This window comes from Micromonospora sp. NPDC005215, from assembly GCF_040607915.1.
Classification (GTDB): domain Bacteria; phylum Actinomycetota; class Actinomycetes; order Mycobacteriales; family Micromonosporaceae; genus Micromonospora.
Map to the genome: position 1 here is coordinate 1 of NZ_JBEXHQ010000016.1, position 56,213 is coordinate 56,213.

Consider the following 56,213-nt stretch of genomic DNA (forward strand, 5'->3'; position numbering starts at 1 on the left):
CACTCGTGAGGGTGTGGGAGAGTAGGACGCCGCCGGACAATCTTTCCAGAAAGGGTCACCCGATGAGGGTGGCCCTTTCTGCGTTTCCGCACCGCGTCCCCGGCGGTGCGAACCACACCACCAAGCCACCGGGCGGCCCGAGCGGCGCTCGACCCACCGGAGGGCTGTGGCGCAGCCTGTTCGGCGTATGCCGCCCGCGGCTAGGCTCGGCGTGTGGAAGACGTCCTGATACTCCTGGTGTTCGCGGGGTGCGTGGCGGCGGTCCTCGGGATCCTCTGGTGGCTCGCGTCCCGGGTGCGCCGTCGTGGCATCGGTGGCGAGGTCATGGGCCCGTTCGAGGAGATGTGGCACCCTGCGGCACACCGGTTCCGAGCCGAGATCCGGGTGCAGGACTCTCGGAAGGTGCCGATGCCACCGCAGGGTGGCAGGCGCAACGGGCGCGGCGACATCCTCGCCGAGCCAACCCCAAAGCAAGGCTGACCCCAAGCAAGCCCAACCTCAGAGCCGGGTGAGACCCAGAGCCGGTGAGACCCAGAGCCGGGTGCGACCCAGAGCCGGGCGAGACCCAGAGCCGGGGAAACCTCATGAGGGCTTCGGCCCGCAGACGTAGCGGGGTTCCGCGTCGTAGCGCCAGGTGAACTTCTCCCGCTTGACCACGGCGCCGCCCTTCTTGATGACCCGGAAGGCGTCCTGGGTGAAGCCGTTGATGCCATTGGTCGCGATGCACGAGGGGCCGGGCTCCAGGTGGATCAGCTTTGGCGTCGTGACGTTGCGACGCGGCCCGTACTCCGTCTTCACACTGTCGTAGATCTTCGTGCTCCAGATCGACACAGTGATCGTGCTCGACGTGTAGGAGGTGTCGATGAGGACGCCGTACTCGGTGTTGTTACGGAACTTGAAGTCCAGGTCCGGCCAGAAGATCGTCGACTCGATGACCGCCGGGTAGCGGTCGAACCAGTACGAGTGGGGCTTGTGTTCGACGTCCTCCAGTCCGGCGTAGTACGTCGCGTTGAACAGTGTGGTGGTGAACTGTGAGGTGCCGCCGCCGACGCCCGGCACGAGCTTGCCGCCGAGGATGACCGGAGCGTCCCGGTAGCCCTGGGCGTAGCCCCGCTCGCCGGTGTGACCGTTCAACGAGAACGTCTTCCCGGGCAGGACGACAGTGCCGTCCACCTGCTTCGCGATGGTCGCGATGTTCTGGCTGCGCGACGAGGCCATGCCGCCGGTGAAACGGGTGGTGAAGGTGGATACCCGCTCCTTGATGCCCAGGCCGGCCAGCTTCTCGACGGTCAGCTCCGGTGGCGTCGGCTTCAGCTCGCCGGTCACCTCGCGGCCGTCCGCCTTCGGGAGTACCGCCAGCAGGTCCCGACCCAGGGTCGTCGTGTCCAGTTGCTGACCGGGTCGCCCTTCGGTGGTGGTGGGCCGGCCACCGGAGATGGTCATCGTGGCGTCCTTCGGCGGCACCTCGACGGCGGCCAGGTCGTCGCCGAGCGCCGCCCGCAGCCGCTTGACGTCCACCGACGGGGTCAGCTTGCCGGTCTTGTCGGCGGTGAATCGCAGGCTCTTCGCGATGGCGGCGGGCGGGACCCGCACCGAGCCCTTGTCGGTACGCACTGTGACCGGTGCGGCGACCGCTGGCTTGGCCAGCTCGGTGACCAGCCGGTCCAACTCCTCCGGACTGGTCGCGGGGTGGCTCTCCACCAGTGGCACGGTGACCGGGGTGCCGGCCAGCCAGCCGGCGCGAACCACCTCGGCCGAACGTTGCGGTTCCAAGGCCAACCCCGGCTTGGGCTGCACGACCTTCGGCGTGGTGCCCTGGTAGGTGATCGCCGGCATCGTCATCCCCTGGGCCTGGTCGCCGAGCACCTTACGGAGCGCGTCGTCCAACCGGCCCACGTCGACGGTGACCACCGGGTCGACAGTGCGGGAGCCGACCAGCCGGCTGACCGGGTGCGCGTCGGCCGCTGCCGCTGCCGCTGCCGCGACGGTCGCCGGCACGTCGACGGCCAACCCCACATCGGCCGGGTTGATCTCGGCGGTCCGCCCGTCGACGGTGATCTTCAACGGACCGGCGAGAGCCGCCGCCCGCCGGTCCAGCTCCGCCCGCAACTTCCGATCGGCGTCCGCGCTGCTCCGGCCGCCCAGCTCGGTGCCGAGCACGCTGGTGCCGCGGGGAACGTCACCGGCATAGGCCCAGGCCCCGGCACCCGCCACAGCGGCGAGGACGCCACCGGTGACGCCGGCGGCGAGCAGCATGCGTACCCGGCGGGGCCGGCTCGGGCCTCCCGCCGGCTCGCCGGGGGCGGAGGTCGTCACGGGTCCGTCGTCCGGCCAGGTGACAGCGGTGACCTGCACGGTGGGCCGGTCGTCGGCGGGGGGACTGTTTTCGCCGTACAGCGTCACTGCAACCTCGATCGCCAGGGTGCCGCGGGAGGTACGCCCTCCCGGAGGCACCTACGGTAACGAATGCCCGGCCCTCCTTGCGGCTGCGCCCATCCCGTGCTGCTACCGCGTGTCGTCCGGCATGTCGTCGGACCACGGGGGCGGTGCCGGCGGCGGACCCCAGACGTGGCACGGTGGCCGGGTGGACACTGCGGAGCGGGTGTTGGCGTACGGCGGCGGTTGGTTGGACCGGGCGGGCCCCCTGCGCACCGATCCGACCCGGTTGAGCGCGCTGCTCGCCGAGTCGACCACAGTGGTGTTGGCGTTGTGGCGGGACCGCTGTCTCGTCGACGCGGACGGGCCGGTCCGGCTCAGCGCGGAGCGGGCGTCGCTCGTCCGGTCCGCCGCGGGTGAGACGGTCTTCCTGGGGCTCGACGGTGACGTTGCCGTGTTTGCGGTGGACCTGTCCGCGCTTCCCGAACGGGCTGCTGTCGAGATGGCCGGTGCGGCGCGTTCCGTCGACGTGCGGGCGCTGGTCGGGCGGCTCGAACCGGGCGACGCGGCAGTCCAGGCGTACGCCCGGGGTCTGCTGCACTGGCATCGGCAGCAGCGGTACTGCGGTGCGTGCGGGGCGCCGGCCGTCGCGGACGGCGGCGGGCACATGCGCACCTGCACCGGCGGCGAGTGTGGGCGTCTCCTTTTCCCCCGGATCGAACCGGCGGTCATCGTGTTGGTCGAGGCACCCGGCCCGCCGGGGCGCTGCCTGCTGGCTCGGCACGCCGGTGCGGCCGAGGACGCGTTCTCGACGCTGGCCGGCTTCGTGGAGATCGGCGAGAGCCTGGAGGACGCGGTCCGTCGGGAGATGACCGAGGAGGCGGGCGTGACAGTCACCGACGTGCTTTACCAGGGGTCGCAGGCGTGGCCGTTCCCCGCCGGCCTGATGGTGGGCTTCCGGGCCACCGCCACGTCCGAGGAGATACGCGTCGACGGCGAGGAGTTGCTGGAGGCGCGCTGGTTCACCCGGGCGGAGCTGCGGGACCGGGTGGCTTCCGGCCGTACGCTCGGTCGGGTGGACGCGATCGACCACCGCCTTCTGGAGGACTGGTTGGCTGCGGGGTCCTGACCGGTCGGGCTGGTGCTACTCGGTAGTACGGACAGCTGTTCAGGTGTGCCGCCGACCCGTACCCTTTGCGCTCATGCCGTCTTCGACCGGTCTGGTGACCGCAGTGAGTTCGCGCGTGGCGTCGCTCCTACCCGACCGGGTCGTCGCGGGAGCCATCCGAGCCGTCTATCCGCGTGTGGAGCCCGAACTCGCGTGCCTCGCGGAGTTCATGCCGGCCGGTGGCACGGCGCTCGACGTCGGCGCCTGGTACGGGCCGTGGACTCAGCGCATGCGCAAGTTGGCCGACCAGGTTGTCGCCATCGAGCCGAACGAGGAACTCGCCCGGAGCATCTCGAACGCGTTCCCCGAGGTGCGGGTGGTCCGCGCGGTGGCGTCCGACCACGAAGGCAGCGCCGAGCTCTTCCTGCCGAAGGACGGTCCGGCTGTCGGCACCTCGTCGCTGGAGCACGGTGACGGCAGCTCGACGACGGTGACCGTACCCCGGGTCACCATCGACGGCCTCGGCCTCGACGACGTGCGGTTCCTGAAGATCGATGTCGAGGGTCACGAGTTGCCGGCGTTGCGGGGCGCGGCCGAGACGATCCGCCGGGACGGGCCGGTGCTGCTGATCGAGGTCGAGGAGCGGATCCAACCGATAGCCTCGATCATCGATCTCCTCGATGAATGGGGTTATCGCGGCTACGTGCTGCCGGAGCGGGACTGGTTGCCGCTCGCTGACTTCGACATCCGGGGTAACCAGCGGGGCGCGATAGCGCGGGTCACGCAGAGCCTCGCCCGACGGGTGGTGCTGCCGCGCCCGCGCTACGTCAACTCGGTGCTGTTCCGACGCGACGGCTGACGCGGCGGGGCCGGCCCGGTCAGCCGACGGCCTCGGCGGAAGGGCTGCGGGCCACGTCCGCGGACGCCGACCGGTGTGGCGTGACCCGTGCTGCCGGACCGAAGACCAGCACCAGCGCGGTCACCGCGGCGGTGGCGAAGGCGCACCACATGATGCCCTGGAGAGTGCGGGGCGCGACGAACATCGTCAGGACGGCCAGCACACCTGCGGCCGCCCAGAGCGGCGCGGAGGGCCACCGCGCTCCGGCCGCGATCTGCGCGTTCACCGCCGCGAAGACCAGCGCGTAGAGGGCACCGGTGGCGGCGAAGTACGGGGCGTACTCGCCCAGCTGTGCGTAGTCCTCGCCGCCCGCCAGGCGGAACGCGAAGCTGCCGGCCAGGACCGAGGCGGCGACGAGCACAGCACCGCAGCCGCCGACGATCGCGAGGACGGTGGTGCGTAGCCGGCTGTCCCCGACGGCCAGGCGGGGCAGGGCCAGCACCGTGACCACCTGAGGTGCCCAGAGCGCGCCCTTGGTGAGCACGGTGCCCACGGAGTACGCCCCGGAGTCCGCTGGTGACAGCAGTTGACGAGCGAAGATCAGATCGGCGTACGAGACCACGAGCATCGCCAGTGCGGCGGTGCCGGCGCTCATGACCTGCCTGATCCGCAGGGGGTTCCCGGCGTTGCGGGTGCTGCCCGTTCCGGCTCCCGGCCGGGCGAGCCAGGCCAGCACAGGCAGCACGAGGTACGCCGTCAGTACGCCGGCGAGGAGCGTGTCCACGACGCCGGCACCGACAACCAGTGCGACGATCATGCCGGCGTAACGCCCGAGGGCGAGCACTCCCATCGCCCACGCGAGTCGGAGGAAGCGCTGTTCGCCTTGTAGCGCACCGAGCCAGCGGCCCGGCAGGACGACCGCGACGGTCGTTACGGCGACGAGCGCCACGACCGTCAGTGGCAGCCGCAGCGCGGCCACCAGCAGCGGCGTGGCCGCGACGACGATGCCGGCGGCGACCGCGGCCGTGACCAGGGTGACCCGCAAGGTCGGTGTGCCGGGCTGTCGGGCCCGGTGCACGGCGACCGCCAACTGTAGGCCCACGCCCGCGACGCCGGCGATCGCGACGAGAGCCAGCGCGGTGGCCAGCACGCTCAACTCCTCGGCCACCAGGTGTCGGGCACCGAGCATGGGGAGCAGGTAGGCCAGCCCGTTCGTCACCATCGCGGCGACCGCCACCGCCGCGCCCGCCGCGCCCAGCCGCCCCCGGGTGGACCCAGCCGTCGTGTCTGTCATCGCGCCTCATGTCGTTCGCCGGGGCCTGAGTCGTGCGACCCCGACGCGGTCAGCCCATCGACGTCGTCAGGCAAGGTACCCTCCGACCTTTCGCTGTGCCTAGAGTGCTGTCCGAAGCCCTGGGTGCGACGTCGGGCCCGCTTCCCGTCGAGGTCTGTGGGGGTCCGCGTGCGCCGACCGTTACCGGAGTTCGGTCCGGCGCTGCGCCGCGCTGCTGTCGACAGCCGTCGCTGGTGGCCGGAGGTGCTGCTCGGCCTGGGCGTGGTCCTCGCGATCCTCGGCCCGGTGCTCCGCCGGGGTTACCTCCTCCGCTACGACCTGGTGTTCGTGCCGGATCCGCCGTTCGGCGCGATGGTCTGGGGCAGTGGTTCCGAGCTGCCCCGTGCGGTGCCCAGCGAACTGTTCGCAGTCGGCCTGTCTCAACTGATCCCCGCGGACCTGGCGGAGAAGGCGCTCCTGGCCGGTTGCCTGGCGCTCGCGGCGGTCGGTGCCGCCCGGCTGGCCCCGGTCAGCCATCCGCTGGCGCGGGTCGCCGCCGGGCTCGGGTACGTCTGGAACCCCTGGATGTACGGGCGGCTGCACCTCGGGCAGTGGGCGGTCATCGCTGGTTACGCCGCGCTGCCCTGGGCGTACTCGTGGGTGCTCGGAGTGTTGCGGCCCCCGCCGGACGGCACCGGCCCGAGCCGGCGCTCCGCCGTCGCCGGGGGGCTGGCGGTGGTGTTGGGCGGCCCCGCGATGGTGTTGGCGGCGGTGCTGACCTGCGCTCCGGCGTTGGCCCTGGCCCGACGGTGGCGGGCGGTCGTCGCGGGGGCCGCGACGCTGGCCGGCCTGACCGCTCCCTGGCTGCTGGCACTGACCGACCGTGGCGGCGCGATCGATCTCGACGAACGGGGTGTCGCCGCGTTCGCCGTCCGGGCGGACACGCCACTCGGCGTGCTCGGCAGTGTCGCCACGCTCGGTGGTGTCTGGAGCCGACTTGCTGTTCCGGTCGGGCGTGACCAGTGGCCGGTCGCCCTGCTCGCGCTGGTGCTCGCGGCGGCGGCGGTCTGGGGGTTCGCGCTGGCCCGTCGCCGTTGGCCGGCGGCGGCCTGGTGGGGCCTGCTCGCCGGTGCCGCACTGGGCACGATGATCGCCGTGGTCCCGGCCTGGCCGGACGGGGCACAGTGGATGATGACAGTGGTCGACCACGTTCCGCTGGCTGGCGCGGTCCGGGACGGCGCCCGCCTGCTCGCGCCGCTCGCGCTGCTCCAGGCGGTGGGTCTCGGGATGCTTGTGGAGTCGCTGGCGACGACGGGTGCGCGCGCGCTGGCCCCGGTGGTGCTGCTCGCTCCGGTGCTGCTCCTGCCCGGTCTGGCCGGGGGTCTCAGCGGTCAGCTCCACGCGGTGCGCTACCCCGGCGAGTGGTCGGCGGTGCGGGCGGTGGTGAACCGGGATCCGACCGGAGGCAGCCTGGTCTCGCTGCCCTGGGCGTCGTTCCGCGCCTACCGTTGGGCGGGCGGTGTGCCGGTGCTGGACCCGGCGCCACGGGCGTTCCGTCGACCCGTGATCGGGGATCAGGACGTGCTTGTCGGTCGGGACCGGATCAGGGGTGAGAGCCGTGCCGCCGATCAGGTGGCGGCGGCGCTGGCGGTGCCTGGGGATCCGGGGCCGGCCCTGCGTCGGCTTGGCGTGCGGTACGTACTCATTCAGACCGATCAGCCGGGCGGGGCCGAGGTCGAGAGCCGCTTCGCGGACGCCGAGCTGGTCCGGCGAGACGGGACATTGACGCTGATCTGTCTGCCTGGTGGTGGTTCTTCCAGCTCGGCGGGGACTGTCGGCATTGTTCCCGCGCTGGGGTATTCGGTACTGGGGGTCACCATGTTGATCGCCCTTTCGTACCCCGCGGCACGACGACGACGCATGCTACTGTCCGGTACCTTTTGTCGAAGGGACCGTCAATGAAGGCATCTTTCAATCCCCTCCTGACCGCGGTCGTCGCCGCGGCGGTGGGTGCCGTGCTGGGAATTCTGGCCGTCTCGATCGGGACGTCCACCATCACCAACAGCAATACCAAGCCTGCCAACGTGGAGCAGCCCATCATCGTGTACGGCGAGCGCTGACGGCCCTTCATGGAGGTCCAGCCTCCTGACGTGTCGTCAGATGCGGTCGTACTCGACGTCGTGGTGCCCGCCTTCAACGAGGCGGACCGACTGCCGGACACCCTGCTCCTGCTCCGGGCGGCGCTGGCCGGCCTCGGTGTGCCCTGTCGGGTGACAGTGGTCGACAACGCCAGCACCGACGGGACGGCCGAGGTGGTGGCAACCGCGCTGCCCGGTACGGTCCCCGTCCGGCTGCTGTGGTGTGGTGAGCGAGGGAAGGGATTCGCGGTGCGTACGGGTGTGCTGGCCAGCGGTGCGCGCTACGTCGGCTTCTGCGACGCGGACCTGGCCACCGCGCCGGACAATCTCGGGCAGGTGCTCCGGCTCCTGGTCGAGGGCACCGACGTGGTGGTCGGTTCGCGGGCGCACCCGGAGTCGGTGGTCGAGGAGCGGCACAGTCTGCTCCGGCGCTGGGGCGCGGTGGCGTTCCGGGGCGCGGTCCGGCAGGTGGTGCGCAGCGTCGGCGAGACACAGTGCGGGTTCAAGTTCTTCCGCGGCGACGTCGCACGGCGGGCGTTCGCGCCACTGCGGTGCGGCGGATTCGCCTTCGACGTGGAGGTGCTGGGGCGCGTCGAGCGGGCGGGTGCCCGGGTGGTGGAGATCCCGGTCCACTGGATCGACGTGCCCGGTTCGCGTTTCTCTCCGGTCCGGCACGGCTGGCAGAGCTTCGTGGACGTCGCGAAGATCCGCTGGCGGCTGGGTCAGGCCGGCGCCGCTGCCAGCATTCCGCTGCCGGTGGTCGCCATCCCGGTGGCCGCGGACGTGACCACAGGCGCCACTGTTGGATTGCGGCCGTGAGTGTCGAATCATCCCGGGTCGCCGCAGGTCCCACCGCTGACGCTCGGGTGGCGGGCCGCCGGGTCGCGGTGCTCAACTGGAAGGACCCGTGGCATCCCGACGCCGGGGGTGCCGAGGTCTACGCCTGGCAGGTCGCCCGCGACCTGGTGAGCGCCGGCACGGAGGTCACCTTCGTCACCGCACGCCCGGCCGGCCAGCGCGGCGACGAGGTCCGGGATGGCATCCGGATCGTCCGGGTCGGCGGCCGATGGAGCATCTACCCTCGGGTGCTGGGCTGGTTGTCACGGCACCGACGTCAGTTCGACGCCGTCGTGGACTGCCAGAACGGCATCCCGTTCTTCAGCCCGGCGGTCCTGCCCGCGAGCGTGCCGGTGATCTGCGTGATCCACCACGTGCACGACAGGCAGTTCCGACTGTATTTCGGCCCGCTCGTCGGTCGCTTCGGGGCCTGGCTGGAAGGACCCGTCGCCCGCCGGGTCTACCGCCGCTGTGTGACCCTCGCGGTTTCACCCTCGACGGCCACCGCCGTACGCGAGCGGCTCGGCTGGGCCGGGCCAGTGGTCGTCGTGCCGAACGGAGCTGACGCGGACCACCGCCGGGGCGGATCGCGGGACCCGAGCCCCCGACTGGTCTGTGTCGGCAGGGTGACCCGGCACAAGCGGGTGGATCTGGTGCTCGACGCCGTCGACCAACTCCGGCCGGGTCGGCCCGACCTGCGCCTGGACATCGTCGGTGGCGGGCCGGACCTGGAGCCGATCCGCCGGCAGGTCGACGAGCGTGGGCTGCGCGACGTGGTGACGGTGCACGGCCACCTGCCCGCCGCCGAACGGGACGCGCTGCTGGCCGCCGCGTGGCTGCACGTCTCCGCCTCCTGGGGCGAGGGCTGGGGCCTCGTGGTGGTGGAGGCGGCTGCCGCCGGACTGCCCACTGTCGCGTTCGACGTGGACGGGCTTCGCGACGCTGTGCGACCCGGTCGGACCGGGTGGCTGGTGAGTGCCGGCGAGAATCCGGCCGGTAGCCTCGCCGCCGGTCTCGACCGCGCGCTGACCGCGGTGGCGGCTCCGGCCGCGGCGGACCGGATGGCGGTCGAGTGTCGAGGCTGGAGCGACACGTTCCGCTGGGCCGACACCGGCCGCCGGTTCCGTGCCGTCCTCGGCGATCTGCTCGCCCCAAGAGCCGTGCCGTGGGCAGCCGGGAACGCCTGTCTGGTGATCCAGACGGACCGGCCGGACCGCCTCCTCACCCGGGTGGCCCCGCTCCTGCCGCACACCCGACACGTCGCAGTCGACAAGCAGAGTGTGTGGATCCTGGTGCCGGGCGCTGATCCGGCGGCGATCCGGCAGGTGCTTGTCGACGCCGGCGTGCCCGCGGAGACCGTGACCGAGCGGGAGGCCAACCCGGACGAACTCCTCACCGGAGTTCCGGTACGGCAGTGCTGAGCACCTGGTCGACCGCTCGTCGTACCCCCGGCGTACCGTCCGCGACGGTGTCCCGGGCGGTCTGGCGTCTGCGTGAGTTGCTTGTCTGTCTCGCGCTGACCGGCCTGTGCGTCACCCAGAGCCCGGGTCTCATCGTGCCCGAGACGAAGCTGGACATGGCAGTGGACCCGGGCGGGTTCCTGGCCCGGGCCACCCAATTGTGGGTCTCGGACTGGCAGTTCGGCGCCCTGCAGAACCAGGCAGTCGGCTACTTCTTTCCGATGGGCCCGTTCTTTCTCCTCGGTGAGGCGGTGGGCCTTCCGGCATGGCTCGTGCAGCGTCTGTGGATGGCGACCCTCCTCTGCGTTGCCCTCACCGGTGTGGTGCGCCTGGCACGCGCCCTCGACCTCGGTGGCCCGGCGTCCCGGCTGGTGGCCGGCGCGGTGTTCGCGCTCTCGCCCCGGGCCTTGACGCTGGTGGGCACTGTCTCGCTGGAGCTGCTGCCCTACTGCGTCGCCCCGTGGGTGCTGCTGCCGCTGGTGAAGGGGGCCGCGGGTGGCTCACTCCGACGGGCGGCCGCACTCAGCGGACTGGCGGTGGTCTGCATGGGCGGAGCGAACGGGGCTTCCGCCGCGTGCGCCGTGGTGCCGGCCTTTCTCTTCGTGCTGACGCGTGCTCCCGGAAGGCGGCGTCTCCGCCTGCTGGCCTGGTGGACGGTGGCCATGGTGGCGGCCACCTTCTGGTGGCTCGCGCCGCTGCTGCTCCTCCAGCGGTACGGCTTCCCGTTCCTGCCGTTCACTGAGAGCGCCGCGGTGACGACCGGCGTGACCACCCTCCCGGAGGCCGTCCGCGGCGCCACCCACTGGGTGGGTCACCTGGCCGTCGACGGGGTGCCCTGGTGGCCCGCGGGATGGGCCCTGGCCACAGTGCCCTGGCTGGCGCTGCTCACCGCTCTGATCGCCTGCATCGGCCTGGCCGGCCTGGCCCGTCGGGACCTGCCGGAGCGGCGATTCCTTCTCGTCGGGGCGTTGGTCGGGCTGCTGACCCTGACCGCGGGAAACCTGTCCGACGGAGGCGCGCTCTTTGCCGCGCCGGTGCGGGAGGCACTCGACGGCCCACTGGGCGCGCTCCGCAACCTGCACAAGTTCGATGTCGTCATCCGACTGCCCCTGGCCCTGGCCACCGCGCACATGCTGGACACCGTCGGTCTGATCGCCGTCATCCGCCGGTTCTCCCGGCCCACGGGTATGGCCCCCCGGCGGGTGGCGCTGGGGGTCACGGCCGTCACGCTCGTCGCGGTCAGCGTCGGCGCGGGTGGTGCGGGCCTCACCGCGGGCGGCGGCTTTACCGCCCTGCCCGAGCACTGGCGGCAGGCAACCGGTTGGCTCGACCGGCACGCGGGCCCCGGCACGACGCTGCTGGTGCCCGGGTCCAACTTCGCCGAGTACGACTGGGGGCGTTCGCTGGATGAGCCGGTCCAGCCCCTGCTGGACTCGCCGTGGGCGGTCCGTTCGCTGGTGCCGGCCGGATCCGCGGGCAACGCCCGGCTGCTCTCCGCGATCGATGATCGGCTCGCCGCCGGCGCGGTCTCCCCGGGCCTGGCCGACGTGTTCGCCCGGCTCGGTGTGCGCTATCTGCTGGTCCGCAACGACCTCCGGCAACCCGTCGGCGCGGTCGCCTGGCCGCTGCTGGTGCACCGGACCCTCGGCAGCACCCCCGGGTTGTCCAGAGTCGCCGAGTTCGGGCCGAGTGTCGGGCTGCCGCCGGACCTTGGCGGGGCCTGGGACTACGGGCTGCGCACGTCGTACCCGGCGGTGGAGATCTACCAGGTGGACCGGCCGACCCCGCAGGTCAGCCTGGCGGACGCGGCACAACCGCTCAACCTGGTCGGCGCACCGGAGACGCTGCTGGATCTCAGCGACGCCGGTGTCCTCGGCAACCGGCCGGTGATCCTCAACGGGGACGACCCGGCCACCAGCGGTGCGGACACGGTGCTCGCCGACAGCCTGCGCCGCCGGGAGGTCGACTTCGGACTCCTGCGGGGCAACACCTCGCGGACGTTCACCCCCGCGGACCAACCCCGACAGGTACGCGCCGTCCACGACATCCTCGATCCGGCGTGGTCCGCGTCCACCACCTCCGCCGGTTATTCCGGGATCCGCGAGGTGCGGGCCTCGTCCAGCGCTGCCGACGTCGCCGGCCCGGCCGGGCTGCGCGACCCGTCCGCCGGGCCGTTCGCCGCCCTGGACGGCGACACTGGTACGGCCTGGTTGTCCGACGGCGCCCGCAACCCGGTGGGCCAGTGGCTGGAGATTCGGTTCCTGGAGCCGATCCAGCCGGGTTCGATCGAACTGCAGGTGGTCGACGACGAGGTCATCGGCGCTCCGGTCACCCGGGTCGAGATCAGCACCGCGGGCGGGACCGTTGAGCACTCGGTGGCCGACGCCGGGCGGGCCCCGCTGCGGTTGGCGATGCCCTCCGGCCAGACAACCTGGCTCCGGGTGACCATCGACGGTGTCTCCGGCTTCGACGTGCCGGGGCGGCGCGTGGGGATCCGGGACCTGCGGGTGCCGGGGGTGAATCCGGTGCGCTACCTGCGGCTTCCGACGCTGCCCGACGCCACCGCCGCGCCGGAGGTCATCGCACTCGCCCGGAAGACCGTCGACCGGCCGGCCTGCGCCGTCGCCGGAGACCACTACCTCTGCGCGCCCAATCTGATCCGCCAGGGGGAGGAGACCGGTCTGGCGTCCCGTCGGTTCGACCTGCCGAGCGCGACCACCGCCAGCCTCACCGGCCTGACCCGCGCCGCGCCGGCCACCGCGCTCGCCGCGTACGACGAGATGGTGGGGGGTCAGACCTTCACCACGTCGAGCGCCTGGTTCACGGACCCGGTCGCCTCGGCGCGGGCGTTGGGCGACGGAGACGACGGAACGGCGTGGTTGGCGGATCCGAACGACCCGCAGCCGACAGTGGAACTTCGTTGGGCCAAGACCCGGAAGGTGAGCTGGGTGCGGCTGCGGTTCGCGGCGAGCCTGGTCGCGGCACCACCGAGGACGCTCCGGATCACCGGCGACGACGGTATCCGGGAAGTGGGCATCGACCCGGACGGTGTCGCACGTTTCCCGGCGCTGCGTACGCGCAGTCTCTTCATCGCCGTGACCTCGACGGTGCCGCGGATCAGCCGGTCGACGGCGTTCTTCGAACCACGGCCTCTCCCGGTCGGCCTCAGCGGTGTGGATGTGGAGGGGGTGCCCTCGGCCAACCAACCCCGCGGCCTGGACCGCGCTGTGACGTTGCCCTGCGGTGCGGGGCCGGAGATCATTGTCAATGGCGCAGGGGTGCCGACGACCCTGTCCGGCACCCTGCGGGATCTGCGGGATCTGCGCCCGATGCGGTACCGAGCGTGCCCGGTCGAGGTGGCGACCAAGTCCAAGCCGGAGACGAAGCCGGGGGCGGACGCCGACCAGGTTTCGCTGCCGGCTGGCCGCAACGAGATTTCCGCCCCCGCGGACCGGTTCGTCGTCGACAGTGTGATCCTCAGCGGCGAGACGGCGGCACGGACGGTCACCGAGCCGCCCCGTCAGACATCGGCGGTGCTCAGCTGGACCGACCAGCACCGGTCGGTCGAGGTCGGGCCGGGAGGCAGCAGCTACCTGGTCGTCCCGGAGAACGCCAACCCCGGTTGGCGCGCCACGCTCGACGGTGTCCGGCTCGCACCGACCCGCGTCGACGGGTGGAAGCAGGCCTGGCTCGTGCCGGCCGGGGCCGCCGGACGGGTCGAGCTGGTCTTCACGCCCGGCGTCCAGTACGACCGCATCCTGACTGTCGCCGCCGGGCTGGTCGTGTTGCTGATCGTCGCCGCCCTGCTCCCCGCGCGTCGCCGTCGACCGTCGTACCCGGTGGTCCCGGCCACCCTGGCGACCGCGCCACTTCTCGCGATCGGCGTACCGGTGCTGCTCGGGGGTTGGGTCGGCCTTGGCGGTGCGATCGTGGTCGTGGCGCTGCACCGGCGTCGGATGCCCACGCCCGGGTGGATCTGGGTGCCAGCCGCCGCGGGTCTCGCGATCCACGGGACCGAGCGGTGGTGGTTGTGGCGCGTCGGTCCCGAACCGGCCGCCGAGCTGCTCGCCGTGCTCCCGACGGCGCTGCTGCTCGTCGCTGTCGCCGCCCTGGTGTTGCGGTCCCGACGGGTTCGCGGGAAGTACGAGTCACACCGGGAGGGTCGGGTGCTCGGCCGGGCCCGACGCCTCGGCCTGCGGGACCGGCTCCTGCGTCGGCGTCTGCGCCTGGGCGGTGGGCGCGCCCCCGGGTCCGCGCCCGGTGCCCCGCCGCTCCAGGAATCTGCGCAGGCGCTGGACCGGCTGCTCGATGAGGTAGTAGCTGGCGGTCGCCGCGGGGATGGTGAGGGCCAGGGTGAGCGCCAGGAGAGCCCAGTACGAGCTGTGCATCCGCGTGAATCCCAGCAGTCGGAAGCAGACCTCGAGGGCGAGGATGTGCCAGAGGAAGATGCCGTAGGAGATCCGACCGAGGAACCTGACCAGCGGTTGGAGCAGGAGCGCGCGCGGCACCCCACCCGATCCCCGGCCGATGAGCGGGGCGATCACGCACCACGTGATCAGCAGGAACAGCAGGTGTTCGGTGATCGCCTCGGCCGGCGTGGCGGGCGCGAGGCTCCGGGGACCGGCGATCGGCGTGCTGGCGATCCAGAGCAGCGCTCCGGCGATGAGCCACGACGTCCCGGGGGCAAACGTCAGGACGCGGAGCCCACGCGGCGTAGCGGACCACAGATCCTGCTCGCCGCGGTCGGACCCGTCGGCCGCCAGGTACGGGAGGAACGGGGAGGAGGTGGTGCTGGGGGGCCAGGAAGCGAGAACGGCCAGCATGATCCCGACCCCGAACCAGTCCAGGAAGGCCGGCAGCCAGAGCCACGCCAATTCGGGTAGGGGCGCGTCGGGTCGGTGCGCGTACGCGTTCCAGACCAGGCCGACCACGACGAGTGCGATGCCGAGTGCCAGTTGACGCCGTGCCCGCGCCAGCGGGTTCCGACCGCCCAGGCGTCGACCGAGTACGGCGATCACCGGCAGCGCCAGGTAAAAAGTCGCCTCGGTGGCGAGGCTCCAGGTCTGCTCCATACCGACCGGCAGCCGCAATGGCTGATATATGTGCAACAGCAGGAGGGGGATTGCCCAGTCCCACAGTGACCTGAGGTAATCGATGTTGAGCCAGACGAGTGCGACACCCGCCATTGCCCAGTACCCGGGCAAAATACGGACTGCGCGGTGCCAGAGGTATCTCCGAACTGGCGGCTGCGGCTGCGAATTAATCGCGGCGTACGCAAATGGCCGGTAGAGGAGGAAGGCGGACAGCGCGAAGAAGATCGCTACGCCCACATCCAGTCTGGCCAGCACTCCTGGCAGCTGGCCGTACGTTTCGGTCAGCCCGCTGAGAAACGACGCATGGTGCGCGAGCACCCCGAGTACCGCCACGGCTCGAAGGCCTTCCAGCGCGGGTAACCATCCATCCGTACGGCCGGAAATCGCCTCGGAAGGATGATGCTCCCCGCTGTTCGGGGTGGCTTTGACAGGTCGGCTCACAGGTCCTCGACATCCCATTTGTGGTGGCAGCCGGATGGCCGCATCCGACCGTGGTCGGTACTGCTCGTAGGGCCGCGTCGGACCATATCCGAAATCTGTCTCGTCATGTACTGTCAGCCGACTAGTCGACCTTTACAAGGGGAGGAGTTACATGCGAACTACGTCGGGTGCCATCTTGGTGGCGGCGGGCACGTTCCTGATCGTCGGGGCCGTGGCAACGCCGCTGGCCGTCGCGCCCGCTCTCGTCAAGGTGCCCCTGGACCAGAGTTCGGTGACGATCTCGAAGGCCCAGAACGCGACAGTGCTGGATTTCGGCACGCTGTCGGAGCGAAACGCGGTCAACCTGACCGCCCACCGGGCCGTCCGAGGTGATGTCAAGGACGGCAACGCCGACCGGGCGGTCTTCAACGTCGGCGTCCGAGTGATCGACGACGCCGGCAAGGAGATCACGGTCAGTACGGACCGGGTGGCCGTCGACCGGCGGACGGCGATGGCCGTCGCCTGCTGTGCCGAGGACATCAACGGCGCGGCCTTCAAGCACGAGGGCTTGACGTACACCTTCCCGTTCGGCACCGAGAAGAAGACCTACCAGTACTTCGACAACACGGCGCGGAAGGCGTACCCCGCCAAGTACGTGAGCACGGAGAAGTTGCAGGGGCTGACCGTCTACAAGTTCGAGATGACGGTCGAGCCGGTCCAGATCGCCGAGATCAAGGTCCCGGGCAGCCTGCTGGGTTCGAGCGAGCAGGTGATCAACGCCGGCCGGTACTACGCCAACACCCGCACGCTCTGGGTGGAGCCCGACAGTGGCGTCATCGTCAAGGGCCAGGAGAAGCAGTTGCAGACCCTCCGCGACGGTACCGGCGCGGACAAGATCAAGATCATCGACGCCGACCTCGCCTTCACCGAGGACACCCAGAAGCAGCAGGCCAAGGCTGCCAAGGACGCGCGTGATCAGATCAACCTGCTCACCACTGTGGTACCGATCGTCCTCGGTCTCCTCGGCCTCGCCCTGGTGCTGATCGGTCTGTACTTCGTCATCCGCGCGGCTCGCCGCGGGCCTGACCCCGCGCCGGTGGAGGTCGACGACCCACCCACGACCGACCTGCCGGCGCAGGCGTCCTCGGAGCCGGTCGAGGATGCCACGGTGCCGGCCGGTGGACGCCACGCCGTGGAGCGCAGCGAGCCGTAACACCGCCACACCACCGCACGCCGACCTGACCGGGCCGGCCGGCCCCCGGGTCGGCCGGCCCGCTCAGGTTCGTGGTCGCGCGCGAGGGCGCGCCGGCCCTAGACGAGTAAGTCCCAACTGTGCTGCCCAGGGACACCTGGGCCTGGCTCGGGCTGTGGACGCAGCCGGCGGCGGGCGGTGACTGTCGGTCACCTCCACGGGGGCGGATGCGGTAGTGAGCGGTATACCTCTGAGTCATATTCATACCTCTGAGGTATACCGCTCAGCAGCACATCACTTGGTGGGCCAGCGTCAGGGGTCGTAGGCGATCAGGGACCTGGTCATGTTGGCCGGTGGTCCGGTTGTGCCAGATCGCGGCGGTCATCGCCAGGGAGTCGCTGGGCGACCCGGGGGCTACCCCTCCGTCGGCCTGGACCGGCCGCAATTCGTCTAGGTGCGGCGGATCGCGTACCGCGTGCAGACCCAGTCCTCGGTGTACGGCAGGTCGGGCCACTGCCCGACGATGTCTCCGCCGTGCGCGTCCATCAGCTGGACCATGTCGGCATGCGGCACGACGGTCATCCTCATCGGCGCCGGGTACTTCAGCAGGTGCCGCTGCGCCCAGCTGATCATCCGGAACGGCGCCACCTGCCAGATGATGCCTTTGGCCGTACGCGCCAGCTGGGTTGGCAACCCCACGACAGCGATGCCGCCGGGTCGCAGCACGCGTAGAAACTCGACCAGGTAGCGATTGATGGCGGGGCGTGGCAGATGCTGCAACACCAGGGCGCTGTAGACCAGGTCGAAGTGACCGTCGGGGAACTGGCTCAGGTCTGGCGCGTCGTTGAGGACAAACCTGATGTTCCCGGCGCTCTGGTCGAGTTGTCGGGCGGTCTCCAGCATGGGCGGAGCGATGTCCACGCCGACGACCTCGTCAGCGTGCGAGGCGAGCGCCTGCGACAGTCGCCCGGCGCCGCAGCCGAAATCCAGCGCCCGTTCCCAGCGAGTGGGCAGGCCCAGCCGGCGCAGCTGTCCGGTCGTCTCCTCGACGTCGGCGCGGCCGGTGGCCAGGAACTCCTCGACGTCCCACCGCCCGCCGCGCTTGCCGGGATCGACGAGTACGGCCCAGAGCGGGTCCTCGCTGCCGAGCTTGGTCCAGTCGCGCCGCACGTCGTTCAGGTTCACGCCGAAACAGTAGGGCATCCAGGGACCCGCGGGGATCGACCGGCTCAGCGGTCGTCCCGATGTTCGGATGGGTCGGCCAACCCGAATGGTCCCGTGCGACGCTCGCCGGTACGGAGGTACCAGACCGCCTGCTTTACATTCGTTACGTTATTGTAATTGGTCAATACACCACCACGTTCCGCAGTCATCCTCGTGGAAAGCGCCACCCTTCGCCGTTTTTGCCGGCTTTGTTCGGTGGCTACCTCAACCCATCGTGACGCAGTGCTGCTGTTGCGGTCTCCTCCTGTTACCGCCGAGTAATCGGGGGGTTGTGAGCTACGCCCCAACGGGTGCACCATCAAGCCCGATCGTTACCCGCCGGTAACAGATGTCGGGCCCGGCGCAGGGCCGCCAGTTCGTCACCGGTGAGCCGCGCCCATCCACCTCGAGGAGGAACCCGTGCAGGATCGGTTGAACAACCAGGGTCGTACCCGGTGGCGGCGGTTCGCCGCGATGATGGTGCCCGCCACAGCCGCCGCCGGCGCCATCCTGTTCGGTATGTCGACCGGCGCGATCGCGTCCGACATCACGGTCTCCGGGCAGACTTTCAAGATCGGCGCCGAGCGCCTCGAAGGCGATGGCTTCAAGCAGTACGGCGGCATCGTCCGGGAGAAGGGCAAGGACGGAAAAGCCGGTCAGGTCCACCCGATCGCGCTTTCCGAGATCAGCAGCGCCGAGCTGTACAGCCTCTGCCAGTCCGTCCGCGCCGACCTGCCGGGCCTGCCGGTGGTGCTCACCATCAACGCCGGTGAGGGCAAGGAACCCGCCCGCGCCAAGGACCTGCTGATCGCGATGGACTCGTTGGGCGGCAACGCGACCTTCACCAACATCAAGATCGGTCGGGACGCCACCGACCTGAACCCGACGGCGCAGGCCGGCTCGTTCGGCCAGAACTCCGACCACGTCACCATCACCAACCTGCAGCAGGTGTCCCGCTACACCACCGCGGCCACGTTCAACCTGGTGGGGCTTCGGTTGAAGGTCAACGTGGGCGACGACGCCAAGGGCAAGGAGTGCTTCTGAGGTGAGCCGAGACCCGCGGTGCGCCACCGCCGCGGGTCCGGCCCGTGTCCCCGTCCCCACGTGGCCAGGAGGAGCACGTGACAACCGCGAACCCGTCCCACGCCCGGCCCGGCGGTGCGGCTCAGGCGTGGCGGCTCTTCCGCCGCTGGCAGCGCAGTCGACCGTTCGCCGGCGGTCTGCTCACCGCCCTGGCCGGGCTGGAGATGTTTGCGTCCACCCGGATGACTCTCAACGGCCTCAGCTTCCACAGTGGGGCGAGCGGCCTGCTCTCGCTGCTGATCCCGGTCATCCTGGTCACCTGCGGTCTGCTGCTGTGGTTCACCCCGGCGCAGCGCCTGTTCTATTCGATCGTCGCGGCGGTCACCGCGGTCTACTCGCTGATCGGGCTCAACCTCGGCGGCTTCTTCGTCGGTCTGCTGCTCGGCATCGTCGGCAGTGCGCTCGCCTTCGCCTGGACGCCGACCACACCACAGGCTGGCGTCGAGCCGGCTGGCGGTGAGCGGTCGGGGGCCGAGCCGGCTGGTGTTGAGCGGTCGGATGCCGAGCGGGCCGATCTTCCGACGGCGGACCGGGCGTCCGACGGCGGCGCGCCGCCCGCGCGGCCGGGACCACCGACTGATCCCCACCGGGCGTTCGGCATCGTCATCGTGGTGCTCGGTCTGGCCGCCGGTGGGCTGGCCATCCAACCCCGAGTGGTGCGGGCCGCCCCGGGCCGACCCGCCCCGACCGCCTGCCCCACCCCGTCCCGGGATGCCAGCCCGTCACCCAGCCGCAGCCCAGCCACGCCGACTCCGAGCCCGGACCGGGACGGCAACGTGATCACCGACATCCTGGACGGACTCGGCGATCTGCTCAGTGGTGGACGCAGTGCGGTGACCCCGACGCCGTCGACGAGCCCGGCCGCCCCGCCTACCGCACAGCCGGCCGGCACGCCGACGGGCCGCCCTGGCACCTGCTCGTCGCCGGCCCCGGGCGGGCCGGGTACGGCGACCCCCGACAGGCCGGGCGAACCAGCCCCGGGCGGGCTGGGTACGCCGACCCCCGACCGGCCGGGCACGGTGGAGCCGGGTAAACCGCTGCCCCGGATCGCCGCCGACCCGAGCCTGCCGACCGTGGCGCAGACGCCGTCCAAGCTCACCGGGTCGTCGGTCCGGATGACCGGGCTGCGGTTCGAGGGGATCATCGACCTGCACACCGTGCACGGCGACCTCAAGGTGCTGAAGTTCAGCATGCGTGAGGCGGTGACCGACGACTTCCTGCTGAGCGCCGACGGCCCCGCCGGGCGCAACCAGCGGTACGCGACGGACCGGCTGACCGTCAGCGGCGACGTGGCGTTCTATGCCACCCGGTTCGTCGGCCGGCTGCTCGGCATCAAGATCACCCTGACGCCGGATCTGCCGCTGCCGGACGGCATTCCGGTCACCTCGCCCATCCCGATCACGTTCACCGACCCGGTGATCGACCTGGCGTACGTCACCAGTGACACGCTGACCGCGCGACCGGCGTTGGCGCTCACCCTCGGCTGAGCGCACGGCTGCGCACGGCGGCGGACTCGTCGTACCGCCGGCGCGCGCAGCCGCGGCCCGTCAGAGCCGAGCCAGCGCCTGGCGCAGCGGGTCGAGGCCCAACCCGCCCAGGTCCAGCGCCTGCCGGTGGAACTCCCGCAGGTTGAAATCCGCGCCCTTGCGGGCCTTGGCGTCCTCGCGGGCCTGGAGCCAGATCCGCTCACCCACCTTGTACGACGGCGCCTGCCCCGGCCAGCCGAGATAGCGGTTCAGCTCGAAGCGCAGATTCTCGTTCGGCACCCGGCAGTGCGCCCGCATGAACTCCCAGCCCAACTCGGGCGTCCACCGCTCGCCCGGGTGGAAGCCGAACGGATTGTCCTTGGGGATCTCCAGCTCCAGGTGCATGCCGATGTCGACGATCACCCGTGCGGCACGCATCGCCTGGCCGTCGAGCATGCCCAGTTTGTCGCCCGGGTCGTCCAGGTAGCCCAGCTCGTCCATCAGCCGCTCCGAGTAGAGCGCCCAGCCCTCGCCGTGCCCGGAGACCCAGCAGAGCAGTCGCTGCCAGCGGTTGAGCAGGTCGGCCCGGACGGCGGTCTGCGCCACCTGGAGGTGATGACCGGGCACACCCTCGTGGAAGACCGTGGTCACCTCTCGCCAGGTGGAGAAGTCGGTGATGCTCTGCGGCACCGCCCACCACATCCGGCCCGGGCGGGAGAAGTCCTCACTGGGGCCGGTGTAGTAGATGGCGCCGTCGCTTGTCGGAGCGAGGCAGCACTCGATGCGCCGGACCTGCTCCGGGATGTCGAAGTGGGTGCCGTGCAGCTCGGCGATCGCCTTGTCGGCGAGGGCCTGCATCCAGTCCCGGAACGCCTCCTTGCCCTGGATGGTCCGCGCCGGGTCGGCGTCCAGCTTGGCCACGGCCTCGTCGACGGTGGCACCGGAGCCCGCGATGCGCCCCGCGACGATTCGCATCTCCGCTTCCAGGCGGGCCAGCTCCGCGAAGCCCCAGGCGTACGTCTCGTCGAGGTCGATCTTGGCGCCGAGGAAGTACTGCGAGGCGAGCTCGTAGCGCTCCCGTCCGGCGGCCTGCTTGTCCCGCCCGTGCGGGGCCAACTCGGTACGCAGGAACTGGCCGAACTCGGCGGTCGCCGCGGTCGCCGCCGCCGCGCCCCGACGCAGCTCCGCGCCGAGCGAGCCTTCCGCGCCCAGCCGCTCGACCAGCCCGTGGAAGAAGTTGTCCTGGGTCGGGTCGACCCAGACGTCGCACTGCTTGGCCACCTCGACCAGCTGCACCTTGGAGCTGACCTGACCGGCGGCGAGGGCCTCCCGGAGGGTGACCTTGTAGTTCTCCAGCGCGCCGGCGAAGCCGTTGAGCCGGGCGGCGATGTTCGCCTGCTCGTCGCTGGTCGCGGTCGGCATCAGGTCGAACACCATGCGGATCTCGTGCAGCCCGCTCTCGATCACGCTGATGCCGCTTGTCGTCTCGCCGGCGTCGTACCGGGCCAGGTCCAGGCCGAGCCGTTCCTGCATGGACTCCTTGGCGATCCGCTCGGACTCCGTCTGCGGTTCGGTCACCTCAAGCTCGGCGAGCGTCCGGCGGGTGAGGTCCGCGCGTGCCCGGTAACCCTCGGGTGAGAGGTCGTCGAGCTGGTCTTCATGGCCGGCGATGCCGACGAAGGTCGCGCCGGTAGGGCTCAACGGCGCCCACTCGGCCACGTAACGGTTGGCGATTTCATCGATTCGTCCCACGCTGCGACCCTACGTGACCACCCCGCCCCCGTGTCGACGACGTTTGTCGTGTTCAGGCCACCGACGTGACGAGCGGCGCAACGTCCGAAAGACGCGCGACTTTGTCGGGGGGTTCCGGCAGAGTGTCAGGGGTGACTGCCGATATCACTCCTGACAAGGCGCCGGTTCGCGCCTGGCTGCCGGGCTTCGTCGCCCTCGCCGCGATCTGGGGTTCCAGCTTCCTGTTCATCAAGGTCGGGGTGGCCGAGTTGCACCCCGTCCAGCTCACCCTCTACCGGGTCGTCGCCGGCGCGTTGACCCTGCTGGTCGTCCTCGCCGTGCTGCGTGACCGGCTGCCCCGCGAGCCCCGGATCTGGGCACACCTGACCGTCGTCGCCGCGTTCGGCGTGGCCGTGCCGTTCACCCTGTTCGGCTACGGCGAGCAGCGGGTCGAGTCGATGCTCGCCGGCATCTGGAACGCCACCACGCCCCTGATCGTGCTGCCGCTGGCGGTGCTGGTCTTCCGCACCGAGCGGCTGACCGTGCGCCGCGCGATCGGGCTCGGGCTCGGCTTCCTCGGGGTGCTGGTGGTGCTGGGGGTCTGGGAGGGCATCGGCGGAGCGCACTTCACCGGGCAGCTGATGTGCTTCGGCGCGGCCGCCTGCTACGGCGTCGCCATTCCGTACCAGAAGCGGTTCGTCGCCGGTAGCACGCACTCCGGCCTGTCGCTCTCCGCTGCCCAGCTGCTGCTCGCCGCCGCGCAACTGGCCATCGTCACCCCGTTCGTCGCGGGCCTGCCGCCGCTGCCCACCGAGTTGTCGGCGGGGGTGCTCGGCAGCGTGTTGACCCTCGGCGCGCTCGGTACGGGGCTCGCCTTCGTCATCAACATGCGCAACATCCGGGTGGCTGGCGCGAGCACCGCGTCCACAGTCACGTACCTGATTCCGATCTTCGCGGTGCTGATCGGCGCCGTGGCGCTCGACGAGCGGCTCAACTGGCACCAGCCGGTCGGGGCGCTCATCGTGCTGCTCGGGGTCGCTGTCGCGCAGGGTGTGTTCGGGCGTCGGAAGCCCCGCCCGGTGGTCGGCGTCGGCGCTCCCGCCGCTCCCGCCGCCGAACCCGCCCGCCACTGAGGGCCGCCGAGCCCGCCCGCCACTGAGGGCTGCCGAGCCCGCCCGCCACTGAGGGGCGCCGAGCCCGCCCGCCAGTGAGGGCCGCCGCCTGGCCGACGGAAGTGACGCCGGTCAGGATCGGTTGTGCGTCCAGGCCACCAGTTGCTCCGCCGGCCAGGTGTTGACCACCGCGTCGGCGGGGACGCCGCAGAGGGCGGCCCGCTCACAGCCGAACCGCTGCCAGTCGAGTTGGCCGGGCGCGTGCGCGTCGGTGTTGATGGCGAACCGGCAGCCAGCCTCCAGCGCACGACGGATGAGACGCTTCGGCGGATCCTGCCGTTCCGGCCGAGAGTTGATCTCGACGGCGGTGTCGTGCTCGGCGCAGGCGGCGAAGACGGCATCCGCGTCGAAGTCGCTCTCGGCCCTGGTCCGGGCGCGGTGGCCCCGATCGCCCGGACCGGTCACCCCGGCCGGGCGGGACGAGACCATCCGGCCGGTGACGTGACCGAGGATGTCCAGGTGCGGGTTGGCGACCGCGGTCAGCAGGCGACGGGTCATCTTCGACCGCTCGTCCTTGAGGCCGCTGTGCACCGAGCCGACCACCACGTCCAGCCGGGCCAGCAGCTCGTCGTCCTGGTCGAGGGAGCCGTTGGCGAGGATGTCCACCTCGATGCCGGTGAGGATCCGGAAGCCCTCGGGCAGCGCCGCGTTGACCTGCGCCACGTGGTCGAGCTGCCGGCGCAGGCGGGCGGCGGTCAGCCCTCGGGCCACCGTCAGCCGTGGCGAGTGGTCGGTAAGCACCAGATATTCGTGGCCCAACTCGACAGCGGCCAGCGCCATCTCCTCGATCGGCGAGCCGCCGTCGGACCAGTCCGAGTGGGTGTGGCAGTCGCCCTTCAGGGCGGCGCGCAGCGCCGTGGCCTCGGCATCCAGGTCACTGCCCTCGGTCGCCACCAGCCGGCGCAGGTAGACCGGCTCCGCACCGGCCAGCGACTCCGCCACGCACCGGGCCGTCACGTCGCCGACACCGGCCAGCTCGGTGAGCGTGCCGTTGCCGGCCCGCGTGGCCACCTCGGTCGCCGGCAGACCCGCCAACGCCGTCGCCGCCGACCGGAACGCCCGTACCCGGTACGTCGCCTCGTTCGCCCGCTCCAGCAGGAACGCGATGCGGCGCAGGTCGGCGATGGGGTCCCGGGCCTTCATCCCACCGAACCTAGTCGCTGCGGGACCGGTCAGGGAGCCTTCGGGCAGCCGTGTTTGCGCTGCCATGCGACGACCTCGGCGGCCGGTTCCCGATTGCCGCCACCCCGCCACGAATCCAGGTACCGCGCCGGCCAGAGCACGCCGCGCCGGATCCACCAGCCGTCCTTGCCGGCACACGGTGGCGAGATGCCGAAGTGCACGTGGCAGACGTTGTTGGCGTTGCCGGTGCGTCCCACCTTGCCGAGCTGCTGCCCGGCGCGGACCCGCACCCCGGCGTCGACGCCGCTGGACACGACGCTCAGGTGCGAGCCGTAGTAACGCACCCCGTCGTCGCCGAGCAGAGAGACCGACAGGCCGCCGTTCTCCGGGCCCTGCGGCCCACGCTTGGTGTACCGGTCGACGCGACTGACCTCCAGCACCGTCCCGTCGGTCACCGCGACGAACTGTTCACCGCAGTCGGCGAAGAGATCCGTGGCGGGGTACGCGCCGTGTGTCGGGTGGTAGTCCACGTTGCCGGCGCGTACCGGAAAGACATGCCGCAGCCCGCCGCGCGGTGCCGTCGCCGAGGGGCTGGCCGACGGCGACGGCTTCGGGCGGGCCGGGCCGGTCGGCGTCGGCGCGGCCGTCGGCGGCACCGGCTGGTCGGCGGTCGCCCAGACCGCCGACGGCGTCCGTGGGGCGCTGTCGGGCGCCACCCCCGGCCGGGTGGTCGCGCAGCCGGCGGCCAGCACCGGGGCGAGAAGCAGCAGGATCGGGTACGCCGGACGCGCGTGGCGGCTGATCGTCGGCGAGGGCATCGGGTCATCCTCGCAGAGCCGGTACCGTGAGCACGAGCGGCGCGCACGTGAGGAAGGGGCAGCGACGGTGACCATCGCCAGACCCGATCCTGGCCCCGATCCTGGTGCCGCCGCGCACCAGGTGGCACGTCTCCCGTCGGGGCTCTTCCCGGCCGGGCCCCCGTCCCGCCCCACCTACCGCGAGCCGCACCCGGTCACCGGCGGTGGGGTCGCCACCGGCGGTGGCGCGGCGGCCACCTGGCTGCTGCTGTTCGGCCTGCTCGGCACCGATGTGACAAGCTACGCGTGGTGGACGGTGCTGGCGGGCCTGCTGGCGTGGCTGACCGCGCTGGTGCTGGTTCGCTACGGCGACCGTGGGGTTGCCACCGGGGTGGCCATCGTCACGGCGGGTGGTTGGAGCATCGCCGCTGCCGTGGTGGCGGTCCGCTGGGCCACCAGCGGGGACTGGCCGCTGTGGTGATCGGGGCGCCGCGGCCGACTGCGCCGCGTGCCCGGTTGGCTGCGTAGCGAACGCCGTCTTGACGTGGCCGCCGAGACTCGGCACGCTCGGGACCATGGCCTGGACCACCCCGCGACAGGACCCCGATCGCAGTCGCCGCCGCCTGCAGTTGCTTGCCGAGTTGGCGGGCGCCCGCGCGGTCCGTCAGCGCAGCCGACCGCAGCGGCAGCGCACCGAGCGTCTACGCCAGCTCATCGCTACCCGCCGTCGAGTAGCCGGCTGATCCGACTTTGTCAGGAATGACCGCCCCTTCGGGGCGTTGACGAGTCGCCTGCCGACCCGACCGGCTAACGTGCACGCGTAACGAGTCGACGCAGTGTCGAGGGCTATTGGGGGGACCGTGTCGTACTTCGCTGCGGCCGTGGTGCGCGACGACAGTGGCTGGACCGCCGCCGAGGTCAGTCTGCGTGGCGCCACCGACATCGACGAGGTCGCCGAGCGGCTGCGTGACGTCGACCAGGAGGCCGACGTGTCGCTGCTCTTCGTCGAGGCCGATGACGCGTACCTGGTGATCCTGCGTCTCGACGAGGGCGAGGATCTGCGGGTGTTCGGTTCGGATTCCGCGTACGCCGAGGAGTCCCAGCTGGGTTCGCTGCTGGTCGGTGACCTGAAGACCTCGGTCACCGGGCTCGACGGCGACGAGGAACCACGCCCGGCGACCAGCGGTGACGAGGAGAGCGAGCAGCCCGTCGTCGACCCGGAGGCCGATCCGGTGGGTGAGGCCGACCTGCTGGCCAACCTGGGCATCTCCGCGCAGAAGCTGCTCGCCCTGTGCACGCACGAGGGGATGCTGCCGGCGGATGTCACCGCCGAGATCTGCCAGGTGCTCGGCTGCGTCGACGAGGTCGAGGAGTTGCGTGAGGTCTGAGCCGGCCGACGCCACCGACCCGGCGCTGGAGACGATTCGGCCGGGGCAGCCGACTCCCGGTGCGGTGGGGCGTGCCGGACCGGGCGCGCACGAGGGCCTGGCCGACCCGGGTGAGGTCGGCCGCCGGCAGCGGCACGAGCTGTGGATGCGCCGTGCCCTGGAGGTCGCCGTCACCGGCGTCGCCGGCGCTGCGGCAGGCGCCACCGACGTGGATGACGTGCCGGTGGGGGCGGTGCTCTACGGGCCGGACGGGACCGAGTTGGCCAGCGGACGCAACGAACGGGAGCTGTCCGGCGACCCGACCGCGCACGCCGAGGTGCTGGCCCTGCGCCGGGGCGCCGAGCGGGCCGGTCGGTGGCGGCTGGACGGCTGCACCCTGGTGGTCACCCTGGAACCGTGCACCATGTGCGCGGGGGCGCTGGTGCTGGCCCGGGTCTCCACCGTCGTCTTCGGCGCGTGGGAACCCAAGACCGGCGCGGCCGGATCGCTCTGGGACGTGCTCCGCGACCGCCGGCTCAACCATCGACCCGAGGTCTACGGCGGCGTCCTGGAGGCCGAGACCGCCGCCGTCCTGCGCGCCTTCTTCCGCTGAGAACACCCGCCCTGATCGCCCCGGCGGTCAGGCCACGGGCAGGGTGACAGTGACGATCAGGCCGCCCGCCGGGCGGGGCTGCGCGTCGACGGTGCCGCCGTGTGCGCGGGCCACCGCGCGGACGATGGACAACCCCAACCCGAAGCCCCGCGCACCGGCGACCCGCTCCCGCGACAGCCGGCGGAACGGCTGGAACATCGTTTCGATGTCGTAGCCGGCGATCGCCGGACCGGTGTTTGTCACAGTCAGGGTGGCCTGGCCGTCGGTCAGGCCGGTGCGAACCTCGACCCAACCGTCGGTGGGCAGGTTGTGCCGCACCGCGTTCTCCACCAGGTTGAAGGCGAGCCGTTCCACAAGCACCGGGTCGCCGCTGACCGGGGCCGGTGCCAGCGACCGACGCACCGGGACCTGGGGTGCCTGCCTCCCCGCCTGATCGATGACGTGCGCGCAGACCTCGGCCAGGTCGATAGGCGTACGCTCGGTCAGCTCGTTCTCCGAGTCGGCCAGGGTCAGCAGGCCGTCGATCAGCCGCTCGTGCCGCTCGTTGATCGCCAGCAGCGACTCGCCCAGCCGACGCGTTTCCGCCGAGGCGTCCGGCCGGCTGACCGCCAGCTCCACCAGGGCCCGGTTGAGCGCCAGCGGGGTACGCAGCTCGTGCGAGGCGTTCGCCACGAACCGGCGTTGCCCGTCGAAGGAGCGGTCCAACCGTTCCAGCATCTCGTCGAACGTGTCGGCGAGTTCGCGTACCTCGTCGCGCGGGCCGGTGAGCGCGATCCGCTCGTGCAGGCCCCGGCCGGCGGTGTCCGCGCCGGCGATCCGCCGGGCCGTGCCGGTGATCTGATGCAGTGGCTGCAACGCCCGGCCGGCGAGCAACCAGCCGAAGGCGATGGCCACCACCGACACCACGACCAACGCGATGCCGCCCTGGGTGAGCAGCGACTCCAACGCGCTGCGCTTCGCTTCGTCCTGTACCTCCTGCATCAGGGCGCGCAGGTTGTCGATGTTCTGCCCGCTGGGCGTCGTGGGGGTGGTCTTCGGCAGGTCCCGCAGGCTCACCCCGAACGGCTGCGGCATGCGCTGATCCACGAGCACGTACGTGACGGCCAGGAGGACCACGCCGGCCAGCAGGAAGAGCCCGCCGTAGATCAGGGTGAGTCGGGCGCGGATGGTCAGGCGCTTCATCGGATCTGATACCCCGTTCCGGGCACCGTCTCGATCACCGGCGGGTCGCCGAGCTTGCGGCGCAGCTTCATCACGGTGACCCGAACGACATTGGTGAACGGGTCGATGTGCTCGTCCCAGGCACGTTCCAGCAGCTCCTCGGCGGAAACCACAGCGCCGTCGGCGCGCAGCAACTCGACGAGCACCGCGAACTCCTTGCGGGACAGCGCCACGTGCCGGTCGTCCCGGCGTACCTCGTGCCGGGCCGGGTCGAGCTGGATACCGGCGCGACGCAGCGTCGGCGGGGCCGCCGGGCGGGCCCGCCGGGTCAGCGCGTGCACCCGCGCCGACAGCTCGACCAGGGCGAACGGCTTGGTCAGGTAGTCGTCGGCGCCGAGCGCCAACCCCGCCACCCGCTCCCGGACCGCCGCCGCCGCGGTCAGCATCAACACCCGGGTCTCCCCGCCCGCGTCCACGATCGCCCGGCACACGTCGTCGCCGTGCACCACCGGCAGGTCCCGGTCCAGGACCACCACTGCGTACTCGTTGACACCGAGCCGCTCCAGCGCGGCGTCACCGTCGTACGCCACGTCGACCGCGAACGACTCCCGACGCAGCCACTCCGCGATGGCGTCCGCCAGCACTGTCTCGTCCTCGACCACCAGCACTCTCACCCCTCCATGGTCCTCGGGGTGCGGTAACGGCGGCATAACCGCCGACGGTAACGCCGGGGATACGCCCGCTGCCGTGCACTGGGTGCCGACGTCCGACGAGTCGCGTCGGACCCACAGCGGAGGTGGACACCATGCGGCGGCAGATGCTCGCGATACCTGTCCTGCTCGCCCTGGCGCTGGCCGGGTGCGGCGCGGGAGGCGACGACGGCGGCGGGGTGGCGACCGCCGGCGGGGCGACGACCAACGCCACGGCGAGCGGCACGCCGGTCAGCGATTCAGACAAACAGCTCGCCTTCGCCCGGTGCATGCGGGAGAACGGGGTGGACATGCCCGACCCGGAGGCGGGCGGTCGCCCCGGCTTCCGGTTCGGCGCGGACGTGGATCAGCAGAAGGTCCAGGCTGCCATGGAGAAGTGCCAGGACAAGCTGCCCAACGGTGGGCAGGGACCGCAGCTCAACCCCGAGCAGGCCGAGCAGATGCGCACGCTGGCCACGTGCATGCGGGAGAACGGGGTGCCGGACTTCCCGGACCCGGACGCCGACGGGCGGGTCCGGATCGGGGTGGGGGACAACGCGATCGACATCGGCGACCCGGCAATGAAGGCCGCGCTGGAGAAGTGCCGGCAGCACGCGCCGCAGTTCGGGGGTGGCCGATGACCGGCGTCTCCCGACGCGCGCGGCTGCGCGCCGCCGTCATCGGCGGCGTCGTGCTGCTTGTCGCCGCCGTGGGCGTGAGCGCCGCAGTGGGCTTCGGCGGCGGCGGAGACCGTGCCGAGGCCGGCAACGCACCACCGGCCACCGCGACTGTCACCCGGCAGACCCTCGCCGACTCGGAGACCGCCGAGGGCGAGCTGGGGTACGGCGCGACGCGTACCGCCACGGCGAAGCTCAGCGGCACCGTCACCGCGTTGCCGCCGACCGGGTCGACGGTGCAGCGGGGCCGGGCGCTCTACTCGGTCGACAACGAGGAGGTGGTGCTCCTCTACGGCGGGTTGCCCGCGTACCGGACCCTCGCCCCCGGGGTGGAGGGTGCCGACGTCGCGCAGTTCGAGCGGAACCTCAAGGCGTTGGGCTACACCGGCTTCACTGTCGACGACGAGTACACCGGCGCCACCGCCGACGCCGTCCGGGACTGGCAGGATGACCTCGGCCTGGCCGAGACCGGTCGGGTCGAGCCGGGGCGGATCGTGTACGCCGACCGGGAGGTCCGGGTGGAGAGCCACCAGGCGGACGTCGGCGATCTCACGCAACCCGGCCAGGCGGTGCTCGCCTACACCGGCACGAGCCGCCTGGTCACCGTCGAGTTGGACGTGGACGACCAGCGACTGGCGAAGCGGAACGCGAAGGTCACAGTGCGGCTGCCGGACGGCCGGACGGTGGCGGGCACGGTCAGCACGATCGAGACCGTCATCCAGGCCGGTACCGCCGCAGCCAACGGGCAGTCCGGTGACGCCGAGACGAAGATCGAGGTGACAGTCGCCGTCGCCGACCCGAAGGCGCTCGCCGGCTTCGACCAGGCCAGCGCCGACGTCGTATTCACCGCCGCGGAGCGCCAGGACGTTCTCACAGTGCCGGTGTCGGCGCTTCTCGCGCTAGCCGAGGGCGGCTACGGCGTACAGATCGCCGAGGGAGAAGCGAGCCGGATCGTCGCCGTGACCACTGGGCTGTTCGCCGACGGCCGGGTGGAGGTCACCGGCGCGAACGTCACCGAGGGCACGACGGTGGTGGTGCCGACATGACCGGCGAGGTGATCGTCCTCGACCGGGTCAGCAAACGGTACGCCGGCGACGTTGTCGCGTTGGACGACGTGTCGTTGCGGATCGGCCACGGCGAGCTGGTGGCGATCGTCGGCCCGTCCGGGTCGGGCAAGTCGACGATGCTGCACCTGATCGGCACCCTGGACCGGCCGTCGTCGGGCAGCGTGCTCATCGACGGGTACGACGCGGCGAAGCTGACCGACCGGGAGTTGTCCGCCCTGCGGGCCACCCGGATCGGCTTCGTCTTCCAGCAGTTCCACCTGGCCCCCGGCGTCCCGATCGTGGACAACGTGGCCGACGGGTTGCTCTACTCCGGCGTACCCCTGCGGCGGCGGCGCGAACGCGCGGAGGCCGCGCTGGTCCGGGTCGGCCTGGGCCACCGGCTCGGGCACCGGCCGCACGAGCTTTCCGGCGGCGAACGGCAGCGGGTGGCCGTGGCGCGGGCGGTGGTCGGCGAGCCGGCGGTGCTGCTGGCCGACGAGCCGACCGGCAACCTGGACTCCGTTTCCGGTGCCGGGGTGTTGGAGCTGCTGCACGAGCTGCACCGGTCCGGTACCACCGTCGTGGTGATCACCCACGACCGGGAGATCGCGGAGGGGCTGCCCCGGCAGGTGCGGATGCGCGACGGCGCGGTGCGGCACGATTCGGCCGGTACGCCGGGCGGGGTCGGCTGATGGCGACGTTGACCCCGGCCCGGCTGGGACCGGCGGACATCCTGCGGGTGGGCGGGGTGGGGCTGCGGACCCGTCCGCTACGGGCGTTCCTCTCCGCGCTGGGCATCGCCATCGGTATCGCCGCGATGATCGCGGTCGTCGGGATCTCGTCGTCGTCCCGGGCGGAGCTGGACCACGCGCTCGACGCGCTCGGCACCAACCTGCTCACCGTCGAGCCGGGCAGCACCCTGTTCGGGGCGGACGCCCAACTGCCCGAGGAGTCGATCGTCATGATCGGGCGGATCGGCCCGGTGACCGAGGTGTCCGCGACCGGGCAGGTCGCCGATGCGAAGGTCTACCGTTCGGACCGGATCCCGGCCGCGGAGACCGGCGGCATCGCCACCAGGGCAGCCCGGCTGGACCTGCTCGGCACGGTCGGGGCGGAACTGACCAGCGGTACCTGGCTCAACGAGGCAACCGCCCACTATCCGACGGTGGTGCTCGGTGCCACCGCGGCACAACGGCTCGGGATCATCGCGGCCGACCCGCAGGTGCAGGTGTGGTTGGGTGGGCGATCCTTCACAGTGGTCGGCGTCCTCGCCGCCGCGCCGCTCGCGCCGGAGCTGGACACCTCGGCGTTGGTCGGCTGGCCGGCGGCAACCGACTACCTGGGCTTCGACGGGCACCCCACCACCATCTACACCCGGGCGCAGGAGTCACAGGTCGAGGCGGTCCGCTCGGTGCTCGGCGCTACCGCGAACCCGGAAGCGCCGAACGAGGTCGAGGTGTCCCGTCCCTCGGACGCGCTCGCCGCCGCCGAGGCGACCGACGACGCGTTCACCGGGCTGCTGCTGGGCCTCGGCGCGGTCGCCCTGCTGGTCGGCGGGGTCGGCGTGGCGAACACCATGGTGATCTCGGTGCTGGAACGGCGGGCCGAGATCGGCCTGCGCCGTTCGCTGGGCGCGACCCGTGGCCAGGTGCGGACCCAGTTCCTCGCCGAATCGCTGCTGCTCTCCGCGCTCGGCGGGATCGGCGGGGTGGTGCTGGGCATCCTGGTCACCTCGGGGTACGCGTTCTCCCAGGACTGGCCGACAGTGGTGCCGGCCTGGGCGATGCTCGGCGGGGTGGGCGCGACAGTGGTCATCGGCGGTTTGGCGGGCCTCTACCCGGCGGTGCGGGCCGCCCGCCTCGCGCCGACGGAGGCGCTGGCCGCGGTCTGACTGGGCGTGGCGCGGGCCGGCCTGGCGTGGCGGCTTGGGCCTGGCGCGGGTCGGGCTGGCGTGGCGGTCTGGGCCGGCGTGGCGGTCTGCGCTGGTGTGGCGCGGGTCGGGCCGGGTCTGGGCTGGCGTGGCGCGGGTCGGGCTGGCGTGGCGGCTTGGGCCTGGCGTACTGCCGAGAGCGATATGACTCAGAGGTATATTTATACCTCTGAGTCATACCGCTCTCGGCAGTGACACCGCCCCGTCGGGACGGGTCAGGCGATGATCGTGTCCAGGGCGATCTCGACCATCTGGCTGAAGGTCTGCTCCCGCTCCTCGGACGTGGTCTTCTCGCCGGTCTTGATGTGGTCGCTGACGGTCAGCACGGTCAGCGCGCGGGCCTTGAACCGGGCGGCGATCGTGTAGAGCGCCGCCGACTCCATCTCCACCGCCAGCACGCCGTAGTCGGCGAGGGTGTCGTAGAGGTCCGGCCGGTCCGTGTAGAAGGCGTCCGCCGCCAGGATCGGCCCGACGTGCATGGTGATGCCGCGCCGCTCGGCCACCTCGACCGAGGTACGCAGCAGCCCGAAGTCGGCCACCGGGGCGTAGTCGATCAACCCGTCGAAGCGCATCCGGTTCATGTTCGAGTCGGTCGACGACCCGATCGCGGCCACCACGTCGCGCAACTGGAGGTCGGTGCTGAGGGCGCCGCAGGAGCCGACCCGGATCAGCGTCTTCACGCCGTACTCGTTGATCAACTCGTGGGCGTAGATGGAGGCCGACGGCATGCCCATGCCGGAGCCCTGGACGGAAACCTCGACGCCGTTCCAGCGGCCGGTGAAGCCCAGCATGCCCCGAACCGTCGAGTAGCAGGTGGCGCCCTCGAGGTAGGTCTCCGCGATCCACTTGGCCCGCAGCGGGTCGCCCGGCATCAGGACCCGCTCGGCAATCTCGCCCGGCTTCGCGCCGATGTGCGTACTCATGGCAAAGATCCTGCCAGGCCGGCCCGGGCGATACCGGTTCGGCGTCCGAACCGGCGGTCCTGTACCCTCGTCGGCGGTGGCGTGTCCGAGCGGCCTAAGGAGCACGCCTCGAAAGCGTGTGAGGGTTAACGCCCTCCGAGGGTTCAAATCCCTCCGCCACCGCTCATGAAGTGCAGAAACGCCCGGTTGATCCGCGAGGATCAGCCGGGCGTTTTCGGTAGGTTGACCAGTTAAGAGGCCCGACTGGTCGGAGTTCGTTCAGGGACGCCATGGCGGGCAATCTATCGAGCGCCGGCCAGCGGCGGGGGGCTGCGGCCTGGGCCACGAGCTGGACAGTCGGGTGACCGGGAACGAGGCTGTTCGAGAGCAGGTGACGCTCGGCGGGCGCGGGACCGCGGGTTAGCGACCCGCCTGGGCAGCTGCCGCCACGAACGAACCGGGTCCGTCATCGTTCGAGCAGCCCCGCCACCCCGTCGAGCAGGCGTTGCAGGCCGAACTCGAAGAGACTGTCGACGTTGAGGTCGATCTCCGACCGGGACAGCCGCGCCAGGTGCGGAAACTCGCCGGCGGTGAGCAGACCGGTCAACACCTCGGCCTGCGTCACCATCCACTCGTCGTCGGTCAGACCGGTGTCCTGTTCCGCCTCGGCCCCCTGTTGCAGGTTCACCGCTGTGCCGCGTACGTGATTGGCTAGGGCGACCACCAGATGGAGTTGGGTGTGCTGGTCCATGTCGTGCCCGGCGAGGGCGCGCAGAGCCCACTCGGTGTGCGCGACGGCGTGCGGCGCCATCAGCGGACGGGTCAGCGAGATCACCTGGGCCAGCCAGGGATGCCGGCGGTAGATCGACCACTGAAGCCGGCAGAGCAGCTCCAACTGGGCTCGCCACCCGACCGGGAGCGCGCGGGGCAGACGGTGGGCGGCGAACGCGGCGTCCGCCATCAGCAGCAGAAGCTGCTCCTTGCCCCGCACCTGCCGGTACAGCGACATGGTCGGCACGTCCAGTTCGGTGGCGATACGCCGCATGCTCAGCCCGGCCAACCCCTCGGCGTCGGCGATCTCGGTGGCGGTGCGTACCACCTGGTCGCGGGTCGCCCCTCGGGCCGGACGCCGACGTGCGTCGACCCGCGCGGCCCGACCGGCCGGCGTCGACTCGGGGCCGGTCACCACCATGCCGACGCCGGGGACCGCCCGGACCAGTTCCTCCTGACGGAGCAGGGTGAGCGCCCGGCTGGCGGTCGCCATGGCGACTCCCCACTCCCGGACGATCTGGCGGGTCGACGGCACCCGGTCGCCGGGGCTCAACTCGCCCGCGGTGATGCGCCGCCGCAGCTCCCCCACGATGCGCAGATAGGGAGGAGTGGACTCGTCGAACTTGGTCACGCTGTGCCTCCCGACGGTCGCCAGTGACCGTAGCGCACTAGAGCGCCGACAGCCGCCCCCGTCGCTGGCCTCCGGTCGCACGGGCCGGCGTACTAGAGCTCTCTGGGCGATCGATTGACGGATCGGCATGCTCACCGCAGACGGCTCGTACGCCGTACCGGCTTCGACCAACGAGGAGAGTCATGACCAGGATCCCGTACCCCCGGTGGGCCGTCGCGATGGTCGCGGCCACGCTCCTCGCGCCGGCGCTGACCGCCGGCCCGGCCGCGGCGGCCGACGACCGCCGGAGCGCGGTCGTCGTCCGAACCGACCAGGGCGCGGTACGCGGCACCGTCTCGGCGAACCACCTGTCGTTCCAGGGGATTCCGTACGCCCGTCCGCCGCTGGGCGCGTTGCGCTGGGCCCCACCGCAGCCGGGTCCGGTCTGGACCGGCGTCCGCGACGCGACGAGGCCGGGTGCTGCCTGCGCCCAACTGCAGGGGCTGCCGATGGACCGCCCCTCGGCGGCCGAGGACTGCCTCCACCTGAACGTCACGACCCCGCGTACCGCCGCGCGAACGCCCCGACCGGTGCTGGTGTGGCTGCACGGCGGGGACTTCCGGTTCGGCAGGGGAGACCTGTACGACGGGCAGCGACTGGCGGCCGACGGCGACGTCGTCGTGGTCACTGTGAACTACCGGCTCGGCGCGCTCGGGTTCCTGGCGCATCCGGCGCTGGCCGGTCCCGGTGGGGTCACCGGCAACTTCGGGTTGCAGGATCAGCAGGCCGCGCTGCGGTGGGTGCGGCACAACGCGGCGGCCTTCGGGGGCGACCCGGGCAACGTCACAGTGTTCGGCCAGTCCGCCGGGGCGACAAGCGTCTGCGCGCACCTCGCCGCACCGGGCTCCGCCGGCCTGTTCCACCGCGCGATCCTGCAGAGCAACTCGTGCGCCAACCCGGTCCAGACCCGGGCTGAGGCGGCCAGGGCGGCCGAGGAGTTCGCCAGGAACATCGGCTGCGCCGACCCGGGTACGGTCGCCGACTGCCTGCGTGGGCGTGACCCGGCCCGGTTGGTCGAAACGGCCGGCTACCCGGGTGCCGGTGTCGACCTCGGCCCGGTCGTCGACGGCCGTACGTTGCCGGTGGACCCGGCCGCCGCGCTGGCCACCGGGCGGCTGCATCCGGTGCCGGTGCTGACCGGGATGAACCGCGACGAGTCCCGCCTCGTGGTGTGGGGTATGGAGCGCAGCGGGCTGAACTGCCCCGAGCCGGGGGACGAGTCCGAGTCGTGCCCGCTCACCGACGACCAGTACCGGAACCAGGTACGCGGCATGTTCGGTGACCGGGCGGAGGAGGTGCTGGCCCGCTATCCCCGCACTGGCAGCCAGTTCGCCAGCGAGACGTTGGGTGCCGTGCTGACCGACCACGACTACGCCGAGCCGATCTACTCCGCCGCGTTGGCTCTCGCCCGACGCGTGCCGACGTACCTGTACGAGTTCGCTGACGACGCCCCGTTCTTCACCGAAGGGCCCGAACCGACCTTTCCCGCTGGGGCGTACCACTGCGCGGAACTGCCGTACCTGTTCACTGTCGACTACGCCGAGGCGCTCACGCCGACCCAGCAGCGGCTCGGCGACGAGATGGTCCGGGTCTGGAGCGACTTCGCCCGGACGGGTCGGGCCGGTTGGCCGCAACTGCGCGGTGCCGCCCCGTACGTGCGGGTGTTCGCCGGTGGCAGGGCATCGGGCACGACGACCTTCGCCGCAGCCCACTCGTACGACTTCTGGCGGTCGTTGCGCTGATGTCGTCGACCGGCCGGGTGCGACAGGCAGTGGTCAGCATGGGCCCGCACCCTCCTCGAAGAGGCGGCGGGCCCAGTCGGCGTACCCGGCGATGGTTTTTCGGACCGTGCGTCCGTCGTGCAGGAACAGGTACGCGCGGTCGCCGGTGCGGGCGAGCAGCCCATCGAGACGGTGTGTCCCTTGTGGAGCACGCAGTCGGGTGACAAGCGGATAGCGGGCCCAGACCTGGTTGATGGGCGAACCGGCGGTGATGCCCTCCGGTGTCCGCATCGGGTCACCGACCCAGAGCAGCACCAGTTTGTCCTCCACGAAGACCGGGCTGACCGTGTCGTGGCCGGCGAGCGTCGGCCCGCAGGCATCCAGATTGGTCAGCAGAATGCCACGTTGGGTCAGCTCCTCCTCGGTGTCACCGAACTCGATGTTGCGCAGGCCGTTCAGGTCAATGATCTCCACGCTGCCGGTGGGCCGGCCGTCCAGGATCGTCCCGGTCGGCGACACTCCACTGCCAGCAATCGAGGCAGCCGTCATCAGCGTGGCAATAAACGCAAATTGTCGCAATTTCATGGAATCCCCCAGTCCCCAACGGGACGGGAGCCCTCAGGTTGCTGCCGGTCGCCGGATTACTGATTTTCCCACTGTTCGACCAGCTCATCCCAGTAGTCGGCGCTGAGCCGACGTCGCCCGTGCGCCAGCCAGCCGTCGGTGTTCCGTTCCAGGTGCAACCCCAGTTCGGCGAACGGGTCGATCCACTCGCCGGGCTCGACACCGAGCCGGGTCAACGCCGCATTGATCGGCCACTGCCCACGTGGCGCGTCCAACACGTCGTCGAAGTGTGGACCCCACGACAGCGTCCCACCCAGCCACACCGCCGCCGACTGGTAGCCGGCGCTGCCGCCGAACTCCGCCTCCAGATAGGCCACCGGCCCCGCCTCAGACCAGCGGGTCAGCGACTCGGCCAGCGTCGGCGACAGCACCAGGCCGAAGGGGTGCTCAGCGCTCCGGTCGTCCGTGGCGAAATCCGGCAACGACCCGGTCAGCTCCACCACCAACTGCGGCGTGACCGGCAACAGCCCGAAATCCTGGCGCAGCTCGCCGAGGACCGCGTGATCCAGCTCGACGGTCTGCTCACGGAGCAGTTCGGCGTCCGCAACCACCACGCTGAGCTGGTAAGTCATCGATCCCTCCGCTATCCACAGCCTGTGGATAGAACATGTGTACGACGGTTTTCGGGCTCCGCCGGCGTCGATCCCCGGACCGTACCCGCCCAGCGGTGACGGATTCCTTGCCGGGACCCGTTGTACCGTCCTGGTCATGGCTGACCAACTGACCGTCCCCGGTATGCCGTCTCCGCTCGGGCCCTCGCCCGACGGGCTCTGGCGGGTGGACGAGACGACAGGTGCGGTGACGGTGTCCGCGCAGCCGCGTACCGACATCTTCATCGACCCCAGCGGTGGCGGCGCCGACGCGGCACCCGTCCTCAACGCGGCGACACTGCTCGGGGACCTGCCGCCGGAGGGTGACTTCCAGTTCAGCGCCCGGGTCAGCGTGACCTTCGCCGCGACCTTCGACGCCGGGGTGCTCCTGCTCTGGCGCGACGAGCGGTGCTGGGGCAAGTTGTGCTTCGAGTTCTCACCCGAGGGTGAGCCCATGATCGTGTCCGTCATCTGCCGTGGCGTCGCCGACGACGCGAACGCCTTCGTGGTGGCCGACCGCTCGGTGTGGCTGCGGGTCTCGCGAATCGGCCGGGTCTACGCGTACCACGCCTCGGTCGACGGTCGGACCTGGCAGTTGATCCGCGTGTTCAGTTTCGACGGCGAGACGTCAGGCGATCGGATCGGCTTCGCCGGCCAGTCGCCGACCGGCGACGGATGCAGCGTGACCTTCGACGAGGTCAGCTTCCGGCCGGAACGCCTCGCCGACCTCCGCGACGGCTCCTGACGCAGGCCCGACGCCGCCGTCCACAGCCTGTGGATAGAACATGTGTACGACGGATTGGGGTCTGGTCAGATTCGCATGGCGAGCCGGCTGACGAACGCGCGCCAAGCCGTCGGCGCGAAGGTGAGCGCCGGGCCGCTCGGGTCCTTGGAATCCCGTACGCCAACCACGCCGGGCAGATTGTCGGCGACCTCGACACAGTTGCCGCCGTTGCCGCTGCTGCGGCTGCTCTTACGCCACCGTGCGCCGTTCAGCTCCATGACTCCGCCACTTCCCTGATGAGATCGACCGACTGCCAGTGGGACAGCGCCTCCCCGCGCACGTTCTCCCATGCCGCCATCATGGCCGCGATGTCCTCGGAATCGCTAGCGACTTGTCCCTGGAGTTGGTTGTCCAGGTAGCCGGCGACCCGGTGGTCGTGGCTGTGCGCGATCACGAACGGCCCGTTCAGCCCGGCGTACGCGCCGACCGTGCTGGGCACGACGTGCACCCGGATGTGCGGCTCGGCGCACGCCGCGACGACGGCAAGCAGTTGCTCGCGCATCGTCGACCCGCCGCCCACCGGGCGACGGGTGACCGCCTCGTCGATGACCGCCGTGAACTGCGGGGGGTCGTCGCGTTTGAGCACGCCCTGTCGACCGAGCCGGACCGTGAGAAGCCGCTCGATGTCACCCCGGGGGATCAGGCCCGCACCGCTCAGCACCGCCCTGGCGTACGCCTCGGTCTGCAACAACCCCGGCAGGACGGTCGACTCGTACGACCGCAGCGACACCGCCTCGCGCTCGATCTCCTGCCACGGACGAAACCAAATGGGGTCACGACGTCTTGAAGTGTCCGGCCAGATGTCCGCCACGTCCTTGTGGAGGGCTTCGGCTGCCGCCAGGCGGTGCCGAGGGTGCGGGATGCGCCCCTCGCTCAACCACCGCCCCACGGTCTTCGGGTCGACGCCGACGGTCTCGGCGAGAGATTCGGCGGTGTGTCCGGTGTCGCTGAGTGCCACCCGCAACGCGTCGTTCACGGCACCTCCATCGAGATGTTTCGAATATCTGAGGACCATATCGCTACGCGGTGTATCTGTCTCGTGACGCACCCAAGGGTGGTTCGCAGAAGACGGCGCGACCGGTGGAGGCGCAGCAGCCCGGCGGTGGGCGTCAGTCCGCGGGTCGCCCCGGCGGGGAGGGCGGGGCGACCCGCCTCCACAGCGAAGGAGGCCCGCCCATGCCCCGCCGCCGCCACCGCAACCACCTACCGACCCGACCCACCTGGCGCTGCGCGGCGTGCGGCATCGCCTGGCCCTGCTCCGCGGCGAAGTTGCGGTTGCTCGGCGAGTATCGGCACGACCGGCTGGCGTTGACCGTCTACCTGGCGACGCTCCAGGTCGAGGCCAGCGAACAGCTACCCGAGGTGGACCCCGCCCGGCTGAGCGAACGCTTCCTCTCCTGGGCCCGCTCCCGTGGCTGAGCCTTTCGTGCCCGGCTGACCGCCGGTTGCCTCCAGGCCGGGTCCGTAGCAGTACCAGCCGTCAGGGTCGCCAGATCGCCACCTCGATGTCCCGTCGCCGCTCGGCGAAGCGGCCGTCTCGTGCTGCCGTCGTCAAGAGTTGGCGCAGATCCGCCGAGAAGGCCGGGAGCCGGTCGCCGAACAGATGCGGTGCCGAACTGGACAGCGAGAACACCGCCGAGGTGACCTCGTCCACTGAGCGTTCCACGACGATCCCCTGTTCGACAGTGATCCGGGTGGGGCCGGCGAAGCCCGCCTCGCGCATGATCTCGGCCTCGCCGGAGGGGGTGCCCGTTGGCAACAACCCCTGGCCAGCCCGACGGATCGGCCCCAGGTAACCGGCGACCAGCTCGTCGATCTGCTGCCAGGGCGCTCGGGGGTACGGCAGCGGATCGTCCCCGAACACGCCCTGATGCGTGTTGGCGCCGACGTGGACCCAGGCCCCGTCGGGCGTGAGCATGCCGCGGACCCGACGAGCCACGAGCGGGCGGTCCATCCAGTGGAAAGCCTGGGCGAACGTGGCCACCCGGAAGGCACCCAGGTCGGCGGGCAGGGCCTCGGCGCGCAGGTGTCGCCACTCGACGTTGACCACTCCGACGCCGTCAGCTCTGCGCCGCCCCTCCGCGAGCATGTCCTGATCGGCATCGACGCCCACCGCCGCCTCGAACAGGGGCGCGAGCAGCAGCGTCAACGATCCGGGCCCGCAGCCCACGTCCAGGAGTCGACCGGTGCCGTCGAGGTCGAGCGCGGTATGGATGGCGTCGGCGAGACCGGATGGGTAGGGCAGCCGTCCGACGCTGTAGTGGCGGGCGCTGCCCGCGTACAAGGTCTCGTCCCACTGCCACGTCGCCTCGGTCACGACGTCGATGAGACCACAGGTCGTCTCGCCCGGACGGTTGCCGCAGCCAGCTCATGTTAATCTCCCTCAGCTCACATGATCACCTTGAGCGACCGAGGGGACACATGACTGCCGAGGTGCCAAACGCGGGCGGGCTGCTGGATCCGGACGGCGCGATGGATCGGCTGGCGGAGTGGAAGGGACGCCTGGACCAGTTGGCGACCGCCACGGACGCGATGAGCGAGCGGGTCCAGGAGCTACGGGTGACGGTCGCCGACGGCAACGGGCTGGTGGAGGTCACTGTCGACTCGGCGGGAGCGCTTGTCGATCTACGACTCGGCCAGCGGATCCAACGGGTCGCACCCGACGTCGTCGCCCGGACGATCATGAGCACGATCGGCCTGGCCAAGCGGCAACTGGCCGACCGCGCTCAGGAGATCATCGGCGAGACCCTGGGGACCGATTCGCCAGCGGCGCGGGCAATAGCCGAACGCGTCGGGCAGCAGCTGCGCGAAGTTAACCCCGCGGTGGACGGCGGGGACGAGCAGCGCGACCGGTGGTGACCGCCGGTCTGTCGCCGAGCGCGTCGGCTGATATTCGGTCGTGGGTCGCTGATCGACCAGCGTGGGACGGCACTGTGGTGCTCGACAGATGAGCACGTACAGGCGGACCAGCGGCGACGTCCTTCGGTGGCCGGACAGCCCCGACGCTCGGGCAGCGCTTGAGCAGTGGTTCGCCGACTCTTCCGCCGGGGCGTACCTGTCGGGTGACTCTCTTGATTTTCGCGGCGCGGACCTCAGCCGTCTCGACCTCGCCAACGCCTATCTCGCCAATTCCCACCTGGTCGGCGTGCGGTTCGGGGAGGCCAACCTCGGCGGCGCCAACCTGACCAATGCCGAGGTGCGCGGCGCGGATTTCTCCTCCGCCGACCTGGCCAAGGCGGAAATGGTCGGCTGCGCGGCGGGTGAGGCGCGGTTCCGTTCCGCCCGGTTGTTCGCGGTGGACCTCGACGACGCAGTGCTGGACGGAGCCGATCTCGGCCACGCGATCCTCAATTCCGCCAAGCTCTACAGGACGGACCTGCGCGGCGCCAACCTTGAGTACGCCAGCCTGCGCTGGTGCACGCTTGGCGGCCCGAGCATGCCGACCGTGCTGAGTGACGCGCGGATGTTCGGCTGCCAGCTCGACGGCGCGACCGGGGCCGTCGTCGGTCCGGTCTTCGTCGACGAGGGCGCGACCCGGTCCCTCGGCGGCGGGGAACTCGAAACGTGGCTCTCGGCGCAGGGCGCGGAGAGTGTCCAGGTGGTGGCCTGACGCCACCGCAGGAACGACTCAGGGCCGGTCCCCGTGGGGCCGGCCCTGTCGTTGGTGCTGCTCAGGCGAGCGGAGGATACGAGATTCGAACTCGTGAGGGTGTAAACCCAACACGCTTTCCAAGCGTGCGCCCTAGGCCTCTAGGCGAATCCTCCGCGAGCCAGGATACAGGCCCCCGCCGGCCGGGCCACCCCACCACCCCCTGAAGATCGACGGGCGGTCGGGTAGGCTTGGCGTCACCTCCCGTGCGGCGGTATCTCGTGAACCTCCCCAGGGCCGGAAGGCAGCAAGGATAAGCGAGCTCTGCCGGGTGCACGGGAGGCCTTTTTGTCTCCGGGCCTTGATCCACTCGACATCCGTGATGTCGGGGCATCCCGGGCATGCGGACACCCCGATTTCCAGGAAGCCGAGTCGATCAACGCGCGGCGACCCGAGCGTCCGGCGGGGTGGGTGGTCACCCGCGCCAGACCGGCGCAGAATGGCTCGGTCGAGAGGAGGCGGGACGAGTGACGCTGGCGCTCTACCGCAAGTACCGGCCGCGTACCTTCGCCGAGATGATCGGCCAGGAGCAGGTCACCGAGCCACTGTCGCAGGCGCTGCGCAGCGGCCGACTCAATCACGCCTACCTCTTCTCCGGCCCGCGCGGCTGCGGCAAGACCTCCAGCGCCCGGATCCTGGCCCGTTCGCTCAACTGTGAGCAGGGACCCACCCCGGAGCCGTGCGGCAAGTGCGAGTCGTGCCGCTCGCTGACCACCGACGGCGCCGGCTCGATCGACGTCATCGAGATCGACGCGGCCAGCCACGGTGGTGTCGACGACGCCCGCGACCTGCGCGAGAAGGCGTTCTTCGCGCCGGCCCGCAGCCGCTTCAAGATCTACATCATCGACGAGGCGCACATGGTCTCGACGCAGGGCTTCAACGCCCTGCTCAAGCTCGTCGAGGAGCCTCCGGAGTACGTCAAGTTCATCTTCGCCACCACCGAGCCGGAGAAGGTCCTCGGCACCATCCGGTCGCGGACCCACCACTACCCGTTCCGGCTGTTTCCGCCGAAGGTGGTCCGCCCCTATCTGGAGCAGCTCTGCGAGGCGGAGGGGGTCACCGTCGAGCCGGCGGTCTTTCCGCTTGTGGTGCGCGCCGGTGGCGGCAGCATGCGGGACAGCCTCTCCGTGCTCGACCAGCTCATTGCCGGCGCCGGCCCGGAGGGGGTCAGCTACGCCCGGGCCGTCGCGCTGCTCGGGGTCACCGACGCCGCGTTGATCGACGAGATGTGCGACGCGCTGGCCGCCGGGGACGGCGCCGCCGCGTACGCCACCGTCGACCGGGTCGCCGAGGCCGGGCACGACCTGCGCCGGTTCGCCTCGGATCTGCTCGAACGGCTACGCGACCTCATCGTGATCCAGCAGGTGCCGGACGCCGCCGCGAAGGGCCTGATCGACGGCCCCGCCGACCAGATCGAGCGGATGGCCGCCCAGGCCGCGCAACTCGGGCCGGGCACGCTCTCCCGCTGCGCCGACATCGTGCACGACGGCCTGGTGGAGATGCGCGGCACCACAGCGCCCCGCCTGCTGCTGGAGCTGATCTGCGCCCGGATGCTGCTGCCCGGCGCGGACGACTCCACCGGTGGCCTGCTCCAACGCCTCGAACGGATGGAACGCCGGCTCACCCTGAGCGGCACCGACGCGCCGTCGGCCGCCGCCGGCTCCGCTCCGGCCGCCCACCCGGGAGTACGCCCACAGCCAGGCACCCCGGTCCCGGCTGCCGCGAACCCCCCACCCGTCAACGCCCCGACCTCCGCACCGCCCTGGGCGGTCGACCCGGCCGCGTCCCCGATCCGCAGCGCTGCGGTCCCGGGCGCTCCCGCGTCGGCTGCTGTGGCCTCCGGCGCACCGGCCTCGCCCGGCCCGGTCTCGGGCGCACCGGCTCCGACCTCCGGCGCACCGGCTGGACAGGCTCCGACCTCCGGCGTGCCGGCTCCGACCTCCGGCTCGCCTGCCTCGCACGTCTCAGCCGCCGACTCGCCGATCCCGGTGTCACCCGGTGCGTCGGCCGTCGCCGGGTCGGCACCCGTCTCGCCCGACGGGTCGGCCCCACGTCGTGTGGTGCCACCGTCGGCGGTGCTGCCCGACCCGGCCACGCCGGAGCCGCCCCGACCGGGCGCGCCGGCCGCAGCGCTGGACGCCGTCGCGGTCCGCCGCGTCTGGCCCGATGTGGTCGGCAAGGTCAACCGGACCAACAAGCGGATCGCCGCCCTGATGCGCGACGCCGTGGTGCGTGAACTTGACGGCGACATGCTGGTGCTCACGGTGAAGTCCACAGTGCTGGCCAAGATGATGGCCGATCATGCGGCGGTGCTCACCGACGCGCTCTACGAGGAGTTGGGCGGGCGCTGGCAGATCCGCTGCGAGGTCGCCGGCGAGCGCGGTGGGATGTCGTTGTCCGGTCCCCAGCGCTCGCAATCCGCCGCGCCGGCCCGACCCGCCGCCCCGGCTGCTGCGCCGAGTCCCACCGTCGCGTCGAGTCCCACCGTCGCGTCGAACGCGCCGAACGGGAACGCCGCTGCCGGCCCGACGAGCGCACCGCCCGCCGCGCCGAACTCGTCCGCCGCCGCCGGCCCGACGAGCGCACCGCCCGCCGCGCCGAATTCGTCCGCGGGTGCCGGCCCGACGAGCGCAGCGCCCGCCGCGCCGAATTCGAACAGCTCTGCCGGCCCGGTGACTGCGCCGCCCAGCGCGCCGAATCCGAGCAGCTCTGCCGGCCCGGCGACAGCGCCCCCCAGCGCACCGAACTCGACAAGCGTTGCTGGCTCGGGTGCCCATGGTGGCCCGCCGGGAGGCGCGGGTGCGCGTGCCGAGGGGGGCGGAGAAGGCTCCGGCGCTCACGGTTCGGCTCGGCAGGGCGGAACGCAGCCCGCCGCGCCGGCAGCTGCGCACGCTCCGGCTCGGCAGGGCGCAGCGCAGCCGGTCGCGTCGGCAGAGGACGAGGACGACTGGCCGGAGGCGGCCCGCCCTGGCGGTGGCGCACTCGCCGCCGAGGCGACCGACGACGAGGACTGGCCGGAGGCCGCTCGGCCGGGTGGCGCGTTGGCCGAGAACGACCCAGGCACTGATGCCGGACCGGGCGGCCCCGGCTCGGCGCCAATCCCGACCGGCCCGAACGGTGGCGGCGGCCCGAACGGCGGCGGCGGCGCGAACGGCGGCGGCCCGAACGGCGGTCACACCAACGGCAGCGGACCAGGCGGTTCGGGTCGCCCCGGCCCGGCGGCCGGCGGCGGTAACCCGGGCGGGCGGGGCAACCCGACACCGGCGGCCCGGCAGCCGGCGACAGCCGGTGGTGCGCCGGTGAGCAGCGCCATCGCCGCGGCTCGTGCGGCGGCGGCGGGGCGCGGTGTGCGTACCGGAGCGGCGGCCCGGCCCGTCGCGGACGCCGATTGGGCCGGCGAGCCGCCCTACGACCCGGACTTCGACGGCCCGTCGCGGGCCGGCCGGCCGGGTGGCGCCGCGACCCCGGTCTACGAGGGGTTCGATCCGGGCGACGAGCCGCTGGACGAGATCATCGACGAGAAGACCGCTCGGGAGTCCAGCGAGGAGCAGGCGGTACGGCTGCTGCGCGAGACGTTCGGGGCCGAGAAGATCGACGAGGTCGACGCCCGCTAGTTCGCCACTGTCGACCGGGTGTGCGACGCCTGGCCGGCCGGCGTCTCGGCGAGCAGGACGCCGAGGCAGCAGGCCCAGAGGGGGAAGGGCAGCACGGCGACTCGTTCCATGCCGCCCACCCCGATCCCCAGGCCCTGCTGGGCGAAGAACAGCACGGTCCCGACCAGTGCGACGAGCCCAGCGGTGAGGGTGAGCCGTCGCCACCGGCCGAGCGTCGAGGTGCCCGCTGCGAAACCGGCGAGGAGCAGACCGACGTTGCCCAATCCCATGATCAGGAATGCGCCGAGGACGTGCAGGTTCTCGTCGACGTCGGCCGGGTAGAGGGCCGCCAGGGCGTACCCGCCGGTGGCCAGCAGCAGGAGGATCTGCGCCGAGCGCACCACGCCGCCGCGACCGAGGAGCCGCCAGGTCAGCAGGAGCCCGGCGGCGAGCAGGATGGCGGTGACCAGGGTCGCGGCGTTCATCAGGGGGTGCCAGGGCGAGCAGACGTAGCGGGGTCTGGTGGTGTCCCAGCTGCCGCAGTGGGCGTTGCCGAGGTCGCTGATGTTGTGGGTGGCCCAGCTGTAGGCCGGCTGTTGCCAGCGCAGCCCGGTGACCAGGCTGGCGACGAGGAGAACCGGTGCGGCTGCCACCCAGCACAGCGCGCCGGCCCGGCCGGTGCGGTTGAGGTTCATGCCGTCGAGCACACCAGCGCGACGGGTCCCGGCGCACTACCGGCAGATGGCCGGTTCGGGGTAGTGCCAGCCGTACCCCGAGGGCTCGGCGTGGGCCACGCACCGGACGGGGGCGTGGTCGGTCCCAGCGGATAGGCTAAGCGGCGGCCGAGCAGACGAGTGCGAGAAGGAGCCATCCGTGCGCCCAGGTGGACAGCCGAACATGCAGCAGATGCTGAAGCAGGCGCAGAAGATGCAGCAGCAGATCGCCGCCGCCCAGGCCGAGTTGGCCGAGGCCGAGCTGACCGGCACCGCCGGCGGTGGGCTGGTCACCGCTACCGTCTCCGGCGCTGGTGAGCTCAAGGCCATCAAGATCGACCCGAAGGCCGTCGACCCGGACGACGTGGAGACGCTGGAGGATCTGGTCGTCGCGGCCGTGCACAACGCCGCCGAGGCGGCCCGGGAGCTGACCGAGCGCAAGATGGGCCCGGTCGCCGGCGGCATGGGCGGCCTCGGCCTGCCCGGTTTCTGAGCCGGCAGATGTACGAAGGTGCCATCCAGGACCTGATCGACGAGTTGGGCCGGTTGCCGGGCGTGGGTCCGAAGAGCGCTCAGCGGATCGCGTTCCACGTCCTGTCGGCGGATCCTGCCGACGTCAACCGGCTGGCCGGCGCGCTGCGCAAGGTCAAGGAGTTGGTGCGGTTCTGCACTACCTGCTACAACGTGGCCGAGTCCGAGCAGTGCCGGATCTGCCGCGACCCGCGCCGCACCGACGAGGTGCTGTGCGTGGTGGAGGAGCCCAAGGACGTGGTCGCCGTCGAGCGGACCGGTGAGTTCCGCGGTCGCTACCACGTGCTGGGCGGCGCGATCAATCCGCTGGAGGGGATTGGTCCGGACAATCTGCGCATCCGGGAGTTGCTGATCCGGCTCAGTGGTGGCGGCGTCCGGGAGTTGATCCTGGCCACCGACCCGAACACCGAGGGCGAGGCGACCGCCACCTATCTGGCGCTGATGGTGAAGCCGATGGGGATCTCGGTGACCCGGCTGGCCAGCGGTCTGCCGGTCGGCGGCGACCTGGAGTACGCCGACGAGATCACCCTCGGACGGGCCTTCGAGGGCCGCCGGGCCGTCTGAGTCGTACCGCGCGGGGGTGGTGCCGTCGTTGACGGTGCCGCCCCCGTCCCGGTGTCCGGCCCGGCACGGATCGATGTGTCGCTCCATGTATCAACCGTGTCGTCGACTGTCAGACCTCGGCCCAAGGTGTCGGCTTGGTAGCGATTGCCTAACGCCCGTTCCGCTTCGCGTGTGACATGTCATAGCCTCCCGCACACGGACCGAGCCACAGCTCGGCGTGGTCATGCGCATGACAGAGGTGAGAGATGCAGGCGAGAAGGCTTAAAACGGCCGTGGCCATCGCGGCCGTTGCCGCTCTGGCGGTCGGCGCGGCCGGCTGCGCGAAGAGCGAGCGCGACGGCGACAGTGGCGAGGCCAAGACTGGCGGCACCTTCATCTTCGCGGGTGCCGGTGACCCGAAGAACTTCGATCCGATCTTCAACGATGACGGTGAGTCGTTCCGGCCGGTCCGGCAGATGTTCGACACCCTGGTGAGCCACAAGCCGGGCACCGCGGAGCTTCAGGGCGGTCTGGCGGAGAGTTGGGAGCACGACCCGGAGGGCAAGGTCTGGACGTTCAAGCTCCGTCAGGGCGTGAAGTTCCACGACGGTACGCCGTTCAACGCCGCCGCGGTCTGCTTCAACTTCGACCGCTGGTACAACATGACGGGCGCTGCCGCCCAGTCCCAGATGATCTACTACATGGACGTCTTCGGGGGCTTCGCCAAGAACGAGAACGAGGCCGCCGGCAAGCCGGTCTACAACAAGTGTGAGGCGCAGGGCGACGGCACCGCTGTCGTCACGCTGAACCAGTACAAGGGCGCCTTCCCGGGGGCCTTCGCGCTGACCTCGCTCTCGATCGCGAGCCCGGAGGCGCTGAAGAAGTACGACGCCAACACGGTGAAGCAGAACGGCGACTCGTTCGAGTACAGCGCCTTCGCCACCACCAACCCGGTCGGCACCGGCCCGTTCACCTTCGGTGGCTGGGACAAGGCCAAGAACGAGATCACCCTGAACCGCAACCCGGACTACTTTGGCGACAAGGCCAAGGTGGACAAGATGATCATCAAGGTCATCAAGGACGAGAGCACCCGCAAGCAGGAGCTTCGTGCCGGCACCGTCCAGGGCATCGACTTCCCGGCCCCGGCCGACCGCAAGGCGCTGGAGGGTGAGGGCTTCCAGGTCATCAACCGCCCGGCGTTCAACATCCTCTACCTCGGCCTCAACCAGAAGAACCCGAAGCTGAAGGACCTGCGGGTGCGCCAGGCGATCGCCTACGCGCTCAACCGTCAGCAGCTGGTGCAGACCAAGGGCCCGGGTGGCGCGAAGGTCGCCGACGAGTTCCTGCCGGACACCGTGCTCGGCTACGCCCCGGACGTGCAGAAGTACGAGTACAACCCGGACAAGGCCAAGCAGCTCCTCAAGGATGCTGGCGCCGAGGGCCTGACGCTTAACTTCTACTACCCGCCGGACGTCTCCCGGCCGTACATGCCGAACCCGCAGGAGATCTTCACCGTCCTCGCCAACGACCTGCAGGCCGTGGGCATCAAGGTCAACGGTGTGCCGCGCCCGTGGAACGGTGGCTTCAAGGACGACGTGCAGCAGTTCGGCAAGCACGACCTGCACATCCTCGGCTGGACCGGTGACTACAACGACCCGGGCAACTTCGTCGGCACGTTCTTCGGCCGGGCCAAGGCCGAGTTCGGCGACCAGTCGATGACCGAGATGTTCGACGCCATCACCAAGGCTGACGGCACCGTCGACGACGCGGGCAAGAAGGCAGCCTGGGAGCAGGTCAACCGGGACATCGCCGCCAAGTGGCTGCCGGCCGTGCCGATCTGGCACGCCCCGCCGGCCATCGTCGTCACTAAGGATGTCAAGGGCCTGGTGGCCAGCCCGTTGACCGACGAGCGATTCAACACGGTCAGCATCAGCAAGTGACGTCCCTCGGCTGAGGCCGTAGGCGTGATCGGCCCGGGTCCGGGGTTCCTCCCGGCCCCGGGCCGATCCGCGATCTTTGAGAGTCTGGTGTGTGAGAGATGTTGCGAGTCATAGTCCGCCGCCTGTTGCAGCTGGTGGTGACCCTCATAGCGCTGTCGGCGTTGATCTTCGTCTGGCTGCGGAACCTGCCCGGTGGCCCGGTCGAGGCGCTGCTCGGCGAGCGGGCCACGCCCGAGCGTCGCGTGTTGCTGACCAAGGCGCTCGGCTACGACCAGCCGATCCTGGTGCAGTACGGCAAGTTCATGCAGCGGGTGGTGACCGGCGACTTCGGCAACTCGATCCGGACCGGTGACGCGGTCACCGAGGTGATCAGCCGTGCCTTTCCGGCCACCATCGAGCTGGCCCTCGCCGCGATGATCATCGCCGTCGGCCTCGGTGTGCCGCTCGGCTACCTCGCTGCCCGCTGGCGCGGACGGTGGCCGGACAACCTCACCATCGCCGGCACCCTGCTCGGCATCTCCATCCCGATCTTCTTCCTGGGCTATCTGCTCAAGGACGTCTTCACCCAGAACATCCACTGGTTCCCGCCGTCCGGGCGGCTGACCACCGGACTGGAGAACACCCACGTCACCGGGTTCTTCGTGCTCGACGGCCTGCTGACCCGGGAGTTCGACGCCAGCGCGGACGCGTTGTGGCACCTGATCCTGCCAGCGATCACGCTCGCCACCATTCCGTTGGCGGTGATCGTGCGGATCACCCGGGCCAGCGTGCTCGACGTCCTGAACGAGGACTACGTACGGACCGCCGAGGCGAAGGGCCTGCGACACCGTACGATCCGCGGCCGGCACATCCTGCGCAACGCGCTCCTGCCCGTGGTCACGACCATCGGCCTGCAGACCGGTGCGCTGCTCTCCGGCGCGGTGCTCACCGAGAAGGTCTACAACTGGGGCGGCATCGGCACGCTGATCACCGACTCGATCAGCGGCGGCCGGGACTACCCGGTGCTCCAGGCGATCATCCTGCTGGCCGCGCTGATCTTCGTGGTGGTCAACCTGCTTGTCGACCTCTCCTACGCCTTCATCGACCCGAGGGTGCGTGTGCGATGAGTGACCCGATCACCCAGGCCGGCACGCCGGCTCCCCGCCCCGGGGACGACAAGCCACGTCCCGGCATGAGCGAGCGCAGCATCGGCCTGCTCGGCGACCGCAAGAAGGCACGGCTCGACGAGTTGGCCCAGGCGAGCGCCGCCGACCGGGGCGGGATCAGCCTCGTCCGCGACGCCCTGCGCCGGCTGCGGCGCAACCCGGTCGCCATCGTCGGGGCCGTCATCGTGGGGCTGTTCGTCCTGGTGGCGATCTTCGCTCCGCTGATCGCACCGCACGACCCGGTGCAGCGCTTCGACGAGCTGACCAAGGGCCTCACCGTGGACACCATCCCGGGGGCCAGCAGCGGGTTCCCGTTCGGCTCCGACCCACTCGGCCGGGACTTCCTGTCCCGCATGATCTACGGGGCCCGGCAGACGCTCTTCGTGGGCGTACTCGCGACTCTCATCGGTCTCACGCTCGGGGTGCTGATCGGCGCGATCGCCGGCGCGTTCGGTGGCTGGGTCGACGTGGTCCTGATGCGGCTCACCGACGTGATGCTGGCCCTGCCGAGCCTGCTGCTCGCGATCACCCTGGTCGCGATGGCCAGCCGGTCGAGTCAGTGGACGGTCATCTTCGCGGTGGCCATCGTGAGCGTGCCGATCTTCGCCCGGCTGCTGCGCGGTTCGATGCTGGCCCAGCGGGAGAGCGACCACGTGTTGGCCGCCCGCGCGCTCGGCGTCAAGGAGCGCAACATCGTGCTGCGGCACATGTTGCCCAACTCGTTGACCGCGGTGATCGTGCAGGCGACCCTCACCTTCGCGGTGGCCATTCTGGACGCCGCGGCGCTGTCCTTCCTGGGCCTCGGCGACCCGGACATCAACCGGGCCGAGTGGGGCCTGATGCTCGGCGTGGACGGTCAGCGTTATTTCGAGGTCCGCCCGGAGTTGGCGTACTACCCCGCGCTCGCGATCATCGTTGTCGCGCTCGGCTTCACCCTGCTGGGTGAGGCGATGCGCGAGGCGATCGACCCGAAGAACCGGCGGTGACCACGGTGAGCGCTGTCAGCGCGCCCGGACCCCGTCTCGGGCGAGCGCGAGGAGTGAGCTTGCGAGCCCCGCAGTCGCGAGCGAAGGACCAAAGCAGTGAGGAAGTGACTCGATGAGCCTGCTCGACGTCCGTGACCTGAGCGTCGTGTTCCAGCGGCGCGGCGAGCGGCCCTTCACCGCCGTGGACAAGATCAGCTTCACTGTGGAGCCGGGGCAGACGGTCGGCCTGGTCGGCGAGTCCGGCTGCGGCAAGAGCGTGACCAGCCTGGCCATCATGGGCCTGCTGCCCAAGCGCGGTAACAAGGTCACCGGGGAGGTGCTCTTCGACGGCACCGACCTGCTGAAGCTGCGACCGGACGACATGCGCGACCGACGCGGCCGGGAGATCAGCATGATCTTCCAGGACCCGCTCTCCTCACTGAATCCCGTCATCCCGATCGGGGTCCAGGTGGCCGAGGTGTTGGAGCGCCACCAGGGCCGGGACCGCAAGCAGGCGCTGCGCGAATCGCGGGACCTGCTCGACGCGGTCGGCATCCCCGACCCGCAGCGGCGGCTCAGCGAGTACCCGCACCAGATCTCCGGTGGAATGCGCCAGCGGGCGCTTATCGCCATCGCGCTGGCCTGCAAGCCTCGGCTGCTGATCGCCGACGAGCCGACCACCGCGCTCGACGTGACCATCCAGGCGCAGATCCTCACCCTGCTCAAGCAGCTTGTCGACGAGACCGGCACCGCGCTCGTGATGATCACGCACGATCTGGGCGTGGTGGCCGGGCTCTGCGACACCGTCAACGTCCTCTACGGCGGCAGGGTGGTCGAGCGGGAACGGCGGCACGAGTTGTTCGCGCACGCCCGGCACCCGTACACCCATGGGCTGCTCAGTTCGGTGCCCCGGCTGGACTCGCCGCGCGGTGAGCGACTGCACGCGATCCGCGGGTCGGTCGCCGACAACATCCCGTGGGCCGAGGGGTGTGCCTTCGCGCCGCGCTGCGACAACGTTGTGGACGCGTGTCTCGAGGGACCGCCGCCGCTCGAACCCACCGCCACCGGCGGCGACCTCCGCTGCAACAACCCCGTCTCCGAGGAGGTGGCGGTCCGATGACCGAACAGACCGGACCCCTGATCGAGCTGCGCGACCTCAAGGTCCACTTCCCGATCAAGAGCGGCCTGCTCTTCGACCGCACCGTCGGGTACGTCTACGCGGTGGACGGCGTGTCGCTGAGCATCCGCAAGGGCGAGACGTACGGCCTGGTCGGCGAGTCGGGCTGCGGCAAGTCGACGTTGGGTCGCGGCCTGCTGCGGCTCGTCGAGCCGACCGAGGGCGAGATCGTCTTCGACGGCACCGACGTGCGCTCGCTCAAGGGCGAGGCCATGCGGAAGGCCCGCCGCCGGATGCAGATGATCTTCCAGGATCCGCTCTCCAGCCTCGACCCCCGACAGTCGGTGGAGTCGCTGCTGGTGGAGGGGCTCAAGGCGCACGGGTTGGCCGGCGACAAGGCCGAGACGAACCGGCGGCTGCGCGAGACGCTGGAGGCGGTCGGCCTGCCCGCGTCGGCCCTCAGCAAGTACCCGCACGAGTTCTCCGGCGGTCAGCGCCAGCGGATCGGCATCGCCCGCGCGCTGGTGCTCAACCCGGACCTGATCGTCGCCGACGAGCCGGTCTCCGCGCTGGACGTGTCCATCCAGGCCCAGGTGCTCAACCTGCTGGAGGACCTGCAGAACGAGCGTGGCCTGACGTATCTGATCATCGCGCACGACCTGGCGGTGGTGCGGCACATCGCCGACACGGTGGGCGTCATGTACCTCGGCGGGCTGGTGGAGGAGGCGTCCAGCGACGACCTCTACCGCGAGCCGATGCACCCGTACACGCGGGCGCTGATGTCCGCGGTGCCGGTGCCCGATCCGCTCGTGGAGGACCGCCGGGAGCGGATCCTGCTCGCCGGTGACCTGCCGTCGCCGACCAACCCGCCGTCCGGCTGTCGGTTCCACACCCGGTGCCCGTGGGCGCAACCGACCCGGTGCGCCGACGAGCGGCCGGAGCTGCGCGACGTCGTCGGTGGACACCGGGTGGCCTGCCACTTCGCCGAGGACATCGCTGCCGGCCGGATCCGGCCGCACGAGGTGGAGGTGGAGCTGGTCCGCCCGATCGAGGGCACCGGCCCCGTCGACCCACCGGGCGAGCTGATCCCCACCCCGTGACGCCGCCAGGGGTCGTCCGGTGACGGGCGGCCCCTGGCCGGTACGTGGTGCGGGTGGCTCAGCCCTCGGGGCGGTGCAGCAGGCCCACCGCGACGCCGTGCACCGCGTCCAGCCCCGCCGGATCGGCCAGCGCGACCGACGTGCCGGTCACCACGTACCACTCGGCGGCGTCCTTGTACTGCACCCGCAGGGTGACCTTGCCGTCCGCGTACTCGGTGCGCAGCGTCAGATCACCGGTGACGACGCCTACCTCATCGGTCATCACGCCGCCGGGGCCGGGCACGATGTCGCTGGTGCGGCTCTGCGGGCCGGCCGCGCCGCCCGAATCCGCGACCATGCCGGCGCCCGGCACGGCGGCGGGAGTCTCGGCGGCGCCATCCGCGGTCATGCCGGCGGCGGCCGGGCCGCCCTCCCCCTCGGCGGTCACGAATCGCTCCCCACTCAACAGCCCTCCAACATGTCGGTCAAAGCGGCCTTCTCGGCGCTGGTCACCGTCAGCCGCCAGTAGTGCTTGACCGTCACCCAGTCCTGGGCATATTTGCACCAGTACGATCGGTTTGCCGGCTTCCACTGGGACGGGTCCTGGTCACCCTTTGCCCTATTGGAGGACGCGGAAACCGCGAAGAGCTGCGGACGGGTGATGTCGTTTGCGAAATCACCGCGCTTCGCGTCGTTCCACTCGTCGGCACCCGAGCGCCACGCGTTGGCCAACGGCACCATGTGGTCGATGTCCACGTCGGAGGGATCGGAGAAGCTGCGACCGTCGTACACGCTCTCCCAGCGCCCACCAACCACGTTGCAGCCGGAGAGCTTCACGTCCTTGCCGTCGCGCTGGAGGATGCTGTCCCGCACGTCGCAGTTCTTGCCGGTGTCCCGCCAGTGCGGGAAGCGGTCCCGGCTGTAGCCCGCCATCGAGCCGGCGGTGGCCACGGTGAGCTGGCTCAGCTGCTCTGCCGCGTTGCCGCCGTCGGTCGACGGCGGTGGCGTCACCGGCTCGTCCTGTGGGACGCAACCGGCCACGCCGAGCGCCAGCGCCGCGGCGAGCGCGGTCACCGCCGCTCGCGGTCCTGATCTGGTACGCACAGACGACACCTCTCCAGCTTGCGGTCTCCCGGCGATTGCGCACAGTACCCGGGAATGGTTTCGGCATTTCGTGGCGTCTCCCACATGATGCAAGGCAGATTGGTGGGATGACCGCACCCGTACCGGCGTCCGCCCTCCGGATGGGCACCACCGCCGGCCGGGGCACGCTGCTCGCCGCCGTACTCGCCTCTGGCATGGTCTTCCTCGACAGCACCGTCGTCAACGTGGCGCTGCCGAAGCTCGGGCAGGACCTCGACGCGAACGTGGCCGATCTCCAGTGGACCATCAACGGCTACCTGCTGATGCTGGCGGCGTTCGTGCTGCTCGGCGGTGCGCTCGGGGACCGCTTCGGCCGGCGGCGCATCTTCCTCATCGGGGTGGTCTGGTTCACCGCCGCCTCGGTGCTGTGCGGGCTGGCCCAGGGCACCGGTTGGCTGATCGCGGCCCGGTTCCTCCAGGGCGCCGGCGGGGCCCTGCTCACCCCCGGGTCGCTCTCCGTGCTCCAGGCCAGCTTCCACCCGGACGACCGAGGCCGGGCCATCGGCGCCTGGGCCGGGCTGTCCGGGGTGTCCACCGCGCTGGGCCCGTTCATCGGAGGCTGGCTGATCGACGCGCTGTCCTGGCGCTGGATCTTCTTCCTCAACCTGCCGATCGCCGTGCTGGTGGTGCTGGCCGCGATGCGCTGGGTGCCGGAGAGCCGGGACGAGAGCGCCTCCCGGACCGCGGGACCGGGTCGGACCCGGCGGCGGTTCGACGTCGAGGGAGCACTGCTCGGCGCGCTCGCGCTGGCCGGCGTCACGTACGCCCTGATCGACGCGCCGGCGCGGGGCTTCGACTCGGCCCCGGTGCTGATCGCGGCGCTGGTCGGGGTGGTGTCCGCTGTGACATTCGTGCTGCTGGAACGGCGGCGTGGCGACGCCGCGATGCTGCCCACCGGGCTGTTCGGCAGCCGGCTCTTCTCGGTGCTGAACATCTTCACA

The 56,213-nt window shown here is 71.1% G+C and carries 52 protein-coding genes, 2 tRNA genes, 1 other RNA gene and 1 pseudogene (1 of these 56 running past the window's edge); 36 read left to right on the forward strand and 20 right to left on the reverse strand.

What is annotated here, in order from left to right; translation table 11 throughout:
* Window positions 1-213: 213 nt before the first annotated feature.
* Window positions 214-480 (forward strand): hypothetical protein, encoded by a 267-nt coding sequence (locus ABZU25_RS14560; protein ID WP_355029820.1) that lies wholly within the window; start codon window positions 214-216, stop codon window positions 478-480.
* Window positions 481-582: 102 nt separating this feature from the next.
* Here ABZU25_RS14560 and ABZU25_RS14565 read toward each other — a convergent pair whose 3' ends face one another.
* Complete coding sequence (locus tag ABZU25_RS14565) at window positions 583-2,403, reverse strand: VanW family protein (RefSeq protein ID WP_355029821.1); 1,821 nt, start codon at window positions 2,401-2,403, stop codon at window positions 583-585.
* 181 nt (window positions 2,404-2,584) lie between these two features.
* On the opposite strand from ABZU25_RS14565, the gene nudC reads away from it, so the two are divergent.
* Together nudC and ABZU25_RS14575 are read left to right on the forward strand one after the other, a co-directional pair.
* Window positions 2,585-3,505, forward strand: coding sequence for an NAD(+) diphosphatase (gene nudC / locus ABZU25_RS14570; RefSeq protein ID WP_355029822.1), 921 nt, complete (start codon window positions 2,585-2,587; stop codon window positions 3,503-3,505).
* A 73-nt stretch (window positions 3,506-3,578) separates the two neighbouring features.
* Window positions 3,579-4,343 carry an FkbM family methyltransferase gene (locus ABZU25_RS14575; protein WP_355029823.1) on the forward strand — a complete coding sequence of 255 codons (765 nt, stop codon included), beginning with the start codon at window positions 3,579-3,581 and terminating at the stop codon, window positions 4,341-4,343.
* Window positions 4,344-4,362: 19 nt separating this feature from the next.
* Here ABZU25_RS14575 and ABZU25_RS14580 read toward each other — a convergent pair whose 3' ends face one another.
* Window positions 4,363-5,616: a polysaccharide biosynthesis protein gene (locus ABZU25_RS14580; protein WP_355029824.1), complete on the reverse strand. Its 1,254-nt coding sequence runs from the start codon at window positions 5,614-5,616 to the stop codon at window positions 4,363-4,365.
* Window positions 5,617-5,784: 168 nt separating this feature from the next.
* On the opposite strand from ABZU25_RS14580, the gene ABZU25_RS14585 reads away from it, so the two are divergent.
* The 5 genes and pseudogenes from ABZU25_RS14585 to ABZU25_RS14605 form a co-directional block, all read left to right on the forward strand.
* The gene (locus ABZU25_RS14585; protein ID WP_355029825.1) at window positions 5,785-7,557 is read left to right on the forward strand and encodes a hypothetical protein; all 1,773 of its coding nucleotides are present in this window, start codon (window positions 5,785-5,787) and stop codon (window positions 7,555-7,557) included.
* On the forward strand, window positions 7,554-7,715 hold the full coding sequence (locus ABZU25_RS14590) for a hypothetical protein (protein ID WP_157742438.1): 162 nt from the start codon (window positions 7,554-7,556) through the stop codon (window positions 7,713-7,715). The genes ABZU25_RS14585 and ABZU25_RS14590 overlap by 4 nt, the downstream gene beginning before the upstream one ends.
* Before the next feature lie 30 nt (window positions 7,716-7,745).
* Window positions 7,746-8,552 carry a glycosyltransferase gene (locus ABZU25_RS14595; protein ID WP_355029826.1) on the forward strand — a complete coding sequence of 269 codons (807 nt, stop codon included), beginning with the start codon at window positions 7,746-7,748 and terminating at the stop codon, window positions 8,550-8,552.
* Window positions 8,549-9,991, forward strand: coding sequence for a glycosyltransferase family 4 protein (locus ABZU25_RS14600; protein ID WP_355029827.1), 1,443 nt, complete (start codon window positions 8,549-8,551; stop codon window positions 9,989-9,991). Before ABZU25_RS14595 ends, ABZU25_RS14600 begins: the two co-directional genes overlap by 4 nt.
* A gap of 47 nt (window positions 9,992-10,038) precedes the next feature.
* Window positions 10,039-12,057: pseudogene (locus ABZU25_RS14605) on the forward strand (alpha-(1->3)-arabinofuranosyltransferase family protein); the annotation flags it as partial.
* A gap of 2,121 nt (window positions 12,058-14,178) precedes the next feature.
* Here the strand turns inward: ABZU25_RS14605 and ABZU25_RS14610 are convergent.
* Entirely contained in the window at window positions 14,179-15,582 is a 1,404-nt protein-coding gene (locus tag ABZU25_RS14610; RefSeq protein ID WP_355029922.1) for an acyltransferase, read from the reverse strand.
* 133 nt (window positions 15,583-15,715) lie between these two features.
* Between ABZU25_RS14610 and ABZU25_RS14615 the strand changes: the two genes are divergently transcribed.
* Window positions 15,716-16,756 (forward strand): DUF3068 domain-containing protein, encoded by a 1,041-nt coding sequence (locus ABZU25_RS14615; RefSeq protein ID WP_355029828.1) that lies wholly within the window; start codon window positions 15,716-15,718, stop codon window positions 16,754-16,756.
* A gap of 429 nt (window positions 16,757-17,185) precedes the next feature.
* On the opposite strand, the gene ABZU25_RS14620 is transcribed toward ABZU25_RS14615, so the two are convergent.
* Window positions 17,186-17,920, reverse strand: coding sequence for a class I SAM-dependent methyltransferase (locus ABZU25_RS14620; protein ID WP_355029829.1), 735 nt, complete (start codon window positions 17,918-17,920; stop codon window positions 17,186-17,188).
* Window positions 17,921-18,358: 438 nt separating this feature from the next.
* Between ABZU25_RS14620 and ABZU25_RS14625 the strand changes: the two genes are divergently transcribed.
* Both ABZU25_RS14625 and ABZU25_RS14630 read left to right on the forward strand, forming a co-directional pair.
* A complete protein-coding gene (locus tag ABZU25_RS14625) occupies window positions 18,359-18,982 on the forward strand; it encodes a DUF6230 family protein (RefSeq protein ID WP_355029830.1) in 624 nt (207 codons plus the stop codon).
* Between the two features lie 77 nt (window positions 18,983-19,059).
* Complete coding sequence (locus tag ABZU25_RS14630; protein WP_355029831.1) at window positions 19,060-20,508, forward strand: DUF6114 domain-containing protein; 1,449 nt, start codon at window positions 19,060-19,062, stop codon at window positions 20,506-20,508.
* Window positions 20,509-20,568: 60 nt separating this feature from the next.
* Here the strand turns inward: ABZU25_RS14630 and ABZU25_RS14635 are convergent, their stop codons facing one another.
* Window positions 20,569-22,239: a DUF885 domain-containing protein gene (locus ABZU25_RS14635; RefSeq protein ID WP_355029832.1), complete on the reverse strand. Its 1,671-nt coding sequence runs from the start codon at window positions 22,237-22,239 to the stop codon at window positions 20,569-20,571.
* Window positions 22,240-22,370: 131 nt separating this feature from the next.
* Here ABZU25_RS14635 and ABZU25_RS14640 point away from each other — a divergent pair, with 131 nt between their 5' ends.
* Window positions 22,371-23,351, forward strand: coding sequence for a DMT family transporter (locus tag ABZU25_RS14640; RefSeq protein WP_355029833.1), 981 nt, complete (start codon window positions 22,371-22,373; stop codon window positions 23,349-23,351).
* Window positions 23,352-23,462: 111 nt separating this feature from the next.
* Here the strand turns inward: ABZU25_RS14640 and ABZU25_RS14645 are convergent, their stop codons facing one another.
* Entirely contained in the window at window positions 23,463-24,533 is a 1,071-nt protein-coding gene (locus ABZU25_RS14645) for a PHP domain-containing protein (protein ID WP_355029834.1), read from the reverse strand.
* Window positions 24,534-24,562: 29 nt separating this feature from the next.
* Window positions 24,563-25,330, reverse strand: a complete 768-nt coding sequence (locus tag ABZU25_RS14650; RefSeq protein ID WP_355029835.1) for a M23 family metallopeptidase — start codon at window positions 25,328-25,330, stop codon at window positions 24,563-24,565.
* A gap of 73 nt (window positions 25,331-25,403) precedes the next feature.
* On the opposite strand from ABZU25_RS14650, the gene ABZU25_RS14655 reads away from it, so the two are divergent.
* From ABZU25_RS14655 to ABZU25_RS14670, 4 genes are all read left to right on the forward strand, one after another.
* Window positions 25,404-25,790 carry a hypothetical protein gene (locus tag ABZU25_RS14655; RefSeq protein ID WP_355029923.1) on the forward strand — a complete coding sequence of 129 codons (387 nt, stop codon included), beginning with the start codon at window positions 25,404-25,406 and terminating at the stop codon, window positions 25,788-25,790.
* Window positions 25,791-25,884: 94 nt separating this feature from the next.
* Window positions 25,885-26,052: a hypothetical protein gene (locus ABZU25_RS14660; RefSeq protein WP_167454701.1), complete on the forward strand. Its 168-nt coding sequence runs from the start codon at window positions 25,885-25,887 to the stop codon at window positions 26,050-26,052.
* Between the two features lie 117 nt (window positions 26,053-26,169).
* Window positions 26,170-26,697, forward strand: coding sequence for a tRNA adenosine deaminase-associated protein (locus tag ABZU25_RS14665; RefSeq protein ID WP_355029836.1), 528 nt, complete (start codon window positions 26,170-26,172; stop codon window positions 26,695-26,697).
* Between the two features lie 145 nt (window positions 26,698-26,842).
* On the forward strand, window positions 26,843-27,289 hold the full coding sequence (locus ABZU25_RS14670; protein WP_355029924.1) for a nucleoside deaminase: 447 nt from the start codon (window positions 26,843-26,845) through the stop codon (window positions 27,287-27,289).
* Between the two features lie 27 nt (window positions 27,290-27,316).
* On the opposite strand, the gene ABZU25_RS14675 is transcribed toward ABZU25_RS14670, so the two are convergent.
* On the reverse strand, window positions 27,317-28,471 hold the full coding sequence (locus ABZU25_RS14675; protein WP_355029837.1) for a HAMP domain-containing sensor histidine kinase: 1,155 nt from the start codon (window positions 28,469-28,471) through the stop codon (window positions 27,317-27,319).
* Window positions 28,468-29,124: a response regulator transcription factor gene (locus tag ABZU25_RS14680; RefSeq protein ID WP_355029838.1), complete on the reverse strand. Its 657-nt coding sequence runs from the start codon at window positions 29,122-29,124 to the stop codon at window positions 28,468-28,470. The genes ABZU25_RS14675 and ABZU25_RS14680 overlap by 4 nt, the downstream gene beginning before the upstream one ends.
* Window positions 29,125-29,255: 131 nt before the next feature.
* On the opposite strand from ABZU25_RS14680, the gene ABZU25_RS14685 reads away from it, so the two are divergent.
* From ABZU25_RS14685 to ABZU25_RS14700, 4 genes are read left to right on the forward strand one after another with little or no spacing between them, the layout of a single operon-like run.
* Window positions 29,256-29,780: a hypothetical protein gene (locus tag ABZU25_RS14685; RefSeq protein ID WP_355029839.1), complete on the forward strand. Its 525-nt coding sequence runs from the start codon at window positions 29,256-29,258 to the stop codon at window positions 29,778-29,780.
* Window positions 29,777-30,862: a peptidoglycan-binding protein gene (locus tag ABZU25_RS14690; protein ID WP_355029840.1), complete on the forward strand. Its 1,086-nt coding sequence runs from the start codon at window positions 29,777-29,779 to the stop codon at window positions 30,860-30,862. The genes ABZU25_RS14685 and ABZU25_RS14690 overlap by 4 nt, the downstream gene beginning before the upstream one ends.
* Window positions 30,859-31,554 (forward strand): ABC transporter ATP-binding protein, encoded by a 696-nt coding sequence (locus tag ABZU25_RS14695; protein WP_355029841.1) that lies wholly within the window; start codon window positions 30,859-30,861, stop codon window positions 31,552-31,554. Before ABZU25_RS14690 ends, ABZU25_RS14695 begins: the two co-directional genes overlap by 4 nt.
* Window positions 31,554-32,753 (forward strand): ABC transporter permease, encoded by a 1,200-nt coding sequence (locus ABZU25_RS14700; RefSeq protein WP_355029842.1) that lies wholly within the window; start codon window positions 31,554-31,556, stop codon window positions 32,751-32,753. The genes ABZU25_RS14695 and ABZU25_RS14700 overlap by 1 nt, the downstream gene beginning before the upstream one ends.
* A gap of 254 nt (window positions 32,754-33,007) precedes the next feature.
* Here ABZU25_RS14700 and deoD read toward each other — a convergent pair whose 3' ends face one another.
* On the reverse strand, window positions 33,008-33,715 hold the full coding sequence (gene deoD / locus ABZU25_RS14705) for a purine-nucleoside phosphorylase (protein WP_074315244.1): 708 nt from the start codon (window positions 33,713-33,715) through the stop codon (window positions 33,008-33,010).
* Window positions 33,716-33,790: 75 nt separating this feature from the next.
* Between deoD and ABZU25_RS14710 the strand changes: the two genes are divergently transcribed.
* Window positions 33,791-33,877: transfer RNA gene (locus ABZU25_RS14710), tRNA-Ser, on the forward strand.
* A 283-nt stretch (window positions 33,878-34,160) separates the two neighbouring features.
* Here ABZU25_RS14710 and ABZU25_RS14715 read toward each other — a convergent pair.
* A complete protein-coding gene (locus ABZU25_RS14715) occupies window positions 34,161-35,096 on the reverse strand; it encodes a TetR/AcrR family transcriptional regulator C-terminal domain-containing protein (RefSeq protein WP_355029843.1) in 936 nt (311 codons plus the stop codon).
* 182 nt (window positions 35,097-35,278) lie between these two features.
* Here ABZU25_RS14715 and ABZU25_RS14720 point away from each other — a divergent pair, with 182 nt between their 5' ends.
* Window positions 35,279-36,877 (forward strand): carboxylesterase family protein, encoded by a 1,599-nt coding sequence (locus ABZU25_RS14720; protein WP_355029844.1) that lies wholly within the window; start codon window positions 35,279-35,281, stop codon window positions 36,875-36,877.
* Window positions 36,878-36,910: 33 nt separating this feature from the next.
* On the opposite strand, the gene ABZU25_RS14725 is transcribed toward ABZU25_RS14720, so the two are convergent.
* Complete coding sequence (locus ABZU25_RS14725; protein ID WP_355029845.1) at window positions 36,911-37,405, reverse strand: hypothetical protein; 495 nt, start codon at window positions 37,403-37,405, stop codon at window positions 36,911-36,913.
* 92 nt (window positions 37,406-37,497) lie between these two features.
* The gene (locus ABZU25_RS14730; protein ID WP_355029846.1) at window positions 37,498-38,052 is read right to left on the reverse strand and encodes a hypothetical protein; all 555 of its coding nucleotides are present in this window, start codon (window positions 38,050-38,052) and stop codon (window positions 37,498-37,500) included.
* Between the two features lie 136 nt (window positions 38,053-38,188).
* On the opposite strand from ABZU25_RS14730, the gene ABZU25_RS14735 reads away from it, so the two are divergent.
* The gene (locus ABZU25_RS14735; protein ID WP_355029847.1) at window positions 38,189-38,815 is read left to right on the forward strand and encodes a DUF1349 domain-containing protein; all 627 of its coding nucleotides are present in this window, start codon (window positions 38,189-38,191) and stop codon (window positions 38,813-38,815) included.
* Window positions 38,816-38,880: 65 nt separating this feature from the next.
* Here ABZU25_RS14735 and ABZU25_RS14740 read toward each other — a convergent pair whose 3' ends face one another.
* Together ABZU25_RS14740 and ABZU25_RS14745 are read right to left on the reverse strand one after the other, a co-directional pair.
* A complete protein-coding gene (locus tag ABZU25_RS14740) occupies window positions 38,881-39,072 on the reverse strand; it encodes a DUF397 domain-containing protein (protein ID WP_355029848.1) in 192 nt (63 codons plus the stop codon).
* The gene (locus ABZU25_RS14745; RefSeq protein WP_355029849.1) at window positions 39,063-39,830 is read right to left on the reverse strand and encodes a helix-turn-helix transcriptional regulator; all 768 of its coding nucleotides are present in this window, start codon (window positions 39,828-39,830) and stop codon (window positions 39,063-39,065) included. Before ABZU25_RS14745 ends, ABZU25_RS14740 begins: the two co-directional genes overlap by 10 nt.
* Window positions 39,831-40,030: 200 nt before the next feature.
* Between ABZU25_RS14745 and ABZU25_RS14750 the strand changes: the two genes are divergently transcribed.
* Window positions 40,031-40,273, forward strand: a complete 243-nt coding sequence (locus tag ABZU25_RS14750; RefSeq protein ID WP_355029850.1) for a flavin reductase — start codon at window positions 40,031-40,033, stop codon at window positions 40,271-40,273.
* Between the two features lie 61 nt (window positions 40,274-40,334).
* On the opposite strand, the gene ABZU25_RS14755 is transcribed toward ABZU25_RS14750, so the two are convergent.
* Window positions 40,335-41,171 (reverse strand): class I SAM-dependent methyltransferase, encoded by an 837-nt coding sequence (locus ABZU25_RS14755; protein WP_355029851.1) that lies wholly within the window; start codon window positions 41,169-41,171, stop codon window positions 40,335-40,337.
* A gap of 104 nt (window positions 41,172-41,275) precedes the next feature.
* Here ABZU25_RS14755 and ABZU25_RS14760 point away from each other — a divergent pair, with 104 nt between their 5' ends.
* Window positions 41,276-41,713, forward strand: coding sequence for a YbaB/EbfC family nucleoid-associated protein (locus tag ABZU25_RS14760; RefSeq protein ID WP_355029852.1), 438 nt, complete (start codon window positions 41,276-41,278; stop codon window positions 41,711-41,713).
* An 88-nt stretch (window positions 41,714-41,801) separates the two neighbouring features.
* Window positions 41,802-42,464, forward strand: coding sequence for a pentapeptide repeat-containing protein (locus ABZU25_RS14765; protein WP_355029853.1), 663 nt, complete (start codon window positions 41,802-41,804; stop codon window positions 42,462-42,464).
* 70 nt (window positions 42,465-42,534) lie between these two features.
* Here ABZU25_RS14765 and ABZU25_RS14770 read toward each other — a convergent pair.
* A tRNA-Ser gene (locus ABZU25_RS14770) sits at window positions 42,535-42,619 on the reverse strand.
* An 82-nt stretch (window positions 42,620-42,701) separates the two neighbouring features.
* Between ABZU25_RS14770 and ffs the strand changes: the two genes are divergently transcribed.
* Together ffs and ABZU25_RS14780 are read left to right on the forward strand one after the other, a co-directional pair.
* Window positions 42,702-42,791, forward strand: an RNA gene (gene ffs / locus ABZU25_RS14775) — signal recognition particle sRNA small type.
* Between the two features lie 179 nt (window positions 42,792-42,970).
* Complete coding sequence (locus ABZU25_RS14780) at window positions 42,971-46,117, forward strand: DNA polymerase III subunit gamma and tau (protein WP_355029854.1); 3,147 nt, start codon at window positions 42,971-42,973, stop codon at window positions 46,115-46,117.
* Here the strand turns inward: ABZU25_RS14780 and ABZU25_RS14785 are convergent.
* On the reverse strand, window positions 46,114-46,791 hold the full coding sequence (locus ABZU25_RS14785) for a DUF998 domain-containing protein (RefSeq protein WP_355029855.1): 678 nt from the start codon (window positions 46,789-46,791) through the stop codon (window positions 46,114-46,116). The two genes, ABZU25_RS14780 and ABZU25_RS14785, sit on opposite strands and share 4 nt — an antisense overlap.
* A gap of 202 nt (window positions 46,792-46,993) precedes the next feature.
* Between ABZU25_RS14785 and ABZU25_RS14790 the strand changes: the two genes are divergently transcribed.
* From ABZU25_RS14790 to ABZU25_RS14820, 7 genes are all read left to right on the forward strand, one after another.
* Window positions 46,994-47,302, forward strand: a complete 309-nt coding sequence (locus tag ABZU25_RS14790) for a YbaB/EbfC family nucleoid-associated protein (RefSeq protein ID WP_238433593.1) — start codon at window positions 46,994-46,996, stop codon at window positions 47,300-47,302.
* 8 nt (window positions 47,303-47,310) lie between these two features.
* Window positions 47,311-47,904 (forward strand): recombination mediator RecR, encoded by a 594-nt coding sequence (recR, locus tag ABZU25_RS14795; protein ID WP_355029856.1) that lies wholly within the window; start codon window positions 47,311-47,313, stop codon window positions 47,902-47,904.
* A 245-nt stretch (window positions 47,905-48,149) separates the two neighbouring features.
* Window positions 48,150-49,823 carry an ABC transporter substrate-binding protein gene (locus ABZU25_RS14800; protein WP_355029857.1) on the forward strand — a complete coding sequence of 558 codons (1,674 nt, stop codon included), beginning with the start codon at window positions 48,150-48,152 and terminating at the stop codon, window positions 49,821-49,823.
* A 98-nt stretch (window positions 49,824-49,921) separates the two neighbouring features.
* Window positions 49,922-50,929 (forward strand): ABC transporter permease, encoded by a 1,008-nt coding sequence (locus ABZU25_RS14805; protein ID WP_355029858.1) that lies wholly within the window; start codon window positions 49,922-49,924, stop codon window positions 50,927-50,929.
* Between the two features lie 65 nt (window positions 50,930-50,994).
* Entirely contained in the window at window positions 50,995-51,954 is a 960-nt protein-coding gene (locus ABZU25_RS14810; protein ID WP_355029925.1) for an ABC transporter permease, read from the forward strand.
* Window positions 51,955-52,066: 112 nt separating this feature from the next.
* Window positions 52,067-53,053, forward strand: a complete 987-nt coding sequence (locus ABZU25_RS14815; RefSeq protein WP_355029859.1) for an ABC transporter ATP-binding protein — start codon at window positions 52,067-52,069, stop codon at window positions 53,051-53,053.
* On the forward strand, window positions 53,050-54,150 hold the full coding sequence (locus tag ABZU25_RS14820) for an oligopeptide/dipeptide ABC transporter ATP-binding protein (protein WP_355029860.1): 1,101 nt from the start codon (window positions 53,050-53,052) through the stop codon (window positions 54,148-54,150). The genes ABZU25_RS14815 and ABZU25_RS14820 overlap by 4 nt, the downstream gene beginning before the upstream one ends.
* Window positions 54,151-54,208: 58 nt before the next feature.
* Here ABZU25_RS14820 and ABZU25_RS14825 read toward each other — a convergent pair whose 3' ends face one another.
* Both ABZU25_RS14825 and ABZU25_RS14830 read right to left on the reverse strand, forming a co-directional pair.
* Complete coding sequence (locus ABZU25_RS14825; protein ID WP_355029926.1) at window positions 54,209-54,598, reverse strand: hypothetical protein; 390 nt, start codon at window positions 54,596-54,598, stop codon at window positions 54,209-54,211.
* Entirely contained in the window at window positions 54,592-55,233 is a 642-nt protein-coding gene (locus tag ABZU25_RS14830; RefSeq protein WP_355029861.1) for an HNH endonuclease family protein, read from the reverse strand. Before ABZU25_RS14830 ends, ABZU25_RS14825 begins: the two co-directional genes overlap by 7 nt.
* 107 nt (window positions 55,234-55,340) lie before the next feature.
* Between ABZU25_RS14830 and ABZU25_RS14835 the strand changes: the two genes are divergently transcribed.
* A protein-coding gene (locus ABZU25_RS14835) for an MFS transporter (protein ID WP_355029862.1) crosses the window boundary here: on the forward strand, window positions 55,341-56,213 show its 5' portion. Its footprint extends 621 nt past the window's final position; the window shows 873 of its 1,494 coding nt (coding positions 1-873); it begins with the start codon at window positions 55,341-55,343; the stop codon falls past the right edge of the window.

Bases quoted from the DNA above. Each gene is read 5' to 3' on its own strand.
- ABZU25_RS14575 (WP_355029823.1), top strand. From the start codon at position 3,579: ATGCCGTCTTCGACCGGTCTGGTGACCGCAGTGAGTTCGCGCGTGGCG.
- ABZU25_RS14580 (WP_355029824.1), bottom strand. From the start codon at position 5,616: ATGACAGACACGACGGCTGGGTCCACCCGGGGGCGGCTGGGCGCGGCG.
- ABZU25_RS14590 (WP_157742438.1), top strand. From the start codon at position 7,554: ATGAAGGCATCTTTCAATCCCCTCCTGACCGCGGTCGTCGCCGCGGCG.
- ABZU25_RS14610 (WP_355029922.1), bottom strand. From the start codon at position 15,582: ATGGGATGTCGAGGACCTGTGAGCCGACCTGTCAAAGCCACCCCGAAC.
- ABZU25_RS14615 (WP_355029828.1), top strand. From the start codon at position 15,716: ATGCGAACTACGTCGGGTGCCATCTTGGTGGCGGCGGGCACGTTCCTG.
- ABZU25_RS14645 (WP_355029834.1), bottom strand. From the start codon at position 24,533: ATGAAGGCCCGGGACCCCATCGCCGACCTGCGCCGCATCGCGTTCCTG.
- ABZU25_RS14650 (WP_355029835.1), bottom strand. From the start codon at position 25,330: ATGCCCTCGCCGACGATCAGCCGCCACGCGCGTCCGGCGTACCCGATC.
- ABZU25_RS14660 (WP_167454701.1), top strand. From the start codon at position 25,885: ATGGCCTGGACCACCCCGCGACAGGACCCCGATCGCAGTCGCCGCCGC.
- ABZU25_RS14670 (WP_355029924.1), top strand. From the start codon at position 26,843: ATGCGCCGTGCCCTGGAGGTCGCCGTCACCGGCGTCGCCGGCGCTGCG.
- ABZU25_RS14675 (WP_355029837.1), bottom strand. From the start codon at position 28,471: ATGAAGCGCCTGACCATCCGCGCCCGACTCACCCTGATCTACGGCGGG.
- ABZU25_RS14685 (WP_355029839.1), top strand. From the start codon at position 29,256: ATGCGGCGGCAGATGCTCGCGATACCTGTCCTGCTCGCCCTGGCGCTG.
- ABZU25_RS14690 (WP_355029840.1), top strand. From the start codon at position 29,777: ATGACCGGCGTCTCCCGACGCGCGCGGCTGCGCGCCGCCGTCATCGGC.
- ABZU25_RS14695 (WP_355029841.1), top strand. From the start codon at position 30,859: ATGACCGGCGAGGTGATCGTCCTCGACCGGGTCAGCAAACGGTACGCC.
- ABZU25_RS14700 (WP_355029842.1), top strand. From the start codon at position 31,554: ATGGCGACGTTGACCCCGGCCCGGCTGGGACCGGCGGACATCCTGCGG.
- deoD (WP_074315244.1), bottom strand. From the start codon at position 33,715: ATGAGTACGCACATCGGCGCGAAGCCGGGCGAGATTGCCGAGCGGGTC.
- ABZU25_RS14720 (WP_355029844.1), top strand. From the start codon at position 35,279: ATGACCAGGATCCCGTACCCCCGGTGGGCCGTCGCGATGGTCGCGGCC.
- ABZU25_RS14725 (WP_355029845.1), bottom strand. From the start codon at position 37,405: ATGACGGCTGCCTCGATTGCTGGCAGTGGAGTGTCGCCGACCGGGACG.
- ABZU25_RS14730 (WP_355029846.1), bottom strand. From the start codon at position 38,052: ATGACTTACCAGCTCAGCGTGGTGGTTGCGGACGCCGAACTGCTCCGT.
- ABZU25_RS14735 (WP_355029847.1), top strand. From the start codon at position 38,189: ATGGCTGACCAACTGACCGTCCCCGGTATGCCGTCTCCGCTCGGGCCC.
- ABZU25_RS14740 (WP_355029848.1), bottom strand. From the start codon at position 39,072: ATGGAGCTGAACGGCGCACGGTGGCGTAAGAGCAGCCGCAGCAGCGGC.
- ABZU25_RS14750 (WP_355029850.1), top strand. From the start codon at position 40,031: ATGCCCCGCCGCCGCCACCGCAACCACCTACCGACCCGACCCACCTGG.
- ABZU25_RS14760 (WP_355029852.1), top strand. From the start codon at position 41,276: ATGACTGCCGAGGTGCCAAACGCGGGCGGGCTGCTGGATCCGGACGGC.
- ABZU25_RS14765 (WP_355029853.1), top strand. From the start codon at position 41,802: ATGAGCACGTACAGGCGGACCAGCGGCGACGTCCTTCGGTGGCCGGAC.
- ABZU25_RS14785 (WP_355029855.1), bottom strand. From the start codon at position 46,791: ATGAACCTCAACCGCACCGGCCGGGCCGGCGCGCTGTGCTGGGTGGCA.
- ABZU25_RS14790 (WP_238433593.1), top strand. From the start codon at position 46,994: ATGCAGCAGATGCTGAAGCAGGCGCAGAAGATGCAGCAGCAGATCGCC.
- recR (WP_355029856.1), top strand. From the start codon at position 47,311: ATGTACGAAGGTGCCATCCAGGACCTGATCGACGAGTTGGGCCGGTTG.
- ABZU25_RS14800 (WP_355029857.1), top strand. From the start codon at position 48,150: ATGCAGGCGAGAAGGCTTAAAACGGCCGTGGCCATCGCGGCCGTTGCC.
- ABZU25_RS14805 (WP_355029858.1), top strand. From the start codon at position 49,922: ATGTTGCGAGTCATAGTCCGCCGCCTGTTGCAGCTGGTGGTGACCCTC.
- ABZU25_RS14810 (WP_355029925.1), top strand. From the start codon at position 50,995: ATGAGCGAGCGCAGCATCGGCCTGCTCGGCGACCGCAAGAAGGCACGG.
- ABZU25_RS14815 (WP_355029859.1), top strand. From the start codon at position 52,067: ATGAGCCTGCTCGACGTCCGTGACCTGAGCGTCGTGTTCCAGCGGCGC.
- ABZU25_RS14820 (WP_355029860.1), top strand. From the start codon at position 53,050: ATGACCGAACAGACCGGACCCCTGATCGAGCTGCGCGACCTCAAGGTC.